This window comes from Alteromonas salexigens, from assembly GCF_025628895.1.
GTDB lineage: Bacteria > Pseudomonadota > Gammaproteobacteria > Enterobacterales > Alteromonadaceae > Alteromonas > Alteromonas salexigens.
In genome coordinates this window covers 452,593-503,268 of the sequence record NZ_JAOTJC010000004.1, presented here as the reverse complement: position 1 = coordinate 503,268, position 50,676 = coordinate 452,593, and the positions used below count along the sequence as shown (strand labels likewise).

Sequence of the window (50,676 nt, the reverse complement as noted above, 5' to 3'; positions counted from 1 at the left end):
TATGAATCGTCGTTGTTGACACTCTTAACGAGTGCCCACACAGATTGTCTTGTTATAAATTGTTAAAGAACATTTTTGCTACCAGCCTTGGCTCGTAGCGGGCTTGCCACCATTGTGACTTGCCGGTTGCTTCAGTGTTTCCCCTGAAGCGGGACGCGCATTCTACGCGTTTCGTTTTTGCTGTCAACACTTTTCGAAAGTTTATTTTCTCAGGCGTTTCAGTAAAAACTAACTTCAACTCGTTGCATTGCAGCTTGCTGAAGCGAGGTGGCGCATTCTACGCTACCCGGGTTTGTTGTCAACACTTTTTTGAAAGTTATTTCTCGAAGCGTTTCTTTTAAACCCTCGCCACTATTAAGCCTTGCGGTTAGTAGTGACTCACTTGTTCGGTTGGCGTTGTTGCTTTCCCGTCGAAGTGGAGGCGCATTTTAGAGATTTTCGCCGCAGCGTCAACCGTTATTTGAAAAAACATGTAAAAAGCTGTTTGATTGCCGAATATTCCCGCATAACGTGTAATTTATCAGCGTTTCACCACTCTGTTTCCGTTTATTGTGGGAACTAACAAGTCATCTGCTGGAAGCTACACTCTGTTTCTACCAGTACAAATCGCGTTGTAACCTCCTCCTTTGTTACTCCACCAGCTTGAAAGTCAGAGAGTTCAGGAAACGTCCCTATGACGTTACTTTGCCGACGCTGCCTATATAACACGTCGGGCAGCTGTTAATGTTACTCACCTCAGTTTTGTTTTAACCTGTACTTATAAATAGATTAGAGCGGAAGGTTTCACATGAGTATTCGTACATATAAAGGTAACGCCCCCAAACGCGGTGCAAATACCTATATAGATCCATCGGCGGTGGTCGCCGGCGACGTCACGCTAGGTGATGATGCCAGTATCTGGCCACTGGTCGCTGCCCGTGGTGATGTAAACAGAATCCAGATTGGCGCACGCACCAATGTGCAGGACGGCACGGTCTTGCATGTTACCCGACGATCGAGCCAACTCCCTGATGGCTACCCGCTTATTATTGGCGAGGATGTCACTATTGGTCATCACTGCATGTTGCATGGTTGTGTGCTGGGCAATCGGATCCTGGTGGGCATGGGCGCCATCATCATGGATGGCGTGGTTATTGAAGATGATGTTTTCATCGGTGCCGGTACGTTAGTACCACCCAATAAACGGCTGGAAAGTGGCTTTCTTTATGTCGGCAATCCTATGCAAAAGAAAAGACCGCTTAAAGACAGTGAGATAGCGTTTTTGAAACAGTCCGCCGTAAACTATGTCGAACTGAAGAACGATTACCTGGCAGAGGGCTAGTTACATAATAGTATCGGGAAACAGCGTCGCGGGGTTACGCCCCCGTTATCTGCTTCCGCAGCGCAGTCAGTACCGCCTTGGTAGCTGGCTGTTTACCTGTCCAGATAGCAAAGGCTGCGGCCGCCTGCTCCACCAGCATGCCCAGCCCATCCAGCGTTGTCGGTACGCCCCCTTTCTCCGCGGCCTCGTTGAAAGGCGTAGTCGTAGCGGTGTATACCATGTCATAGGTGGTATGACATGACGCCAGCAGTTCAGAGGTCATGGCTAGCGGTAATCCGCCCGACAGACTCGCGGCAGTCGAGTTGATAATCACTGTGGGTTTAAACTCCGCGCAAGATTCCGGCGCGATAACGGACACCTGCCCGCTACCGGTTTCTTCGGCTACGCGCTCTGCCTTGGCAACGGTGCGGTTGGTGATACAAAGCGCGCCGACCCCTGCTTGCAGTAACGGTGATATCACGCCCCGGGCTGCCCCGCCCGCGCCAATCAACAGCACCCGGGCTCCGGTTAACGTCACTCCATGATTGAGTAAGTCGTTGACCAGTCCTATCCCATCGGTATTAAAGCCACTTAGTGTGCCGTCGTGATTACGCATAAGGGTGTTAACCACTTTGGCGTCTTGCGCTGCCTGATCGTCAACCTTCGCCAGCGCATACGCCTGCTGTTTAAAAGGCATGGTAACATTACAGCCCATCGCGTCGGGGTCGCTGAAGAAGGTGTGGACGGCTTCGGCAAACCCTTCCTCTGAGGCAAGGATTTTAGAATACGTGATTAATTCACCGCATTGTTCTGCGAACATCTGATGAATAGAAGGTGATAAACTCTGCGCTATCGGATTACCAAATACGGCGAATTTTTTCATGGGGCTACTGAACTTATTTAAACGAAAATCTGCCGCAGCGACGATATCCCCTTATGAAGCCATCGGGGGAGAGCCCGCCGTGCGAGCGTTAGCGAACCGGTTTTACGATATCATGAGTTCAGACCCGGTGGTAGCCGAGCTCTATGCCCTGCATCCGCAGCCACTGGATAATATCCGTCATGTGTTTTTTCTGTACCTGAGCATGTGGCTGGGCGGCCCCCGGGACTATGAGACCCAGCGTGGCCACCCCCGGTTACGGGCGCGCCATCTTCCTTACACGATTACCCCGGCTTTAAAGGTGCAGTGGATGTATTGTATGCGCAAAGCAATGCATGAAACCGTGGCTGATGTTGCCCTGGCGGAACGGCTGTTGTCAGCGTTGGATGCGCTGGCCGAACATATGGTGAATCAGGCTGAGCCTGGTCCGCAAGCTAGCGACTGAAGCTACTCGCAGACCAATGCGTTTATTACAACTACCAGTTATGGGGTCGTAGCCAGTCACTCAGTGTCGCTTCGGCACTGCCCGGAGTTGGTGTGTAATTATATTCCCACCGCGCCAGGGGCGGCATAGACATCAGTATCGACTCGGTGCGTCCGCCGGTTTGCAGTCCGAACAAGGTGCCACGGTCATATACCAGATTAAATTCCACGTAGCGGCCGCGTCGGTATAACTGGAAATCACGCTCCCGGTCGCCAAACGGGGTGTGCTTGCGGCGCTCTACGATAGGAATGTAACCATCCAAAAAGCCATTGCCAACCGCCTGCATAAACCCGAAGCTCTCTTCAAAACCCAGTTCATTTAAGTCATCAAAGAACAGGCCGCCTACCCCACGGGTTTCGTTACGGTGTTTCAGATAGAAGTATTCGTCACACCAGTGCTTATATTTTGGATACATGTCGTCACCGTAAGGCGCACATACCTTTTTCGCGACGTCATGCCAGTGCTTCACATCTTCCTTAAAGGGATAGAAAGGCGTGAGATCAAATCCACCGCCAAACCACCAGATAGATTTCTCTCCCGGCTTTTCAGCGATAAAAAAACGTACGTTTGCATGAGACGTGGGTACATACGGGTTGTGGGGATGAATCACCAATGACACCCCCATAGCCTGAAAGCTACGCCCTGCCAACTCCGGCCGCGACGCCGTGGCAGAGGCTGGCATGGCGTCGCCGAACACGTGCGAAAAGTTTACTCCGCCCTGCTCAATTACCGCGCCGTTTTTTAATACCCGGGAACGACCACCGCCGCCGGCTTCCCGCTCCCAGGCATCTTCCTGGAATTGTCCTTTCCCGTCGGCCAGTTCTAAGGTCTGGCAAATATTATCCTGGAGGGACAACAGGTACTTTTTCACCTGCTCTATCACCACGTCGGTGTCCAACGTAAATTGTTCATTGTTGTGCGTGGTCATTATTACTCCCGGATTACTGCACCCGTGCGCCCGTCACGGATAACACTGGGTTTGTTACGGCCACCTAATGCGCCTTCCACATAGTACACGCTGTCACCGAATACACTGCGCGCCGCCGCCACAGACATAGCCGGGGGCTGACCGGATAGATTGGCACTGGTAGACACCAGCGGTTTGCCAAACTTATGACATAGCTCGCACACTACCGGGTGCGCTGAGACCCGCACCGCCAGCGTATCGTGCGCACCTGTTATCCAGGCGGGGGTGGTTTTCGCTTTCGGTAAGATCCAGGTGATATGGCCCGGCCAGCTCGAAAAAATTTCTGTGCGACGATCCTGACCAATTGCCTCATCATCGACATACGGCAATAACTGTGAGTAAGTTGCGGCGACCAAAATGACGCCTTTCTCTACCGGGCGCTGTTTAAGGGCCAGTAGCTGCGCCACGGCAGCTTCGTTATCCGGGTCACAGCCTATCCCCATCACCGCTTCAGTGGGATAAACCAGTAGCTGACCATTGCTAAAAGCAGTCAGTGCGGGATCCTGCGCTGACTGGGAAGGTACTTGTTCTTGCATAGGTAGTAACTCTACTTACTCGCTTTGTATCCACAGGCTGGTTGCGGGCATTGCTTCTGACCTTTTTTGGCGATCAGCACTCCCCACCCGCACTCAGGACACGTCTCATTGACTGGCGACGAATTTAGCACATATCGGCAGGCCGGATAATCGCTGCACGAAAAAAACTGCTTGCCGTATTTATTGGTGCGTTCCACCAATTGCCCTTGCTGGCATTTCGGACACTGAATATGGGTGTCATCCTGCTCTTTCATGGGCGCGATATGCTGACAGTCAGGATAATTCGCACAGCCAATGAACATACCGTAACGGCCTTTTTTCAGTGCCATCGGCGACTGGCATAAAGGACACTCGGTACCTTCCATTACTTTCAGTGTGGTGGTTTGCGTGTCGTAAAGGGGCTTACTGAAATCACAGTCAGGGTAACCGGAACACCCGACGAACGGGCCGGATTTACTGTTGCGGATTTGCAGGGGTTTACCACAGTCGGGACAGTCACCCAGGGCGTGTTCTAACGCATGCTCCTGGGCACTGAATAAAGATTGGTCTATTTTGGTCATGCCGGGACCACCGACACTACAGGGGCAATATTAATGCAGCACACCGTCAGACTCGTCAAATAACAAATCTTCCATTTGTGCATAGGCATTTTCTTTACCGGGAACATTAAACAGTACCATCAGTACTACCCACTTGAGATCTTCAAGACAGAACTCTTTGGAGTCAATTTCCATAACCCGGTCGATCACCATTTCCCGGGTCGAAGCATCCAATACCCCGACCTGTTCCAGAAACAGTAAAAATCCGCGACAGTCCACATCCAGACGCATTTGCTCCTGATGGGTATAGATACGGCTCAGGCTGGAGTTTATGCCTTTGCAGAAATAAGGCTTTATATCGGTTTCCTGCAGGGCCGCAAGCTTTTCAAGCCATGCCAGCGCCTTGTAAATTTCATCATGGTGGAAACCCGCGCGCACCAGTTCATCAGTCAACTCGTCCTGATCAACCCGGATCTCGGTTTCACTATGAATAAAATTCTCAAACAGGTACATGAGGATGTCGAACATGTTATTTCCCCCTCAATTTAACGTAGCCACCGGGGACGGCGGCCACCAAACCACGCAACTCGTATTCTAGTAATGCTGCCATTACTGCTGACACTGGCAAGGTGTTGCGTTCGGCTATAACGTCTACAGGTGTGACGTCTAAGTCCACACTAGCTAATAATTTATCGGTTGCCAAGCTATTCACTTCACTTTTTTGTGGGTCTGTGTCACCTGCTAAGCCTGTCTCTGCAGCCACCGCAGGTAACTCGTCAAGTATGTCATCAATACCGGTCACCAGCTTAGCGCCCTGCTGAATTAACCAATGGCAACCTTCGGTCTGCGGGTTTTGGATATTACCCGGTATCGCAAATACATCCTTGCCCATATTTGCGGCCAAATTTGCCGTTATCAAGGTGCCGCTTCTTATTTTTGCCTCCACCACCAGTGTACCCAGTGACATAGCGGCAATCAGCCGGTTCCTGCGCGGGAAGTGATAGGGCCGCGGTGGCGTACCGGGCGGGTATTCGCTGACCAGACACCCGCCGCCGTCCAGAATAGCCTGCTGCAAACTGACATGCTGGCGGGGATACGTCTGGTCGGGGCCGGTGCCAATGACGGCGATAGTGGACCCTTCTCCCCGCAACGCACCTTCATGGGCCGCTTTATCAACGCCTGTGGCCAACCCGCTGACAACAGTTATGCCACGCTGACTGAGGTCCGCAGCCATCGCGGTGGCGTTCGCTTTGCCTGCTATAGTGGCGCGCCGGCTACCGACCACCGCCAGCTGCGGCCTGCCCAGACAGGCCAGATTACCCATGCAATAAAGTAATAATGGAGGATGGCGAAGGTGTTTAAGTAACGCCGGATAACGGGGGTCAGAATAACCGACCAGATAATGGCAAGGATCAGCTGCCGCCCACTCAAGTGCGCTATGAACGTGCACATTGTCTGACGCGGTAAGCAGTGTGAATAAGTTTTGATAAGCAGGCCACGCTTCAGATAGCGCAGGCTCAGGGGTGGCCACTAACTTGTCTGGAGTAAGACCGGTCTGGTCGAGCAAGGCAAGCCAGTCGGCTGGCTTGGTGCCCGGGCATACACTTAGCGTTAACCAGTTACGCGCGACGATTTCAGGGGAAGATGTCAGGGTCATGCCGTACCTCATGCGGGTACGGCACCTTTTGTCAGGGTCGGGCGACGATATTGCCGTCTTTTACCAGACCGTCTGAGCGCGTAATAATGCCGTAGCTCGCTTTATCGAATGTTTTGAAAACAACAAGTTCACCAATTTTCAGAGCGGGCTGCTCAACGGTACTGCCGTCGTTAAATACGCTGCGCACCACGTTGCTCTCGTTGGCATATCTGGGCTCTTCACCGTCGATAATATCCGGCCCCTGGGCATAAATGCCCATTACCGTACCGGGTGTCACCTCTGCGCTACCCAAATCAACAATAACCACGTCGTGTTTGCCCAGCAGGTCGTGCTGATGAAGATTCCCAACCACCACACCACGCTGACCGGCGGCAGGTTGTAAAACCATATCCTGCCCACCGGTAAATTCACCGGCGTACAGACGGTCACCACGCCGGGCCTCGAAGTTAGACTCGTCCACTTTTACCAGCCACTGGTCAGCCGCCGAGGTTTCCACCATGCTGGCATCCGCCACGTGATGAATTTGAATACCGAGCAGCTCGCCCTCTTCGTTGGTGATAGTAGACTGCTTACGTACCACACGATACTGATCGTTAGGCCGGCCGTAACGGCGACTCAGCACCAGATCATCATTAACAAAGCGCAGGTCGGCAGAATGGTTACCCAGCAAATATGGCAGCGTGTTGTAGCTATCCTCAGCCATGATTTCATTCTGGTTTACATACACGGCGATGGCCGACCAGGGCAACATACCGATAGGCGAGGGTTTGGTTTCTTTCATCAGTGAAGGTGACAGGGTCAGTCGCTTTTTATCCCGCACAACTTCCATTACCGGCTTACCGTCTACCATGCGAATTCGCAAGACGTCGCCCGGATAAATTAGATGGGGATTGACTATTTGGGTGTTGTTACGCCATAACTCCGGCCACAGCCAGGGTTTATCCAGAAACAGGTTAGCAATGTCCCATAGGGTGTCGTGCTTTTTGACGGTATAGGTCTTCGGGGCATCGTCTTTAAGCGTGACGGCATAGCCCAGTACCGATGGCAGCAAACACAGCAGCGCAACCAGTGTTTTTACAGTGATTTTGTTCAACCTTCTCACCTTTATCTTCATTACGACGCTATGCCGTCAGCTGTTGATTTTATGTGCATAGACACTATATCGACACTATACCGCCATAATTCAGCGCTGGCGGAAAAAACTGCACCTCACGTCCCTAATGCGTTAGAATAGTATGTCAGAACGTGCAGTAAATAGTGCTGGCAGTTAGATCGTATAATTATTTATACAAGTGAAAGGTATAGCAAACGACAGATGGCAATATTAGACGTATTAAGTTTCCCTGATGAGCGGCTGCGCACCGTCGCCGCACCGGTTGACGATGTTAACGACGAAATCAGGACCCTGGTATCGGACATGTTCGAAACCATGAAAGCAGAGAATGGCATAGGCCTGGCTGCAACGCAGGTAGATCGCCACGTTCAGGTGGTGGTCATGGATGTGTCTGAAGAGCAGGACGAGCCCCGGGTATTCATCAATCCGGAGATCACCGCTCGCGAAGGTGCCACCATCAGTGAAGAAGGCTGTTTGTCAGTACCGGGCAATTACGCCAAAGTGGAACGGGCTGAAAAAGTCACCGTTAAAGCACTGGATGCCGAAGGTCAGGAATTTGAGCTGGACGCCGAAGGCTTGCTGGCAGTGTGCATTCAGCACGAACTTGACCATCTCAAAGGCAAGTTGTTTGTCGATTACCTGTCTCCCCTCAAACGTCAGCGGATCCGCAAGAAACTGGAAAAAGAAGCCCGGCTTGCAGCACGCGCCTAAGGAATAAGTGTGACCAGGCCTTTAAAAATTATTTTTGCCGGTACGCCGGAGTTCGCGGCTGAGCATCTGGCGGCATTGTTGGATTCAGTGCATGACGTGGTGGGCGTTTATACCCAGCCCGATCGTCCGGCCGGGCGTGGCAAGAAGCTTACGCCAAGTCAGGTAAAGGTGCTTGCCCAGCAACACGACCTGCCGGTATTTCAGCCCCCTTCCCTTAAAGATGCAGATGCCCAGGCTCAGCTTGCCGCGTTAGAGGCCGACTTAATGGTCGTGGTGGCGTATGGCTTATTACTGCCAGCGCCGGTTCTTAACTCACCCCGGTTAGGCTGTATTAATGTGCACGGCTCTATTTTGCCGAAATGGCGGGGTGCCGCGCCCATTCAGCGCGCGGTGTGGGCCGGTGACGAAGAAACGGGTGTCACCATCATGCAAATGGATGAAGGTCTGGATACCGGCGATATTTTACATATTGCCCGGCTGCCCATTACGCCAGAAGACACCAGTGCCTCGCTGTATCATAAGCTGGCCGAGCTCGGACCCCGCGCGCTGGTTAAGGTACTGGATAATATTACCGACTACCCGCCCCACCCTCAGGATAACAGTCAGGCGACGCATGCCAAAAAGCTGTCAAAAGACGAAGCCCGGGTAGACTGGACACTGCCAGCCGCCCAGCTGGAGCGAAATATCCGCGCGTTTAACCCCTGGCCGGTAGCCTGGACCGTTGCCAATGGTAACAATATTAAACTCTGGCAGGCCGCAGTCACCTCTGACAACGGTACTCCCGGCACCATCTTACAGGCTGATAAACACGGGATCCTGGTCGCCACCGGTGACGGCGCTCTGCTACTGACCCAGCTGCAAATTCCCGGTAAAAAGGCGCTCCCGGCTGCCGATGTGATTAACGCCCGACGCGACTGGTTTGCGGTGGGCACCCAGCTTGACGCCGACCACTAACCTATGACTTCACTTCCCTTACCGCGCCAGAAAAATCTGCGCGCCGATTGCGCCTGGGCCATTTATCAAATCCTGGAGCAAGGCCGTTCGTCCCGTGACGTGCTGGCCAAAGTGCAGCGGCGCCATTCTGCCCAGGACAACGCCTGGATCCACGAAATGACCATGGGTGTCATGCGTCAGTTACCGGTGTTACAACGCTGGCTCAGGCAGTTACTGCATCGTCCGCTAAAAGGGCAGAAAAAGGCCATTGAACATCTGATCATGCTGGGACTATACCAGCAGGCCTTTACCCGGGTTTCAGCCCATGCGGCCGTCGCCGAAACCGTGAACGCGGCAGCATTTCTGGGCGGTGCGGGGCTGAAAGGCTTAGTAAATGCGATATTACGTAACTTTTCCCGTCAGGGGCTGGCCGATGCGCCGGTGGATGACCCCATTGTGGCCAGTGGATTTCCCAAGTGGTTGTATAAAGCGATACAGCGCGCCTACCCTGATGCGCTGGCATCGATACTGACCCAGTCAAATACGCCGGCACCGGTGTGGTTACGGGTAAATCGTCTGAAGACCGATCGCGACCGATATGCCCGTGCCCTGGATGAGCACAATATTGAATACACCTGCCCTGCCAGTCACCCCGACGCTATCGTGCTGACTACGCGCTGCGATATCACCACCCTGCCCGGTTTTGAGCAAGGTTGGTTTGCGGTGCAGGACGGCGCCGCCCAGCTGGCCGCGCTATTACTGGCACCGCAGGCGGGTGAACGCATTCTGGACTGCTGCGCCGCACCGGGAGGAAAAACCGGTCACATTATGGAGCGGGCACCGGAGTTAAGCCAGTGTGTCGCTCTGGATGCAGACGAAGGCCGGCTGGATCGCGTACATGAAAATATGCAGCGGCTCGGGCACCAACCTGAGATAGTCTGTGCGGATGCGTCCGCTACCTCGTGGTGGGATGGCGTGCCGTTCGATCGTATTTTGCTGGATGCGCCCTGCTCGGCCACGGGCGTGATCCGCCGCCACCCCGATATCCGCTGGTTACGTAAGCGCACCGATATCGAAGCGCTGGTCACCCTGCAGGCACAGATCCTGGATAATATGTGGCAGATGCTAAAGCCCGGCGGTTGCCTGCTATATGCGACGTGCTCGGTGTTGCCGGATGAAAACCGCGATCAAATCGCCCGGTTTCTTTCCAACACCCCTGACGCCAGTCTGCTGCCGCTGACTGACACAGAGACTCCCGCGCAGCCCGGACGCCAGATCTTACCCGGTGAGGCACAAATGGATGGTTTCTATTATGCTAGGCTGATAAAGTCTACCGGTTAGCAACCCTCAGCACAGGCATAAGCAGCATCAATGAAGATCATTATTCTCGGCGCAGGACAAGTTGGCGGCACGCTTGCCGAAAACCTGGTGGGTGAGAAGAACGAAATCACAGTCATTGATTCTGATCCCACTACCTTGCGCACATTGCAGGACCGCCTCGACCTGCAGGTGGTCACCGGCGTAGGTTCCCATCCCGACGTGTTAAGAAAAGCCGGCGCTGAAGACGCCGATATGCTTATTGCTGTGACGAACAGTGATGAAAGCAACATGCTGGCTTGTCAGGTTGCATACAGCCTGTTTAAAACCCCCACGAAAATTGCCCGGGTGCGTTCTGAACAGTACATCATCTATCAGGAGCAACTGTATAAACAGCAGGATATTCCGGTGGACCACATCATAGCCCCGGAACAACTCGTCACTAAAGCCATCAAGCGGCTGATTGACTACCCCGGTGCATTGCAGGTGGTAGAATTTGCCGACGGTAAAGCCAGCCTGGTGGCGGTAAAAGCCTATTATGGTGGTTTGCTGGTGGGCCACGCCCTGTCGGCTTTGAAGGAACACATGCCTAACGTGGAAACCCGGGTTGCCGCCATTTACCGGCGCGGCAGGCCTATCCGCCCGCTGGGTACCACCGTTATCGAGGCCGACGACGAAGTCTTCTTTATTGCCGCGACCAAGCATATCCGGGCCGTCATGAGTGAACTGCAGAAGTTAGAGTCCAGTTATAAGCGCATCATGATCGCCGGAGGCGGGTTGATTGGTGCGGGGCTGGCCAAACGACTTGAGCATAAGCATAACGTTAAGCTGATTGAATACAGTCATGAGCGTGCTCAGTACCTCTCGGCCCACCTCGACAAAACTATCGTCTTCTGCGGCGATGCCTCTGATTCTGAACTACTCAGTGAAGAAGGTGTGGAACAGGTAGATGCCTTTATTGCGGTGACCAACGACGACGAGGCCAACATTATGTCGGCCATGCTGGCCAAACGGATGGGTGCCCAAAAGGCCATGGTGCTTATCCAGCGTAGTGCCTACGTTGATTTGGTTCAGGGTGGCGAGATTGATATTGCGTTCTCTCCTCAGCAGGCCACCATCTCGGCTCTGCTTACCCACGTACGCCGGGGCGATATAGTTAATGTGTACTCACTTCGCCGTGGTGCCGCGGAAGCTATAGAAGCTATCGCGCACGGCGACGAAAATACCTCGAAAGTGGTAGGCAGAGAAATTGGCGACATTAAACTGCCGCCAGGCACCACCATCGGCGCCATTGTGCGGGATGAACAGGTCATCATTGCCCACAGCGACACCACCATTGAAGCCAATGACCACGTCATCCTGTTCCTGGTGAATAAGAAATATATCGGTGATGTAGAGAAACTCTTCCAGCCCAGCGCTTTCTTCTTCGGCTAGTCTGGATCAGCCCGCCTGACCACCACTACCGGTGCGGTGCACCGACCTTGTGACGGTTACCCCCGCCAGAACGTGGGCGAGAACAGTACCAATAACGAAAACACTTCCAGTCGCCCGAACAGCATGGCGGTAACCAGCAACCATTTGCCGGCATCGGTGACCCCTGCATAGGTTGTTGCCACACTCCCCAGACCAGGCCCTAGGTTATTCAGGGTCGCCGCCGTTGCCGTAAATGCGGTGAGATTATCCAGTCCTGTGGCAATCAGCCCGATCATTATTACCACGAACACAATGGCGTACGCGGAGAAGAACCCCCATACCGCTTCAACTACGCGGTCAGGCATGGCCCGCTCCCCCAGTTTTACCGAATAAACTGCCTTGGGGTGGATAAGCCGGTCAATTTCACGCTTGCCCTGCAGAAACAACAGGAACACCCGGATAACCTTTAAGCCGCCCCCGGTAGAGCCGGCACAGCCACCGATAAAGCTGGCAAATATCAGCAGAATGGGCAGAAAGGAGGGCCAGGACGCAAAGTCGGTGGTAGCGAAGCCAGCGGTGGTACTGATCGACACTGACTGGATCATGGCCTGGTCCAGCGCTTGCTCAGCATTCCCGTAGTAACCGGATAATGTCAGCACCAGAAAACACACCACTATCAGGGAGGCCTGTATCACAAAGAAGGCTTTGAATTCAGGATCCTGAAAGTAGCCTTTCAGTGACCGTGACGAGGCTGCCGTATAGTGCAGTGAGAAGTTGAGTGCGGCGATAAGCAGGAACACCGAGCACACCACATTCACCGCCGGGCTGTTAAAGTAGCCTAAGCTGGCGTCATGGGTGGAGAATCCGCCGATGGCAACCGTAGAGAACGCATGGCAAATTGCATCGAACCAGTCCATTCCGGCTATCCAGTAAGAAACCGTACAGGCAGTGGTCAACGATAGGTAGATGTACCAGAGGTGCTTGGCGGTGTCGGCTATCCGTGGCGTCATTTTAGAGTCTTTCACCGGCCCCGGCGTTTCGGCGCGATACAGCTGCATACCCCCGACGCCAAGAATGGGCAGTATTGCCACGGCCAGTACGATGATCCCCATGCCGCCCAGCCATTGCAGCTGCTGACGATAAAACTGCACCGAATGTGGCAGGAATTCTATACCTTCAATTACCGTGGCACCGGTAGTCGTGAGCCCGGAAAAGGATTCAAAGAACGCATCGGTGACGGTCATGCTGGGTTGTTCCAGCAACATAAACGGGATGGCACCGAAGCTGGCCAGTACCGTCCAGAACAGCACCACAATCAGGAAACCCTCTTTGGCCCGTAGGTCTTTTCGGTGGTCGCGGTTCGGGTACCAGAAGGCGGTGCCGGTCACGACACACAATACAAAGGCCAGTGTAAAGGGTAAGCCACTGCCATCAGCATAAATTAACGACACGATTGCGGGTGGGATCATGGTCACGCTGAACAGGGCGACCAGCAGTCCCAGAATTCGTACAATTGCACGGTAGTGCATGTTTCCGTTTGCCTTTTCTTATAGTAATTCTGGCCATGGCCAGTGCAACAAGTGACGCTGTGCTTAATGGCGAGGATGCTGCGGGCAATAGTATGCGGTGCGCACGCAGAAAGCAAAACCTGCGCAGCGCACCCCACCCAATTTATTTCATAGCCAACACACTTTTTACCATTTTCGTTAAACCGGCGTTAGCCTCAAGAATATCCTGCGCCAGCATATAAGCCGGAGTGGTCACCAGCTTGTGTTCATTATCTATTACCACATCATCCACATCACAGTTCACATGTTCAGCGCCCATGGCATTAATGCCAGTGGCAGTGGCCTCATCGTTTCCTATGGTCAGCTTCACACCCTGCGGATAGACACTGGCGGCAAGGGCCGGGGCAATGCATGCGTAGCCAGCTGGTTTACGGGCTTCGGCAAAGGCTTTACACACAGCCAGCACCTCGGCATCGGGTCGCGACTGATCACCGTCTACCGCAAACGTACACAGATTTTTCGCGGCACCAAAACCGCCAGGTAAGATGATGGCATCAAACTCGTCCACGTCGCATTCCGTCACGGGTTTAATGTCCCCTCTCGCGATCCGAGCCGACTCCGTCAACACATTACGGCTGGCCGTTTCATCTACGTCACCGGTTAAATGATTAACCACGTGTAGCTGTGATTTATCGGGAGCAAAGCACTGGTAACTGGCACCTGCCTGGCGGATAGCCAGCAGGGTCAACACAGCCTCATGAATTTCCGCGCCGTCGAACACGCCGCATCCGCTTAAAATCACTGCGATATTCTTCATCATGTCCTCCCAGACCTTAGTGGTGCTTACTTATGCAAAATCCGGCTATTTATTCACCGGATTCTTACAAAAAATTCTTAACCAACAGTATTGTTCATATCTTGCACTATGCTACATTACTTGGCCAACTTGGTTAACACAAGAACAACGCTCGCCAAGTTATCCACAAAACAAGGGAATGTATTCAGGGTTCACCTGCTACCACGTTTTGTTATGTAAAGCCTTATTTTTTCTTAAATGCATCGTGATCAACGTTAAGTGATTGATCGCGAGGATCATGCGTGCCTGTTATTTAGATCACAAAGTTATCCACAGATCGCCGTGGATAATTGCGCGCATTTGGTAGCGATCCCGTCAACCCTATGGCATCCTTTTGCGTATTATTTTTCCCGATCGAATTTCCCTATGTCAGATTCAAAAAAGCCACCTTTTATTCTGGTTGATGGCTCGTCTTATTTATTCAGAGCCTTTCACGGCCTGCCGCCCCTCACCAATTCCAAAGGTCAGGATACCGGCGCTATCTATGGCGTGGTGAACATGCTGAAAAGCCTGCTCAAACAGTACCACCCTACCCATATCGCGGTAGTGTTTGATGCCAAAGGCAAGACATTCAGAGACGACATCTATACCGAATACAAAGCTAACCGCCCGCCCATGCCGGAAGAGCTTGCCGGGCAGATCCCGCCGCTGCACCAGATTATTAAAGCCATGGGCCTGCCGATTATTGTGGAGGACGGCGTAGAGGCTGACGACGTTATCGGCACGCTGGCGCACATTGCTACCGAGAAAGGGATCGACACCCTGATCAGTACCGGCGATAAAGATATGGCGCAGCTGGTTAATCAGCACGTCACCTTGATCAACACCATGACCAACCAGTTGATGGACGTTGACGGGGTAAAAGAGAAGTTCGGTATTCCACCGGAACTGGTGATCGACTTTCTGGCCCTGAAAGGCGACAAAGTCGATAATATCCCCGGCGTGCCCGGTGTAGGCGATAAGAGTGCACAGGCACTGCTCAATGGTATTGGTGGTATTGACGCCATCTATGAAAACCTCGACAAAATCGCCGACCTGTCTTTCCGTGGCAGCAAGACCATGGCCAAGAAAATGGCGGAATACGAGGAACAGGCCCGGTTATCCTATGAGCTGGCGACTATTAAGATAGACATGGAACTGGACTACAGCCCTGAAACCCTATGCCCTACTGAGGCCGACAATCAGGCACTGAGTACGCTGTTTGCCGAATATGAATTCAAGCGCTGGCACGCCGAAGTCACGGCTGACTCTGCGGCAGAAACCGTGGCTGAGTCTCAGGGCGATAAAGAAGAAACCGGCTTATCCCCGGCTATCGATCGCAGTCAATACGACACCGTATTAACCAAAGAGGCATTTGAAAGCTGGGTACAGACCCTGAAGGACGCGCCGCTGTTTGCCTTTGATACTGAGACCACCAGTGTGAACTATATGGAAGCTGAACTGGTCGGCCTGTCGTTTTGTACGGAACCCGGTAAGGCAGCCTATGTGCCGGTGGCCCATGATTATCCGGATGCCCCCGAGCAGCTCGACAGAGACTATGTGCTCGACACCCTTAAGCCGCTGCTGGAAAGCGCTGATGTTAAGAAAGTCGGCCAACATCTGAAATACGATAAGAACGTACTGGCAAATTATGACATCACTCTCGACGGTATTGCCTTCGACACCATGCTGGAATCCTACGTGCTGAACAGTACTGCCACCCGCCATGATATGGACTCACTGGCGCTGGCGTATCTGGGTCATAAAACCATTCGTTTTGAGGATATAGCCGGTAAAGGCGCCAAACAGCTTACCTTTAACCAGATTGCTCTGGAAGAAGCCGCGCCCTACGCCGCGGAAGACGCCGATATCACTCTGCGTCTACACCTGGTGCTATGGGAAAAAATTCAGGCTGAACCGGCCCTGAAAGCCTTGCTGACTGACGTGGAAATGCCCGTTGCCAGCATTCTGGCGCGGATGGAACAGATGGGTGTATTGATCGACAGCCAGCAACTGGCGCAGCAAAGTCAGGATCTCGCTACCCGCATTGATAAGCTTGAAAAAGCGGTGCACGAGGAAGCCGGAGAAACCTTTAATCTGGGCTCCACCAAGCAACTGCAACACATCCTGTTTGAAAAGATGGAACTGCCGATCGTCAAAAAGACCCCGAAAGGCGCGCCATCTACCTCTGAGGAAGTATTGCAGGAACTGGCCCTGGAGTATTCACTGCCGCATAAGATCATGGAATATCGCGGCATGACCAAGCTAAAAAACACCTATACTGACAAGCTGCCGAAGATGATTAATCATCGCACCGGTCGCGTTCATACGTCGTACCATCAGGCTGTCACGGCGACGGGCCGATTATCGTCAACCGATCCTAATCTGCAGAATATCCCCATTCGTAATGAAGAAGGCCGGCGGGTCAGACAAGCCTTTGTGCCCCGGGACGGCTACACCATTGTCGCCGCCGACTACTCACAAATTGAACTGCGGATCATGGCCCACCTGTCAAAAGACAAAGGCTTACTCACGGCGTTTTCCGAGGGCCAGGATATCCACCGGGCCACCGCGTCAGAAGTCTTCGGTGTGGCGCTGGATGACGTCACCGGTGAACAGCGACGTAGCGCCAAAGCCATTAATTTCGGCTTGATTTATGGCATGTCAGCATTCGGGCTGGCCAAGCAGCTTAATATTCCCCGTCATGATGCCCAGAAATATATGGACCTGTACTTTGAACGGTATCCCGGGGTGCTGGAATATATGGACAGCACTCGAGAACTGGCGAAACAGAAAGGTTATGTAGAAACCGTGTTCGGACGCAGGCTCTACTTACCGGACATCAAAGCCAGCAATGGTGCACGCCGTAAAGGTGCCGAGCGGGCTGCTATTAATGCGCCCATGCAGGGCACGGCTGCCGACATTATAAAAATGGCGATGATTAAAGTGGATGACTGGATCAGGCAGGAAGCGCATGCCGAGGTATCGATGATGATGCAGGTGCATGATGAGTTGGTGTTTGAAATCAAGACCGACTCGCTGGCCGCTCATACTGCACGCATCACCGAACTCATGGAGCAGGCGGCGACCTTGTCAGTGCCCCTGCTGGTGGAGGCCGGCCAGGGAAAAAACTGGGATGAGGCCCATTAAAAGGTAATTTCATTACAGTAACTGCACCAAAAAGTGGCGCCATTGCCTCTTTTTGGTAATTTAATTACAATTTTTTCTTGCCTTTTTTTTGCGCTACGTTACCCTAGCACGCGTAGGGTACAGAGGTGAGAAAGCTGTTTTCAAACCTTTGCTTTAACCCCGGCAATTTGCCGGGGTTTTTTTATGTCTTAAATTCGGTGTTAGTAGCAGGCAGGCTATGTGTGCCCGTTTAGAAGAAAAGTGCAGATTTGATGGAACTAATTGCCGGCAGCGGGCTCTTAGTTACGGTTTATGTGTTTTCTCTCAGTCCTTTTTGCCCCATCACCTGATGGGGCATTTTTATTTGTACCAGGCTTATTTATCTAGCTGCAGCCAGGTGGACAGCACCTGTTCCAGTTCGGGCAGCCCCTGCCGGTTCAGCGACGAAAACGTATGCACCGTGACATCTCCACAGAATGCCAGAGCCGCTTCCCGTGCCATCAGCAGCTGGGCTTTGCGTTTGCCGGCCTTAAGCTTGTCAGACTTGGTCAACAACGCCAGTACTGGTAAGTTTGCGCTAACCGCCCAGTGTATAAGCTCCTGATCCAAATCTTTGAAGGGGTGGCGAATATCCATCAATACGACCAGGCCTTGCAATGTTTTCCGTTTTTGCAGGTACTCACCCAGTGATTTCTGCCACTTTTTCTTCATAGCCAGCGGCACCTGAGCAAAGCCGTACCCCGGCAAATCAACCAGACGACGTTGTTCATCTAACTCGAACACGTTGATCATTTGGGTGCGTCCGGGCGTTTTACTGGTGCGGGCGAGGTTCTTTTGTCGGGTTAGGGTATTGAGCGCGCTGGATTTTCCCGCATTCGAGCGGCCAGCGAATGCCACCTCGATACCATCGTCCTGATGCAAGTGGCTGATATCCGGTGCACTCATTTGAAACTTGGCGTTGGTAAAATATGTCATGGCCTTGCTGTGTCTACCTTTTGTCTAGATCTATGAACACCTGTTCTGTGATAAAAAGGTGTAAAACCATAGTTTTATCATGGAATAGGTTTTTCTGGCGCAGTAAATGTGTAAAATACGCATGATATCACGTATATCACGCTAGCCGTTGGTTCCTTTTAAGAGATTGATTATGAAAAAACTCTGTTTGTTGGTCTGTATGTCTTTGGGTTTGTCCGCCACAGCTGTTGCTGAGGGTGACGCAGAGGCAGGAAAAGCGAAGTCTGCAGTTTGCGCAGCATGCCATGGCCCAGATGGTAACAGCATGATTGAAATGAACCCTAAGATTGCCGATCAGCACCCTGATTATTTAGTCAAGCAACTGCAGGAGTTTAAACTTGCAGCTGAAACGGGTGGCGAAGAAGGGCGTAACAACGCAGTAATGAACGGCATGGCAGCGCCCCTGTCACTTCAGGATATGCAAGATTTGGCAGCCTATTTTGCCAGCCAGGAAATGACCCCGGGCGAAACCCCTGAGGAATTTGTAGAGCCTGGCCGCGCGCTTTATCAGGGTGGCGACGAAGAGCGTGGTATCACTGCCTGCATCGCGTGTCATGGTCCGCAGGGTAATGGTATGGGACTGGCAGGCTTCCCGGACATCAGTGGTCAGCATGCTGCATATACCGAAGCGCAACTGAAAGCGTTCCGCTCAGGTACCCGTCACAACGACATGAATGGCATGATGCGTGACATTGCCTCGAAGCTGACCGACGAAGACATTGAAATCCTGTCAAATTATGTGGCCGGCTTGCACTAAGTGACACTTTAATGACAACTCTGTTAATATTTTGTTAGTAAAAAAGTTGTATTTTTAAAATTTTGCTGTATTCTACTGCCTAGTTTCAGTAATCCAAACTGAAACTACCCAGTCTGAAAAACAATAATAAACAGGCTTGGTTACGACAATAAAGCGTCAGGAAGACCTAAAACAACAAACGTCGGCTCTGCTAAAAAAAGCAAAAAGGGGAGCACCGAAAGGAAGCCAGTTGCACACAGAGGTGCAAAAACGGGAGAGGTGTCATCTGACACTCAATAATGTAAGGTGATGGTTCAGGCCATCACCTTTTTCTTTTTTGGTTCTCTGTAATTCTCAGCGTATGTCTCAGCTTCCCTGCCCGTTGTGCCAACACATCCACACCCAACACTACCATCAGGACAAGCGCCGCCATTACTTTCAGTGCAATCGCTGCGAACTGGTATTTGTCCACCCTGACAGCCTGCCCTCACTTAAGCAGGAAACGGCAGAGTATCAGCTGCACGAAAACGCCTCTGATGATCCGGGCTACCGAAAGTTTTTAAGCCGGGTTACAACCCCCTTGTTAGATAAGCTCACGCCCCCTGCCCGTGGATTAGATTTTGGCTGTGGCCCCGCGCCTGTGTTGGCAGAAATGCTCAGTGACGCCGGCATGACCATGTCGGTGTACGATCCTATTTTTCATGCCCAGCCCTCGGTACTTAGCCACCACTATGACTTTATAACCTGTACCGAAGCCATTGAGCATTTTCACAACCCTGCCCGGGAACTCCGCATACTTACAGACTGTCTCACCCCCGCAGGCATATTGGTTATAATGACCAAACGGGTGATCAGTGCCACACGCTTTGCGCACTGGCATTATAAGAACGACCCCACCCATGTAGCATTTTATTCCACGGCTACATTCGAATTTATTGCCGCACGCTATGGCTTTCATGCCACCTTTGTTGATAAAGATGTGGTTTTGTTGCAGAAGCATGGCTGAATCCGCGTTATAATAACGCAGTAAGATTTTCATTTATCAACCTATCCGAAGGATGTTATGGCTCGAAGCAAAAAATCGCGCAAAGTTGGTCTGATCGGCGTTCGCAAAGATCCCGACCGCAAGCCTGGCAAACCAAAACCAGCCTCTGCACAAAAGCCCAAGAAGCATAAGGGTAAACCAGCCGGAAATCGCCACAATGTCGAACAATCGTCGTCTGGCCATAGCCAGTCAAAACAGGCGAAAGATCCCCGGGTAGGCAGTAAAAAGCCAATAGATTTAACCCCGCCTACGGCAAGTGCACCGGCTAAGCAACCTAAAGCGCCAAAGTACGCCACCCCTGAGCAGGAGTTAGCCGCGCTGGAAGCAGATACTAAACTGGCTGCGCTACTGGACAAACTGGATGACGACCAGGCTATCAGCAAGGCTGAACAGGCCTATGTGGATGAGAAGATGGCCAGACACCACGTCGTCTGTGAATTGCTTGGCATCACCGATTACGATGATGCGGAAGAGGACGACGATGATCCGTTAGATGGCCTTGATGCTATCGATATAGACGATTACAAGCGCTAGCGAGGTATAGGATGTTGTGGACCATCTTGGCGGTAATCGCTGTTGTGACTACCCTGGCGCTGGGGTTTTATGCCGGCCGGTTGATGTACCAACTTAAACTGCAGACTGCCCGTCATCAGGCAGCCAGGGATAAGCGAATTGGCACGATCACGGAAAGCATCCTGACTATTTCCATGGCAATGGAACAGCAGCAGTGCGAGCTTTCAGAAGGCGTTATTCGTATTGTGAATCTGTTAAATGCCCTGCCCGTGGATCCTAAACCCGATTACCGGGCCAAGTTCCCCCACCTTCATGATCTGTTCGTGGCGGTAAGTGGGTTTGCTATACTGGATGAACGAAAAAAGCTGAGCAAAGCTGAAAAACGTAAGCAGGATAAAGCCAGGGAACAAATTGAGTCAGAACACGAGTCACAGGTACTGGCAGAACTGCCAGCCGTGAAAGAATACTGCCACGCCCTGTAACCTGTACTTCCCCTTACCAACGCCCGTAGCACGTCTAGCGGCGGGCGCTTTCACAACACGCTTCGTAACACCAGCAATCAGTTTCGTGGTCATTAACCATCCCCACGGCCTGCATAAACGCATAGCAAATGGTTTCCCCCACAAACTTAAAGCCGGCTTTCTTAAGTGCACGTGACATGGCTTGCGACTCCCTGGTGGCGGTGGGCACCTGTTCAGCTGACGTCCACGCATTCACCAGCGTTTTACCTTCAGTAAACTGCCAGATAAAGTCGGCAAAACTTTGCTGCTGCTCTATCTCAATCATTGCCCGGGCGTTTGTGATTACAGAACGCAACTTAAGCCGGTTGCGCACAATGCCGGTATTCTGCATTAACCTGTCGACATCCTCCTCGCCCATTTGCGCCACCCTGTGCGGCTCAAAATCGTGAAACGCGGCCATGTAAGCAGGCTGCTTCTTCAGTATAGTGATCCACGACAATCCCGCTTGCTGGCCATCCAGACATAGCTTGGCGAATAGCTCCTGACTGTCAGTGACCGGTCTGCCCCATTCTTCATCGTGATACCGTTGATACTCTGGGTCCTGTGATACCCACTGACATCGTTTTACGTCTGTTTGCATCTCACATCTCACTGTGTCTGATTAGGTGAATTTGTAGCTATTTCCCGGCGACAGGCCTACATACAGCGCCTGACAAATTGTATACTATGCCACCTTTAAATAGTCAGTTAGAAATGAAAAGCAGCGAATGTATGCAGAAATACGATATTAAGACCTTTCAGGGGTTAATCCTCGCGCTTCAGGATTACTGGGCACGCCAGGGTTGCGTCATCATTCAGCCATTAGATATGGAAGTGGGCGCAGGCACCTTTCACCCTATGACATTCTTACGCTCATTAGGCCCGGAGCCCATTAGCAGCGCTTATGTACAGCCATGCCGCCGTCCCACTGATGGCCGGTACGGTGAAAACCCCAACCGCCTGCAGCATTACTATCAGTTTCAGGTCATGATGAAACCGTCGCCGGATAACATTCAGGAGCTGTATCTTGGCTCACTGAAAGAGCTTGGTTTTGACCCGCTGGTGCATGACATTCGCTTTGTGGAAGATAACTGGGAATCGCCGACTCTCGGTGCATGGGGCCTGGGCTGGGAAGTCTGGTTAAATGGCATGGAAGTAACCCAGTTTACGTATTTCCAGCAAGTCGGTGGGCTGGAGTGCAAGCCGGTCACAGGTGAGATCACCTACGGGCTTGAGCGCCTGGCCATGTATATTCAGGAAGTCGATTCCATCTACGATTTGATCTGGACGAACGGCCCTATGGGTACTGTGACCTATGGCGATGTTTTTCATCAGAATGAAGTTGAACAGTCCACCTACAACTTTGACTATGCCAACGTCGAATCGCTATTCCGTACCTTTGATGAATGTGAGGCCAGTAGTAAACTGCTGATTGAAAATAACCTGCCCTTACCGGCTTACGAACAGGTTATGAAAGCCTCTCACGCTTTCAACATGCTGGACGCCCGCCACGCTATTTCAGTGACTGAGCGCCAACGTTATATTTTACGGGTCCGGACACTGGCCAAAGCCTGTGCAGAAAGCTATTACGCCGCCCGTGAGTCGCTAGGATTTCCATTGTGCAATAAGGAGCAGTCAGCGTGAGAACCGAGAACCTGTTAATTGAATTAGGCACAGAAGAGCTCCCGCCTACCGCTCTGAAGTCATTGGGTGAAAGTTTTGCCAGCCTGTTCCGCGCGGCGCTGGAGTCTGCTGAACTTCCGTTTGCATCGGTAAGCTGGTTTGCCGCTCCCCGCCGTCTGGCGGTTTACGTCACCGAGCTGGCAGAAAGCCAGCAAGATAAAACAGTGGAGAAGCGCGGTCCGGCTGTTTCAGCGGCCTTTGATAGTGAGGGTAACCCTACTAAAGCAGCTCTGGGCTGGGCCCGTGGTAACGGTATTGAGGTAGCTGACGCCGAGCGCTTGGTCACTGACAAAGGCGAATGGCTTTTGCACAAAGCCCATGTGCCCGGTCAACCCGTGACAGCACTGCTGGAATCCTTGCTCAATCAGGCTATCGCCAAACTGCCTATCCCTAAGCCGATGCGGTGGGGAAATTACAACACCCAGTTTATCCGGCCGGTGCATACCCTCGCCGTGCTGTATGGCAGTGAAGTCGTCAACATCACGGCTCTGGGTCTGCCCAGTGGCCGTGTGGTGCAGGGCCACCGTTTTCATGGTGAGGCAACGTTCGAGCTTGATCATGCGGATAACTACGCCATGGCACTGGAGTCCCACTATGTGGTAGCTGATTTCCAGGCCCGCGCAGATAAGGTCCGGGAAGCCCTTGAGGCCAATGCCAGCGCGCTTAACCTGCACGCCGACTACGATGATGCCCTGTTAGAGGAAATTGCCTGCCTGGTGGAATGGCCAGTCGTGCTTACCGCCAGCTTCGAAAAAGGTTTCCTCGACGTGCCCAAAGAGGCGCTGATTTATACCATGAAGGATGATCAGAAGTATGTGCCTCTGCTGGACAGTGAAGGCAACCTCTCCAACACTTTCCTGTTCGTCACTAACATTGAAAGCCAGGACCCGGCCCAGATTATTTCCGGTAATGAAAAGGTGATCCGCCCTCGCCTTGCGGATGCTGAGTTCTTCTTCAACAATGATAAAAAGCAGACACTCGAGAGCCGGCTTGACTCGTTAGACTCAGTGTTATTCCAAAAACAGCTGGGGACACTGAAAGAGAAATCCGCCCGGATCGCCCGTTTGGCACGTTTCGTTGCCGACCGCATCGGTGCCGATGGCGAACTTGCTGAGCGTGCAGGTCTGCTGTCAAAAACCGATCTGATGACTAACATGGTCATGGAGTTCCCTGATGTTCAGGGCGTGATGGGCATGTACTACGCACAGAACGACGGCGAAGATCCGGTCGTGGCCCGCGCCCTCTACGAGCAATATCTGCCGCGCTTTGCGGGTGACACCCTGCCATCCAGTAAAGAAGCCGCGGCGGTATCGCTGGCGGATAAGCTGGATACACTCGTGGGTATTTTTGGTATTGGCCAGTTACCTAAAGGTGACAAGGATCCCTTTGCACTGCGTCGCGCCGCTATTGGTGTCTTGCGTATCTGTGTAGAGATGAACCTTACTGTCGATTTAGACGATATGGTGGCGCACGCCGCCAGTGTCTATGGCGACAAGCTGTCTAACGATGAGCTGCACAGCCAGGTAGTTGATTTTGTGCTGGGCCGGTTTGTGGCTCTGTTGCAGGATCAGGGAATTAGCATCGATGTTATTCAGGCCGTGTCTGCTCGCCGCCCTACCCAGCCCTCAGACTACGCGGCCCGCGTAGCAGCGGTGTCGGACTTCAAACAGCTTGAACAGGCAGAGGCGCTGGCCGCAGCAAACAAGCGGGTTGCGAATATTCTGGCCAAGCAGTCTGGTAATGTTTCCACACAGGTTGATCCGACTCTGTTCGATAACCAGTACGAAACAGCATTGTACGATGCTTTGCAGGGCGCAGAGTCGCAGGTTCGCGCTGCAGCGGCTGAACATAATTACCCTGCTGTACTGTCTGAGCTTGCCACTTTGCGCGATGTTATCGATGCGTTTTTTGACAACGTGATGGTCATGTCTGACGATGAGGCGGTACGTAACAACCGTCTGGCTTTATTGGCGTTACTACGTGAGCTGTTCCTGACCACGGCCGATATATCTCAGTTGGCAAAAGCGTAACTGTCTACTATGTTCAACGCGCCCGGTTATTAACGATTAACTACCCGGGCGCATAAGAGGATACTGTGTTTAAGAAAATTGCTTTACTTAGTATGATGCTGACACTCTCGGCCTGTTCGAGTACCGGGTCGATTTCAGTTCCGGGCATGTCATCTGAGCCTGATATCGCATTTTCTGAGCTTTATTTACGGGGCGTGTTTAACTGGTGGGAAGCCTCCCCTGACTACCAGTTCACACAAGGTAATGGAGGTTGGCAGGTCGATGTTGAATTGATTGCTGACGGACAGCCCTATGACTTTAAGGTCTCAGATGAAAACTGGAGTCCGGCACAGAGTTGCGGTGGCAAGTATAAGGGTCAGCCGGTAAGCCTTAATTCTACCAGCTACCTGGTCTGCGCCGGCGACTCAGAAACATTACAGTTTACGCCTACCGAAACCGGCACCTATCGGTTTACGATTATGGCGGCCAGTGGCAATGAGATACGCTTATTGATTACCCGCCGGGGCTGAGCTTAGCCTTATACGGAAAACCTCTCAGAGGCGGCATTAGCCGCCTTTTTTATGCCCTGCCTTTCTGTTTAATCGGGTAGCAATAATGATAACGCTACTGAACCCAGCCAATGATGCGCTGTGACAATTTCGTTGCCAATATGCCCACCACGCCACCAAAACAAACTGCGATGGCGAATGCTGCTGGCCATGCTAATAAAAACGCCTGCATCCAGTTGCCCCAGAAGTTATGGTCTAGCCCAAGGTTCAGGTAGGTCACCCACCCCGACATTAGCAGTGACAGCAGTAATGACATGCAAAAAGAAAAGCAGATTTTGTATATCCACTGCGCCATGTTTTCCACCTTTCTGTTAATCGTAAAAGAGCTAAGCTGCCGCTATGTTACTCCTATGGTCAGTGCGCTTCAATTTTCACAGCGCATTCTGTAAAACCCTGCCTGGAAATAGAAAAGCCAGGCACTGTGGCCGGGCTTTCTTAGTAGTCACCTTGAATGCGTGCTATACGTCCAGGTTCTCTACTTTTAACGCATTCGCTTCAATGAACTCTCTGCGCGGCTCAACCTGGTCGCCCATAAGCGTGGTAAAGAGCTGGTCGCAGGCAATGGCATCTTCAATCGTCACCTGCAGCATCCGACGGCTGCCTGGGTCCATAGTGGTTTCCCACAGCTGCTCCGGGTTCATCTCACCCAGCCCTTTATAGCGCTGAATATACTGACCCCGTTTCGCTTCGTGCATCAGCCACTCCAGCGCTTCCTTAAACGACGTCACCGGCTGCTTACGCTCATTACGCTGAACAAAGGCGTCGTTATCCATCATGTTGTTAATGGCGTGATTCAGCTCTTTCAGGCGCTGATATTCAGTCGATTCGATGAAGTCACGGTTCAGTGAGTATTCGTAGTCGATACCGTGCATACGCATGATGATCGTTATATAGAACTCGCTGAGCTCATCATCCCGGCGAATTTCATGACGGTAGGTCGCGCCATCATTTTCTTTTTCCGTCAACTGCGCTACAAACCGTTCCGCGATCCCGTCCAGCGTCGTCTCGTCTTTGAGGTCCGCCAGATCGATGGTTGGAGTATAAATCATCCGGTAAAGAATAGCGGCAGGCATCACCCGGCGCATTCTGCCTATCATTTTCTCTACGGTCTGGTACTGCTTAATTAAACTTTCCAGCCCCACGCCGCTGATACCCGGATCATCATCACTGGTATGCAGTGAAGCACCGTCCAGGGCAATTGAGGTCAGGTAATTCGTCAGCGCATCGTCGTCTTTCAGGTATTGCTCCTGCTTACCTTTCTTCACTTTATACAGTGGCGGCTGCGCAATATAGACATAGCCCCGCTCGATAATTTCCGGCATTTGACGGTAGAAGAACGTCAGCAGCAGCGTACGAATGTGCGAGCCATCGACGTCCGCATCCGTCATAATAATGATGCTGTGATAACGCAGCTTCTCAGGGTTGTATTCATCACGGCCGATGCCACAGCCCAGCGCTGTAATCAATGTTGCCACTTCCTGAGATGACAGCATTTTGTCGAAACGGGCTTTTTCTACGTTCAGGATTTTTCCCTTCAACGGCAGAATAGCCTGATTCTTACGGTTTCTGCCCTGCTTCGCTGACCCGCCAGCGGAGTCACCCTCCACTATATACAGTTCGCTCATTGCAGGATCTTTTTCCTGACAATCCGCTAGTTTGCCCGGCAGACCGGCTAAATCCAGCGCACCTTTGCGTCGCGTCATCTCACGAGCTTTACGAGCGGCATCACGAGCTCGTGCCGCATCGATAATTTTCGAGGCAATCACTTTACTCTCGCTGGGGTTTTCCAGCAGGAACTCTGACAGCTTTTCGTTCATGGCTGACTCAACCGCAGGACGCACTTCTGAGGAAACCAGCTTGTCTTTAGTTTGCGATGAGAACTTGGGATCAGGCACTTTTACCGATACGACTGCGGTGAGGCCTTCGCGGGCATCATCACCAGTTGCATTCGTCTTGGCTTTCTTATTCAGCCCTTCCGATTCCATATAGTTATTCAGCGTACGGGTAAGTGCGCCACGGAAACCAGCCAGGTGAGTACCGCCGTCCCGCTGAGGAATATTGTTGGTAAAGCAGAAAATGCTTTCCTGGAAACTGTCGTTCCACTGCATGGCGACTTCTACCGAGATGCCATCTTCACGCTCTGAGCTGAAGTGGAAAACCGATTGGTGTACCGGAGTTTTCTTCTGGTTGAGGTACTCAACAAATGCGCGGATACCGCCTTCATATTTGAACAGGTCTTCTTTGTCATCACGCTCATCTCTAAGGCGAATAGATACCCCAGAGTTCAGGAATGACAACTCACGAAGACGCTTGGCCAGAATATCGTAATGAAATTCTGTGTTAGTGAAGGTTTCATGGCTTGGCCAAAAGCGCAGTGCCGTGCCGGTCTTGTCGGTTTCACCGATGGCTTCCAGCGGTGCTTGCGGCACACCATGTTGATATTCTTGTTCATAGGTTTTGCCACCACGACGGATACGCAGTCTCAATTTACTGGAGAGTGCGTTTACCACCGAGACGCCTACCCCATGTAGACCGCCTGATACTTTATAAGAATTGTCATCAAACTTACCGCCGGCATGAAGCACGGTCATGATAACCTCTGCCGCTGACACCCCTTCCTCTTCGTGTAATTCGGTCGGGATCCCACGACCGTCATCTGAGACAGAAACAGAGCCGTCGATATGGATCTGAACGAGAATTTCTGAACAGTGACCGGCGAGGGCTTCATCAATGGAGTTATCGACGACTTCGAATACCATGTGGTGTAAACCTGTGCCGTCGTCGGTATCACCGATATACATGCCCGGCCGCTTCCTCACGGCATCCAGACCTTTCAGTACCTTAATACTGGATGAGTCGTAGTTATTCTGCTCTGACATACTGGCTTTTACTCCTCTGTCACGTGTCCATGTTCCACGTGAAACATTCTTTTATCGTTGTATTTATTTATAAAATTGAGTTGCGACCGCTCAATGGCGGTAACGAAAACTTGGGTATCCATGTCCAGCAACCCATCAATAAAGCGTTCACGCTTGTCGATATCTAATTCTGCGCCGACATCGTCCAGCAGAAAAATACTTTTCTTCGCTGTTAAGTCACTAAATAATGCCGTTTGTGCCAACTGGAGGGCCGCTACAGCCATTCTCAGCTGTCCTCGCGATAAGATCTCCTGGGCATTAGCCCCATTCAATTTAAAGCGAATATCGGCTTTATGGGGCCCCACAGACGTATGCCCTATTTTACCATCATACTCCGCCTTTTTAACCAAGCTTCCTGATAAAGTCGCATCTTTTTCCCACCCCTTGTAGTAACTCACTGTCACGGTAAACTCAGGCAAAAAGCCTGCAAGAAATTGCTCAAAGATAGGCGTGAGCTTGTCCACATAAACTTGCCGTTTTGCCGTGATGTGGTTCGCTACGGTATCAAACTGGCTCTCCCAGTATTGATGCTCGGGCGCTGCCAAATTGGCCTGCTGTTTCAGTAACGCATTACGGTGACGCAGCAATTTTTGGTATTGCTGCGACAGCAAATGGAAGTCATGTTCCACGTGGAACAACCCCCAATCACAGAAGCGACGTCGTTCAGACGGCGACCCTAATATGAGGTCGGTACTCTGTGGTGTGAATAGTTGGATGGGGATTTTACTGACCAGATCAGACAGCCGGGTAGAGTGCGTGCCATCGATACTACAGGTAAACTCATCATGGCGGTTACGTTCTAATCCCACCTTGATTTCCGTCCCCTGCTCATCCACACAGCGTGCAAATACACTGAACCCCTGTTGCTCGTGGGCAATCACCGACTGGTGCTTCTTAGTGCGAAAGGAACGACCGTAACCAAGATAATACAGGCCTTCCAACAGTGACGACTTGCCACTGCCATTCACCCCGGAAACCACCGTGAGTCTGGGAGATGGACGCAGTGTGACCTGGGAAATATTACGAAAATTGGTAAGCTGGACTTCGTCCAGTTTCATACTGATAACCTAAGGGATGTAACGTGGCAGTTCAGGCAGCCCTGTACTGACCACGCCATTAATAGAGGTAAGACTGGCAGCCATTAAAGCCGCATGGGCATAATGACATACAGGGCAGCATCGTCAGTCGCGTCTTCAATCAACGCACTGGCGTTGGAGTCAGACAGACTGATTTTCACTTGATCAGACACCAGTGCATTGAGAACATCAATGAGATACGCCACGTTGAAGCCGATTTCTAAGTCTTCGCCCTGGTAGTCAACGTCAACAATCTCTTCAGCTTCTTCCTGTTCCGGGTTATTGGCTGTGATCTTTAATTCACCAGAAGACAGGTTCAACCGGACACCGCGAAATTTCTCGTTAGATAAAATAGCGGCGCGAGAGAATGCATCTTTTAAAACGGCTTTACTGGCCAGAATTGTTTTATCACCGTCTTTCGGCAGGACCCGGCGATAGTCAGGAAAACGGCCGTCTACCAGCTTACTGGTAAAGATGAATTCACTGGAAAATAACCGTAAATGATTAGCCCCTAGCTGGATCTTAATGAGTTTGTCGTCCTCGCCAATCAGGCGAGAAATTTCCAGCACACCTTTGCGCGGGATTATCACCTGGCGGCCAGGTAAGGCATCATTATATTCCAGCCGGCATAAGGCGAGCCGGTGTCCATCGGTGGCTACCGTGCGAATGATATTCTCTTCAGTTTCCAGCGACATACCATTGAGATAATAACGGACGTCCTGTTGGGCCATTGAGAAGTGGGTACTGTCGATAAGACGCTTTAAGTCGCTGCAGGAAATCTCAAACTCGACTTCCCCTTCCCAGTCTTCCAGATTGGGGTAATCATTGGCCGAAAGCGTAGATAAGGTATAGCGTCCACGTCCGGCGCGAATGAGAGCTTTATTACCATCCAGCGAGAAAGAAATATCGGTACCATCCGAAATGCCGCGAATAATGTCGAACAGCTTTTTGGCCGGAACGGTAATTTCCCCTTCCTCATATTCGCCTTCTAACTTAACGTTAGAAATAAGCTCGACTTCTAAATCTGTACCTGTCAGCCAGAGTGCGTCTTCACTCACTTTTATTAATACATTGGAAAGTATTGGCAATGTATGGCGGCGCTCTACGGCACCAGACACAAGTTGTAACGGCTGTAAAAAGTTTTCGCGGCTAATGGTAAATTTCATGAGTGCTCAATCTCGCCTCGGTCGTTAAGAAGACAATGTCCGTATGAGGTTCTTATAGTCCTCTTTTATATCATGACTTTCTTCTCTAAGCTGATCTATTTTTCTGCACGCATGCAGTACCGTAGTATGGTCCCGGCCTCCGAACGCATTCCCTAATTCAGGCAAGCTGTGATTGGTCAATTCCTTGGCCAATGCCATGGCGACCTGACGCGGACGGGCCACGCTGCGGCTGCGGCGTTTTGACAGTATGTCAGAGACCTTGATTTTATAATAGTCAGCGACCGTTTTCTGTATATTATCTACCGTGACGAGTTTTTCCTGCAGCGCGAGCAAATCGCGAAGCGCTTCACGCACGAAGTCAATCGTAATAGGCCGGCCCGTAAAGTTTGCATTGGCGATGACACGGTTAAGCGCGCCTTCTAATTCACGAACATTGGAGCGTAACCGTTTAGCAATGAAGAACGCCACTTCATTCGGCAAATGGATGCGGTTCTCGGCCGCCTTACGCATTAAAATCGCTACCCGGGTTTCCAGCTCTGGCGGTTCGATGGCAATCGTCAGGCCCCAGCCGAAACGGGATTTCAGCCGGTCCTCTACCCCGTCGATTTCCTTAGGGTAACGGTCAGACGTCAGTATGATTTGCTGATTACCTTCCAGCAGCGCATTAAAGGTATGGAAAAATTCTTCCTGTGAGCGCTCTTTGTTGGCGAAGAACTGAATATCATCTATTAACAGCGCATCCACTGACCGGTAGAACCGCTTGAAGTCTTCAATAGCATTATTTTGCAACGCTTTTACCATGTCCTGCACAAAGCGTTCTGAATGCATATAAACAATTTTGGCATTCGGACGATTATCCATAATGCCGTTGCCCACCGCATGCAATAAGTGGGTTTTACCTAAACCGGTGCCCCCGTAGATAAACAACGGGTTATACGAGCCGCCCGGATTATTGGCGACCTGAGTCGCTGCGGCGCGGGCCAGTTGGTTCGACTTACCTTCAACAAAATTCTCAAACTGATATGTGGGGTTAATATTGCTCTTATGCTTTACCCCTTCCGGAATAGGAATAACATTTGGCTTACTGGTTTGCACCGGTGATACGGGTGCGCGCTGCTCACCATTATGATTGTGCCCGGACCCATGCGCTGGCGTACGCGAATGATTCGGCCTGGAAGAAGACTGTAAGTTATCGGCAGCAGTCTGAAATGCGTCCATTGACGATGATGACGGTGGTTGCCGGTTTGTAGATTGACGCGGTGCCGCCGGCGCAGGTGATGACACCGGCGCTTTACTCATGACTTCCAGCCTGAGTTCAGGGGCGTGGCCATTCGCAAACTCGCCGAACAGTTCCGTGATCTTGTCGCGATATTTATCGCGCACCCAATCAAGAATGAATCGATTGGGGGCAAAGAGGGTAACAACCTGCTCGTCTTCGTCTGACGTTAGCGGCCTTATCCACATGCTAAATTGTTGCGTGGGCAATTCCTGGCGCAATCTCTCCAGACATAAATTCCAAAGTGACATGGTGTAACCTAGCTCCGAGTTACGCTGGATGGCCATCATTGCTATAAGTGAAGACAAGAAAACGCCTGTCCAGCGCGAGAGGCCAGACCGGTGCAATGAGGGTATCAGCGAGAAATTTTGTTGTCGTTTTTTTATCGCTGTGGATTATCTTACGTTATCAACAGAATGTAAATCTTGATCTTTCACGATCTTTAAGATCTAGATAATAAACCATTGATTTTAATTAACTATTCTTTTGCTTACTGATGATCGCGATCGCGATAATCAAAACCACTGTATTGATGATCAGCCGCGTCGATCGTGTAAAATTTACTTGCGATCTGACGTTTCCCCTGCTACCTCTGTGGATAACCTTGCGATTAGTTAACAGTTATTCACATATTTCAAGACAATCAGAAAATTTTTTTGCGAAATTTTAGTGGCACTTCACCCTGGCGGTGAAAAAAACGCCCATTTGTGCGTTAAAAGCCGGATTATTGATTGACACCAAGCCCCGAGATCTCTAGAATTCAGCGTCCTTTTTGGATGGCAGGTAGCCATTGACCAGCGAGTTGTCGAACAGACAACAGACTGACAATGTAAACCCCGCCTTCGTTTAACTAAATAAGTGAGACTTTGGTCATGAAAAGAACATTTCAACCGAGCAACTTAAAGCGCAAGCGTTCTCACGGTTTCCGTGCTCGTATGGCGACCAAAAATGGTCGTAAAGTACTGGCAGCTCGCCGTGCTAAAGGTCGCGCTCGCCTTTCAGCTTAATTGTACGATCCCAAAGTGGGCGAAAATCAGTTTTCCAGGGAGTTACGTCTGTTAACTCCCTCCCACTTTACCTACGTCTTTAATGACGCCATTCCTGCGGTATCTCCTGCTTTTACTATTCTTGCCCGTCACAACAGTGAACCGGCGCCAAGACTAGGCATCACACTCTCCAAAAAACGTATTCGAAAAGCGGTTCAACGTAACCGTATAAAGCGTTTAATTCGAGAAAGTTTCCGTCATAAAAAGCATGCTTTGCCGTGCGTGGACATTATCGTTGTAGGTAAATCGGGTGCCGATGGCATGAGTAACGAGGAAATTTACGCGCAACTGGATAAGTTATGGCGAAAATTAACCAAGCGCTGCAACGCTGCCTGATAGCGGTACCTTTACTGCTGATAAAATGTTATCAGTGGTGCCTGTCTCCTATGCTGGGCCAACGTTGCCGGTTCCATCCCTCGTGTTCTTTTTACGCCATTGAAGCATTAAAAACACACGGATTGGTATTTGGCGGTTGGTTATCCCTTAAACGCATATTAAAATGCCACCCTTTGCACGCCGGTGGTTACGACCCGGTACCTGAAAAACAACAAGATAAACACTCAAAATAAAGAGACCTCTATGGAATCGCAACGTAGTTTTCTGATCATCGGCCTCGCCCTGATTAGCTTTTTACTCTGGCAGCAGTGGCATAAGGACTATGGTCCTCAGCCTGCAGAACCTGCAGCCACAGAACAAGCCCAGCAGTCACAGGGTGTGCCTTCATTTGATGATGGCCAGTCAGGTGATACCGACATTCCGCAAAGCAGCGCCGATGTGCCCGCCTCTGAGACACCTCAGTTGAGCAGCCAGTCAGCCACTGCCGCCACGCGATCCATAGCGGTTACCACAGATACGCTGGACTTACGTATTGACCTGCTTGGCGGTGATGTCGTTAGCGCCGATCTGTTGCAGTACCCGGTCACTCAGGGTGCCGAAGAGCCCTACAGCCTGTTGCGTGCCAGTCAGGGACTGTACGTAGCGCAAAGTGGGCTGATTGGTGCTAACGGCCCCGATGCAAACAGCAGCGGCCGCCCGGTGTACAACGCCGAACAGACCGAATACCAGTTAACCGGTGACACGCTGGCCGTGCCACTGACCTGGCGTAACAACGAAGGCTTGCAGGTCACCAAGACATTTCACTTTACCCGCGGCAGCCATCAGGTCAATGTGACCTATACGGTGGCCAATAACACCGCCCAAACCGCTACAGTACAGCCATACGGTCAACTGAAGCAGACCATGCAGTACGAAGACGACAGTAATATGTTTATGCCTACGTACCGCGGCGCGGCCTACTCCACCGAAGACGATCGTTACGAAAAGTACTCTTTTGGTGATATTGAAGACGGTAAATTGCGCATCACCACGCCTGCTGGCTGGGTAGCCATGCTGGAGCACTATTTTGTGTCTGCCTGGGTACCGCCGCAGGATCAATCCAATACGCTGTACAGCCGGAATCTGCGCGACCAGTTTGCTGTTATCGGCTATCTTGGGGCACCACTGCAAATTGCAAGTGGTGACACTGGCACCGCAACCAGCACCCTGTACATGGGTCCGAAGAACCAGGAAGTACTGGCTGAGTTAGCTCACGGTCTCGACTTAACAGTGGATTACGGCATCCTTTGGTGGCTGTCCCAGCTGTTATTCTCATTGCTGATGTTCCTCCACGGCCTGGTGGGTAACTGGGGTGTGGCCATCATCCTGATTACGATCATCGTGAAAGGGGCCATGTATCCGCTGACCAAGAAGCAGTACGAGTCAATGGCCCGACTGCGGAATCTGGCGCCGAAGATGCAGCAACTGAAAGACCGGTTTGGCGACGACAAGCAGAAAATGTCGCAGGCGATGATGGAGTTGTACCGTAAGGAAAAAGTGAACCCGATGGGTGGCTGTCTGCCATTGTTACTGCAGATGCCAATTTTCCTGGCGTTGTACTGGGTGCTGATGGAAAGTGTAGAATTACGTCACGCCGACTTCGCGCTGTGGATCACTGACCTGTCGGTGAAAGACCCGTACTTTGTGTTGCCGGTACTGACCGGTGCCAGCATGTACCTGTTGCAGAAGCTGCAGCCCACCACCATTACCGATCCTATGCAGCAGAAAATTATGCAGTGGATGCCGGTCATGATGAGTGTGTTCTTCCTGTGGTTCCCTGCCGGGTTGGTACTATACTGGTTAATCAGTAACGTCATCACCCTCATCCAGGCGAAGATGATTTACGCCTCCATGGAAAAACGGGGCATCAAAACCAGCTAATTAATATGAACCAACACAGCCCGCCGACGCGGGCTGTTTTGTCTAACAGAGGACTAACACGTGCCATCATTTGACGTAGTATCAGAAATTAATATGGAAGAAGTGCGCAACGCCACTGAAAACGCCAGTCGCGAACTGACCACCCGTTTTGACTTCCGGAATGTTGACGCCAGTTTTGAGTACAAAGAAAAAACCGTGGTGATGAAAGCGGAAGCCGACTTCCAGTTACAGCAAATGGAATCCATGTTCCGTTCCGCCTGTGCCAAACGCAATCTGGATACCTCGGCGATGGACGTTAAGCCATACGACCATACCGGTAAAACTTATCGTCAGACCATTGCGTTTAAAGAAGGCATTGAACAGCCTGTGGCCAAGAAAATCGTCAAGCTGATTAAAGACGAAAAAATGAAAGTGCAGACCGCCATTCAGGGCGACGAACTGCGTATCACGGGTAAAAAGCGCGATGACTTACAGTCCGCTATGAGCCTGATCAAGCAAGCCGACTTAGGTCAGCCGTTCCAGTTTAAGAATTTCCGCGACTAATACCATTATGACTGACGCATTCAGCAATCAGGAAACCATTACTGCCCAGGCCACCGCACCGGGTCGTGGCGGCGTGGGCATTGTACGGGTATCCGGTCCGGCTGCCAGCCACGTTGCCAGCGCGCTGGTAAAGCAAACCCTGCCCCCGCGACAGGCTGTGTACACGCCCTTTTATGACGCCCAGGGTCAGGTGATTGACCAGGGTATTGCGCTGTTTTTTGCCGGGCCCAATTCTTTTACCGGTGAAGATGTCCTGGAATTGCAGGGTCATGGCGGCCAAATGGTAATGGACATGATGCTGGATGCTGTCCTGGCCACCGGCAAGGCCCGTCTGGCACGCCCGGGGGAATTCAGTGAGCAGGCATTTCTTAACGACAAACTGGATCTGGCTCAGGCCGAAGCCATCGCCGATCTGATTGATGCGTCGTCGAAACAAGCGGCACGCAGTGCACTGCGCTCGTTGCAGGGTGAATTTTCCGCCCAGATACAGCACCTGTCAGAGCAGATTATTCATTTACGCATGTACGTGGAAGCAGCGATCGATTTTCCGGAAGAGGAAATTGATTTTCTGTCTGATGGCAAGGTGGCGGGCGATCTGGACACCATCGTGTCTTCTCTTGCACGGGTGGCCGATCAGGCCAAACAAGGCAGTTTACTACGTGACGGTATGCAAGTAGTCATAGCCGGGCGACCTAATGCCGGTAAATCCTCGCTGCTGAATGCGCTGGCGGGCCGGGACAGCGCCATTGTGACTGAAATTGCCGGGACTACCCGGGATGTCCTAAAAGAACATATCCACATTAACGGTATGCCCGTGCATATCATCGATACTGCCGGCCTGCGCGAGAGCCCGGATAAAGTCGAGCAAATAGGGATTGAGCGTGCCTGGCAGGCCATTAATGACGCCGACCGGGTGTTATTTGTGGTCGACAGCACCGAGACCGATGTCATTGATCCCTATGAAATCTGGCCGGAGTTTATGCAACGCCTGCCCGCGGGGATCCCCACCACAGTGGTGCGCAATAAAGTCGATTTATCCGCCGCCAGTGTCTCTGAGCAACAGGTGGATACCGCCCACGGTCCGGTAACGGTCATCAACTTATCTGCCCGCTCCGGCGATGGTGTGGCGCTACTGCGCGAGCATCTGGCCGCCACTATGGGACTGGATACCACCACTGAAGGGCAGTTTATCGCGCGCCGCCGGCATTTAGATGCCCTCGCCCTGGCTACCGAACACGTCCATCGCGGTCACCAGCAGCTGCATGACAGCATGGCCGGTGAACTGCTGGCTGAAGAGCTGCGACTGGCTCATCAGGCACTGTGTGAAATCACCGGCGAATTTACGTCGGACGATTTACTGGGCAAAATCTTTTCGTCTTTCTGTATCGGTAAATAACCTATGTCACAACATTTTACGATCCTTGTGGGTTCCGTGTTAGGCGCGGCAGAATATGTGGCTGATGCTTTGTCAGACACCCTCAAAGCCAAGCAGCACGAAGTCAGTATTCAGCTGGATCCTGACCTTGAAGCCATCGACCAGGACAGCACCTGGATCATCTGCACATCTACTCACGGCGCCGGCGATCTGCCAGACAATATTCAGCCATTCGCCGCCCAGCTGGAAGGTCAGGACTTGTCAGCGGTGAACGCTTATATCATTGGTCTGGGTGACAGCAGCTACGACACCTTTTGTCATGGCGCTATGACGATGGAAAAGCTCCTCACCGCAGCCAACGCCACGATCCTGGCGGAACCGTTTCACATCGATGTGTTAAACCACCCTATTCCTGAAGACGAAGCCGTGGCCTGGCTCGATCGCACAGTTACGGTGTAATCATGGCACTGAACGATGCCGAATTGTATGCACTGCGTCAGCCGTTATCCAATGATGCGCGGGTGCTGTATTGCCTGGGGTTGCGGCCTGACGCAGTAGTCAGCACCGCCAGTAGCTCGCCCCTGCAATACAAGGCATTGCTTACGCTGTTAAATGGCGATCAGCCTGAATCAACCTATACCCGTGGCCGGCAGGTGAACAGTTTACTACGCCAGCTGGAACAGCAGGGACTGGTGGCGTTGCCTGAGGCCTACACCTATGAGCAGTCACTCAACGGCGTGGCGGTGTTATTACCATTGATTGCCGCCGAGCAGGACGCATTTGCCCATCTGCATCATCAGCACCAGCCCATGCAGGTAAACTGGCGGCCAGATGACGCCCTGTTCGCTGAAATGTGTGCCTTGCTGGGACTTATCGATCTGGACTATGACGAAGACGACATTGGCGAATTCGTGGCATACTGGCTGGGCCGGCCCGCCTCTGTTTTCAGTCACTTCCAGTGGACACAGAAGTTCGCCTACAGCCTGAAACGTAAGCGGCTGGCCACCGGTCAATTGCAAACCCGCAAGGTCGGTACCCAGCAAGTCAAGGTTGCGCCCGGCATTGAAGCAGATGATAATGCCCGCAAACTGGTAGAAAAATACGCCACTAAGAAGAAGCCGTAACCGCTATGGATTCATTCAAAGACAAAATCGCTAATCTGGCCCGCTCGATGGGTAAGTCGTTCGATACCCGCCAACCGGTGATCGATTACAAAGACATGCGCAAACACTATGAGCGTCAGGCCAATGAAGAAGTGCGTCAGATCCAGCAACGTGCTAAGAAACAGCGCGTAGAAGCTATTCACGGCCGTTCTGATCTTAATCCCAAGTGGACCTTCGCCAACCTGGTGGAAGACAGCGACGATGTGATTGAGGCGGTCTCCATTGCCCAGTCATTTATCGCCGCGCATGATGATCCCGCCTGGCGTCAGAGTGGTTCGCATATGATGCTGTTCTACGGGGATTATGGCCGCGGTAAATCTCATATTGCCGGTGCCATCGCCCATCAACTCATCGATCAGTATGAAATTTCTGTACTCTACCGTCAGCTGTCGACATTACAGGAGATGCGTTACTCCTCTTATGACTTCAACGCCCAGGACAATATTGGTCAGAAGTTTCGTGAGATCAATCAGGAGTTACTGGATGTGGATCTGCTGATCCTCGACGAGGTCTGTGTCAACGAATCAGTGCTGAAGAAAAATACCCAGAGTTGGCTGGGCAACCTGCTGCGCCAGCGGCTGGTGAACAAGAAAAACTGTATCCTCATTACTAACCATAACCTGAATGAGCTGGAACACGCGCTGGGCCGCTACTGCTTTGAGTCTATCCGCGAGTACGACACCTACAAAGTGCGTTTCTCGGGCCCCAGTCGTCGTCAGAGCCTGGGTCAGGATGAAGCTGACGCTCCGGCTACCAGCAGTCGTTATCAGCCTAACCAGGTTCGCTAGCAAGCCTGTCAGTTAAATTACCCCGCTGTTTATTTGTATCTGCGCGCGTCTGTGGAATTTATTAAGCCATAGCGCACAGCACGCGCGTGTATCAGCCTCATTATGCGTAATTGCGCCAGAGACTTTGGCTGTGGCCATTCCCTCAGGTAGCCACGCCATGCGGACATATTCCAATCCAGTCGTCTCAACGCTATCCTCATTGCCCTGTTCAACACCGGGATCCTCTCCTTCCTAAACAGTATTGCGCATTAGATCAGGATACCGACGACTTTGCGTCAGAGGGGTATACGCTGGCTTAATTGACAGAGTATTGGCCGGCGCAGCCGCACGAAAACCGTGGTTTTACACGTTTTGTCACAATAAATATAAAAATATTTACTGTGTGATCAGTTTATTCACAGCACGCTTTATCCCGTGCAGATCAGAATTGCGTCTTATTGTGGAAAAGATCTCATCCACAGTGGGATCGCGATCAAACCCTTATACAGCGGGCTTTTTTTGATCACTATTGCGATCCAGCGAACATCTTATCCCCAACCTGATCACATCATGATCAGCCCTGTGGATAGGATCCTCTGATCCACTGTGTATAAGCTTTGATCTCCAACGGGACAGTTTTTCAGAAGAATCGCGTTGTGGATAAATACACCGGTTATGCACAGGATCACAAGGGGGAAACCGATCCTTAGTTAACAATGTTGTGATCGCTATAACCTGATGGTTTTAATCGGAAAAACAGGCTTATCAACAGATATTGGCGATCTTAATAAATATAAAAATAAAGAGATCTACATAGATCTTAAGATCACTAAAGCGATCCACTTTCTCTTTTCTGCATCTCACTGAAGAATATTTAGCCATTTCCATTAGCGCTCACATCAGCTAAAATACGCGCCCTTTTTCTGACAGCACTGACTGGCCGGAAGAGACTGGATTCATCAGGTTTACGAGGTTTTTCATGTTTTATCAACAAGCGTTCGATGTCATTGTAGTCGGTGGCGGTCATGCCGGTACCGAGGCTGCCTTGGCTTCAGCTCGTATGGGTGTAAACACCCTGCTGCTGACCCATAACATTGAAACCATTGGACAAATGTCCTGTAATCCTGCGATCGGCGGGATCGGCAAAGGTCATCTGGTGAAAGAAATTGATGCCTTGGGCGGTGCTATGGGCCTGGCCACGGATCATGCCGGGATCCAGTTTCGTACCCTGAATTCCAGTAAAGGCCCGGCCGTCCGGGCAACCCGCGCCCAGGCTGATCGCACGCTGTACCGGCATGCCATTCGTAAAACTGTTGAAAGCCAGCCCAACCTGACCCTGTTCCAGCAGAGCGTGGATGATCTGATCGTGGAAAACGATCGCGTCACCGGTGTCGTCACGCAGATGGGCCTTAAATTCAGTGCAAAAACCGTGGTACTCACTGTAGGGACGTTCCTGGGCGGAACGATTCACATTGGGCTTGAAAATTACCGCGGTGGGCGGGCAGGCGATCCGCCGTCTATCGCACTAGCCGACCGCCTGCGGGCCTTGCCCTTCCGGGTCGATCGCCTGAAAACCGGCACCCCTGCCCGGCTTGATGCACGCAGCCTGGACTTCAGCGTCATGCAGGAGCAGCCTGGTGACGATCCAGTGCCGGTCGTGTCGTTCATGGGTGATCGCTCGATGCATCCCCGTCAAATACCGTGTTACATCACCCACACCAACGAAAATACCCACGAGATCATTCGCAGTGGACTAGACCGCTCCCCAATGTACACCGGTCTCATCGAAGGCGTGGGGCCGCGGTATTGCCCCAGTATCGAAGATAAAATTATGCGTTTTGCCGACAAAGGCTCGCATCAGATCTTCGTTGAACCGGAAGGCCTGAACAGCATCGAAGTATATCCGAACGGCATCTCAACCAGCCTGCCCTTTGATGTGCAGATGGCGATGGTCCGGTCGATTCGCGGCTTTGAGAACGCGCACATAGTCCGCCCGGGTTATGCTATTGAATATGATTTCTTCGATCCCCGGGATCTGCGCCAGACGCTGGAGACCAAATTTATCGACGGATTGTTCTTTGCCGGCCAGATTAACGGCACCACCGGCTATGAAGAAGCCGGTGCACAGGGGCTGGTAGCCGGCGCTAACGCGGCTTTGCAGGTACAACAGAAAGATCCGATGATCCTGCGTCGCGACCAGGCTTACATGGGTGTGCTGATCGACGATCTGGCCACCATGGGCACTAAAGAACCTTACCGCATGTTTACTAGCCGGGCCGAATACCGCCTGTTACTGCGTGAAGATAACGCCGACAGCCGGTTAACTGCGCTGGGTCGTGAGATCGGGCTGGTGGACGATGATCGCTGGCAGGCGTTTAATCAGAAGAGGGAACAGGTAGAGCAAGAGCTGGGACGTTTGCGGGCTCAGTATATCCACCCCGAGCATGCTGCCGCGCCACAACTTAATGATATGCTGAAAAATCCGGTCAGCCGGGAACACTCGCTGGAAGAGTTAATCCGGCGTCCGGAAATGACTTACAGCCAGCTAATGGAAATTGAATCGCTGGGTCCGCGCCTGCAGGATCCCATTGCCGCCGAACAGGTCGAAATTCAAATTAAGTACGCTGGCTATATCGCCCGTCAACTGGACGAAATTGCCAAGGCGCAGCGTCATGAAAACACCCTGTTACCCGTGGATTTCGATTTTGCCCAAATCTCTGGCTTGTCAAACGAAGTCGTAGCAAAGCTGTCCGAAGCGCGCCCAGAGACTATTGGCAAAGCGTCACGGATCTCAGGTGTGACGCCGGCGGCTATCTCGCTGTTACTGGTGTATCTGAAAAAACACGGCATGTTACGTAAACATGAAGCGAAAAGTGCGTGAGTGAAATGAATAATGTAAACGCCGGGGAACTGCGAGCCTTACTGGACGACGGTATTGAGAAGCTGGGTCTGTCCGGTATCACCGATAATCAGCGGAGTCAGCTCATTGAGTACGTGCTGCTTATCAACAAATGGAACAAAGCCTACAACCTGACTTCGGTGCGCGAGCCAAAAGACATGGTGGTCAGACACCTGCTCGACTCTCTGGCGGTGAAACCCTTTATTTCCGGGAGTCAGGTGATCGATGTAGGCACCGGGCCGGGCTTGCCGGGTATCCCACTGGCCATAGTACTGCCGGATGTGCAGTTCACCCTGCTGGACAGTCTGGGTAAACGGGTGCGTTTTATGACGCAGTCGCTGTATGCGCTGGGCGTTACCAATGCCACGCCACTGCAGACCCGGGTAGAAAAACATCAACCTGACACTCCCTACGACGGGGTTATCAGTCGCGCCTTTGCCTCGTTAAAAGATATGTTGCACTGGTGCGCGCATCTGGTAGATTCTCAGGGTGAGTTTCTCGCGCTCAAAGGGCAGTTCCCCCAGTCGGAAATAGACGAAGTAAGTGATCACTTTCAGATCACAAAGGTGCACAACCTGACAGTACCGGGCCTCGAAGGCGAGAGACATCTGGTAACGATCACAAAAGCGTAACGGGATTGAAAGTGGCAAAGGTTATTGCGATAGCGAATCAGAAAGGTGGTGTGGGAAAGACCACCACCGCAGTCAACGTGGCCGCCTCCATGGCCGCCACTAAGCGCAAGGTGCTGTTAATCGATTTGGATCCGCAGGGCAACGCCACCATGGGCAGTGGTGTGGACAAGTATGATGTAGATGCTACTGCGTATGAATTACTGATTGAAGAAAAGCCCGCAGACGAAGTGATTGTGCGCAATACGTCGGGCAAATACGATCTCATTGCCGCCAACGGCGATGTTACTGCCGCTGAAATCAAGCTCATGGAGTGTTTTGCCCGTGAGGTTCGATTACGCAATGCGCTAAAGCCCGTCATGAACTATTACGATTTTGTGTTCATCGACTGCCCGCCCTCGCTGAACCAGTTAACGGTTAACGCGCTGGCTGCCGCAGACTCGGTGATGGTGCCGATGCAGTGCGAATATTATGCACTGGAAGGTCTGACGGCATTAATGGACACAATTCAAAAGTTAGCCTCGGTGGTGAATCCAAACCTAACCATAGAAGGCGTTCTCAGAACCATGTATGATCCGCGTAACCGGCTTGCCAATGACGTGTCTGAGCAACTGAAGCGCCACTTCGGTGAGCAGGTTTACCGCACGGTAATCCCACGTAACGTGCGATTGGCCGAAGCGCCCAGTTTCGGCGCGCCGGCAATGTATTATGATAAATCGTCTACTGGTGCCAAAGCCTACCTGGCTCTGGCCGGTGAAATTCTGCGCCGCCGGGATAAATCGGCACAGCCCCCGGCGAAAGCCAGTTAAGCAACACGGGATGGCCGGCAGGAGCCGGCATTTGAGGATACTATGTCAGCGAAAAAAAGAGGCCTGGGGCGCGGTTTAGACGCGTTACTGGCAACCAGCCAGTCTTCTGACCGAGAAAAACAACAGCCACATTCTGATACTTCCCCTCCACAAAGCGAACTCAGTAAGATACCCATTGAGTATCTGGTGCCGGGCAAATATCAGCCCCGTAAGGACATGTCGCCAGATGCCCTGGAAGAGCTGGCCTCGTCGATTCGATCGCAGGGTGTGATTCAGCCCATCGTGGTACGCCAGGTAGATAATCACCGCTATGAAATTATTGCCGGGGAACGTCGCTGGCGCGCCGCGCAACTTGCCCAGCTTGATGAAGTCCCCTGTCTGGTTAAAGACGTGCCGGATGAAGCCGCAGTGGCCATTGCGCTCATTGAGAATATTCAGCGCGAAGATCTTAACGCCATGGAAGAAGCCCAGGCATTAGACCGCCTGATGTCCGACTTCGAGCTGACCCATCAGGAAGTCGCGGAAGCAGTGGGTAAATCCCGTACTACTGTCACCAATTTACTGCGCCTGAATAACCTGAACGATGACGTAAAACTGCTGGTAGAGCACGGCGACATCGAAATGGGCCATGCCCGTGCCTTATTGGCACTCGATGGTGAGGCGCAGTCAGAAGCGGCACAGACTGTTTCAGGTAAAGGGCTGACAGTACGCGATACAGAAAAGCTGGTGCGTAAGTTGTTGGAGCCGGCGAAACCCAAACCGGAAAAAACCATTGACCCGGATGTCAAAAGTCTGATGAACCGTTTGTCTGAAAACCTCGGTGCGCCGGTGAGTATTGATCACAACGCCAAAGGCAAGGGTAAGATGGTAATTAACTTCAATGACCTCGAACAACTCGATGGAATAATATCAAAATTTCAATAGGTTAGGTTGTTTACACCTGGGTGTTCCCCGCCCCTTTTGCAAAGGTCGCAAAGTAACCACTTTCAGGGTAGAATGCTGTCGCAATCCGATAGTTTGCGTGAAAATTTTCAGATTCACTTTCAACACGCGATGTATTGTTGAAAATTATCGGTAAATCAGTATACTTCTGACGCTTTTTGTTGGGTAAGAACAAGCAGGATGTCGCAGTGAGTCGAGACCTGGTGGGTCAGGGCAAGAAAATAGCCAAAAAAGGAATGTTTTTCCAAGGTGTTACGGCACTTATCCTGATTCTGGCTGGCGTGGTCTTCAGTAACGCGCACACTGCCTTATCGCTCGCCTGTGGCGCAGTGGTCAGCATTCTACCCACACTTATATTTGCCGGCTTTGCATTTCGTTACGCCGGTGCCAGACAGAGTAATCTGGTGGCAAGGAGCTTTAGCCAGGGCGCAAAAATAAAACTGGCACTGACAATGATTTTGTTCGTTGTGGCATTTATGGGGTTACAAGCATCTCCCCTGCCGGTAATTATCGGCTACGTCATAACGACGGTCAGCTACTGGCTGGCCTTATTCCGGGACAATACGCAACAATCAGAATAATGACCGCGTACGGCAACACAGGTGCGATAAGAACGGCGTACCTCCCGGGAACTCAACAGATTTTCACACTTTACAATTTGGGTTAAACAATGGCATCTGAATACACTACCTCAGAATACATCAAGCACCACTTGACCAATGCCACCATGTGCTCAACCGACAGCGGTATCGCGTTTAACAAAGCGTGTGCCGATGCAGGTTTCTGGGCATGGCATGTCGACACGCTCGCGTGGTCAGTGGTATTGGGTTTGTTGTTCGTTATTTCTTTCCGCGCTGTCGCCAAGAAAGCCACTACTGGCGTACCTGGCAAGTTTCAGGCGTTCGTTGAGCTGGTCTTAGAGTTTGTTAATGACAACGTGACCAGCACCTACCATGGCAGAAGCGCGTTAATTGCGCCGCTGGCCCTGACGATTTTTGTGTGGGTACTGCTGATGAACCTGATGGATCTGGTGCCGGTTGACTGGTTACCGACCATTGCCGGCCTGATTGGTCAGCATGCGTTCGATATGGACCCCCATGATGTGTATATGAAATCAGTGCCAACTACTGACCTGAATACTACGTTTGCGCTTGCGCTGGGTGTGTTTGTACTGATCCTTTACTACTCAGTGAAAATGAAAGGCTTCGGTGGCTTCACCAAAGAGCTGACCATGCAGCCGTTCAATCACTGGGCGTTTATACCTGTTAACTTTATTCTGGAAACCGTTACCCTGCTGGCGCGTCCGCTGTCACTGGCACTGCGTTTGTTCGGTAACCTGTATGCCAGTGAGCTGATCTTCATCCTGATCGCCACAATTGGCCTGTTCCAGCTGCCTCTGCACTTTGCGTGGGCCGTGTTCCATATTCTGGTTCTGCCGCTACAGGCGTTCATATTCATGATGCTGACCATCGTGTATCTGAGCCTGGCCAGCGAAGACCATTAACCTATTAGGCGTGTAGTAGCCTGGCTGCTACACGCGTAACACGAGTTTTACTTTTAACTTTAACTTTAAATAACTTAAATCGGAGACGTAAATGTTATACATCGCTGCTGCATTACTGATTGGTCTGGGTGCCCTGGGTACCGCTATTGGTTTCGGTCTGCTGGGTGGTAAATTCCTGGAATCTGCTGCTCGTCAACCAGAACTGGCCCCTCAACTGCAAGTTAAAATGTTCATCGTAGCGGGTCTTATCGACGCCATCGCGATGATCGGTGTTGGTATCGCTCTTTACCTTCTGTTCGCTGTTGGTGCTTAATCTTAAACTCAAGTCTATTAGCGAACATTTATGAGGAGGAGCGGTCGTGAATATTAACGCCACTCTTATTGGTCAATCTATCGCATTCATCGTTTTTGTGTGGTTCTGCAAAAAGTATGTATGGCCGCCACTAATGGGTGCGATCGAAGAACGTCAGAAGAAAATAGCCGATGGGCTTGCCGCTTCTGATCGTGCTGAGAAAGACCTTGAGCTAGCTCAGCAGAAAGCGACTGAGCAGTTAAAAGACGCGAAAGCGCAAGCAGCTGAAATTATCGAGCAGGCCAAGAAGCGCGCCAACCAACTGGTTGACGAAGAAACGCAGAAAGGTCATGCCGAGCGTGAAAAAATCATCGCATCTGGTTATGCCGAGATTGAAGCTGAACGCAATCGTGCCAAAGAAGATCTGCGTAAGCAGGTGGCTGCCCTGGCAGTGGCCGGCGCACAACAGATCTTACAACGTGAAATCGATGCACAAGCGCAAAACGACATTGTTGAAAAACTTGTCGCAGAGCTTTAAGAAGGAGATGAGCCATGTCTGAATTGACAACCGTTGCTCGTCCCTACGCTAAAGCTGCTTTCGATTTTGCTGTCGAGCACAACGCCGTAGCCAAATGGCAGGATATGTTGATGTTTACTGCACAAGTGGTTCGCAATGACGACATGCATCAGTTACTGACTGGTGCGGTCGCGTCCGACACACTGGCAGAGATATTCAACAATATCTGCGGTGACCAGCTTGACGAACACGGACAGAACCTGGTGAAGGTTCTGGCTGAAAATAATCGTTTACCAGTATTACCTGAAATTTCCGCTATGTTCGATGCCTTTAAGGCCGAGTACGACAAAGAAGTGGAAGTCGACGTCACGTCAGCCTCAGAACTGACCGCCGCTCAACAAACAGAGCTGGCAACGACACTGGAAAAACGTCTGGCACGTAAAGTGAAGCTTAATTGTAACGTGGACCCTGCCCTGGTCGCCGGTTTAGTAATTAAATCCGGTGATACAGTTATTGATGGTTCCGTGAAGTCGAAATTGAACCGTCTCGCAGACGCGTTGCAAGCATAACGGGGATAAGAGCATGCAACTTAATTCCACTGAAATTGCTGAACTGATCAAGAAAAGAATTGAACAGTTCAATGTTACCAGTGAAGCACGCAATGAAGGCACGATCGTCGCAGTAACCGACGGTATTATCCGCATTCACGGCCTGGCCGATGTAATGCAAGGTGAAATGGTTGAGCTACCTGGTGGTCGCTATGCTATTGCACTGAACCTTGAGCGTGACTCAGTAGGTGCCGTTGTTATGGGACCTTACGCTGACCTACGGGAAGGCGACAAAGTACAATCTACTGGCCGTATCCTGGAAGTTCCTGTTGGCCGCGCCCTGTTGGGTCGTGTAGTTAACACCCTGGGTGAGCCTATTGACGGTAAAGGGTCAATTGACGCAGCCAGCTTTGAACCGGTTGAGAAAATTGCCCCTGGCGTAATCGAACGTCAGTCGGTAGACCAGCCAGTACAAACGGGTTATAAGTCAGTTGATGCCATGATCCCAATCGGTCGTGGACAGCGTGAACTGTTAATCGGTGACCGTCAGACCGGTAAAACTGCCATGGCGATTGATGCGATCATCAACCAGAAAGGCACGGGTATTAAGTGTATCTACGTTGCAGTAGGCCAGAAGGCTTCTACTATTTCTAACGTAGTACGTAAGCTGGAAGAGCACGGCGCCATGGAGCACACCATTGTGGTTGCCGCTTCTGCGTCTGAATCTGCAGCGCTGCAATACCTGGCACCTTACTCTGGTTGTACCATGGGTGAATTCTTCCGTGACCACGGTGAAGATGCTCTGATCGTATACGATGACTTGTCTAAGCAAGCCGTTGCGTATCGTCAGATTTCACTGCTGCTGAAGCGTCCACCAGGTCGTGAAGCATACCCGGGTGACGTATTCTATCTTCACTCACGTCTGCTGGAACGTGCCGCCCGTGTTAACGAGCAGTACGTAGAAAACTTCACCAAAGGTGAAGTGAAAGGCAAAACGGGTTCACTGACGGCATTGCCTATCATTGAAACCCAGGCGGGTGACGTATCTGCATTCGTACCAACCAACGTAATCTCGATTACTGATGGTCAGATCTTCCTGGAAACTGACCTGTTCAACGCCGGTATCCGCCCTGCGGTTAACGCCGGTGTATCAGTATCGCGTGTTGGTGGTTCTGCACAGACGAAAATCATCAAGAAGCTGGGTGGCGGTATTCGTCTGGCCCTGGCTCAGTATCGTGAACTGGCGGCGTTCTCGCAGTTTGCTTCTGACCTTGATGAAGCTACCCGTGAACAGCTTGAGCACGGTGAGCGTGTTACCGAGCTGATGAAACAAAAACAGTATACGCCACTGTCCATTGCCGACATGGGTGTATCCCTGTTCGCGGTAGAGAAAGGTTTCCTGAAAGATGTAGAGCTGAACAAAATCCTGGATTTTGAAGCCTCTCTGCACTCTTACATGAACAGCGAACATGCTGACCTGATGAAGACTATCAACGAAACAGGTAACTACAACGACGAGATTGCATCGAAGTTGAATGACGCTTTAACAAACTTTAAAGCGACACAAACTTGGTAATCACCGGGTGCTGGCTGTAATGGCCAGCACATACGTTGAGTAATCGGAGAGATAGTCATGGCCAGCGGTAAAGAGATAAAAGGTAAGATTGGGAGTATCAAGAATACTCAAAAGATTACCAGTGCGATGGAAATGGTTGCTGCGTCGAAAATGAAAAAGGCGCAGGAACGCATGGCCTCTGGCCGCCCATACGCACAAAGCATGCTAAAAGTGATTGGTCACATTGCCAACGGTAACCTGGAATATCGCCATCCATATCTGGAAGAGCGTGAGGTTAAACGTGTTGGTTACATTGTGATTTCCACTGACCGGGGCTTATGTGGTGGTTTGAACACCAACGAATTTAAGCTCGTCACCCAGCAAGTCAAAGACTGGCAGGAAAAGGGTGTAGAAGTGGACTTCGCAGCGTTAGGGGCAAAGGCATGTAGTTTCTTCAATCGGTTCGGTGGCAACTTATTAGCTGCTGAGTCTGGATTGGGCGACAAGCCAAGCGTCAGCGATATCGTTGGCGTAGTACGTGTCATGCTAAAAGCATATGACGAAGGAAAGCTGGACCGGGTTTACCTGGTATTCAACGACTTCATCAATACCATGACACAAACCCCAGTGAGCAATCAGTTATTACCTTTGCCTAAGTCTGATGACGACGACTATAAGCATCGTTGGGACTACATTTACGAGCCAGATCCACGGGAAATCCTGGAATCATTGATGGTGCGTTACATTGAGTCTCAGGTGTACCAGGGCGTGGTAGAAAACGCTGCATCTGAGCAGGCTGCCCGAATGGTTGCAATGAAATCTGCAACCGACAATGCCGGCAACCTGATTGATGATCTGCAACTGGTATATAACAAAGCGCGTCAAGCTGCAATCACACAAGAAATCAGTGAGATTGTCAGCGGTGCCGCAGCGGTGTAAGCAAAGGTTTAGAAGAGATAACGAGGACAAATTATGAGTCAAGGTAAGGTCGTCCAAATCATTGGCGCCGTTGTGGACATTGAGTTTCCACAAGATGCGGTACCAAGAGTATATGACGCACTGCGAGTGACCGACGGTGAACTTTCAGGGCTGACCCTGGAAGTGCAGCAGCAGTTAGGTGGTGGTGTAGTTCGTACCATCGCTATGGGTTCTTCCGACGGTCTGCGCCGCGGTATCACAATTGAAAATACTAACGCCCCAATCATGGTGCCAGTGGGTACTAAAACCCTGGGCCGTATCATGGACGTACTGGGTAACCCCATTGACGAAGCGGGTCCTATCGGTGAAGAAGAGCGTATGTCTATTCACCGCGCGGCGCCTAGCTACGAAGACCAGTCGAACGCCGTTGAGCTGCTGGAAACCGGTATCAAGGTTATCGACCTGGTTTGCCCGTTTGCCAAAGGTGGTAAAGTTGGTCTGTTCGGTGGTGCCGGTGTTGGTAAAACCGTAAACATGATGGAACTTATCCGTAACATCGCGATCGAGCACAGTGGTTTCTCGGTATTTGCCGGTGTTGGTGAGCGTACCCGTGAGGGTAACGACTTCTATCATGAAATGAACGACTCTAACGTACTTGATAAAGTATCGTTGGTGTACGGCCAGATGAACGAGCCGCCGGGTAACCGTCTGCGTGTAGCACTGACCGGTCTGACAATTGCGGAAAAATTCCGTGACGAAGGCCGTGACGTACTGTTCTTCGTAGATAACATCTATCGTTACACACTGGCAGGTACCGAAGTATCGGCACTGCTGGGACGTATGCCTTCAGCGGTAGGTTATCAGCCTACTCTGGCAGAAGAGATGGGTGTACTGCAGGAACGTATCGCCTCAACCAAGACAGGTTCAATCACGTCAATTCAGGCGGTATATGTACCAGCCGATGACTTGACTGACCCGTCACCAGCAACCACCTTTGCTCACTTGGACGCAACGGTAGTACTGTCACGTGATATCGCGTCTCTGGGTATCTACCCTGCGGTAGATCCACTGGATTCTACTTCACG

The 50,676-nt window shown here is 51.5% G+C and carries 51 protein-coding genes (1 of these 51 only partly in view); 35 read left to right on the top strand and 16 right to left on the bottom strand.

Annotation, left to right across the window (positions count from 1 at the left end; all coding sequences use genetic code 11):
- Nucleotides 1-787: 787 nt before the first annotated feature.
- Nucleotides 788-1,321, top strand: a complete 534-nt coding sequence (locus OCL06_RS03415; RefSeq protein WP_262992329.1) for a gamma carbonic anhydrase family protein — start codon at nucleotides 788-790, stop codon at nucleotides 1,319-1,321.
- Nucleotides 1,322-1,355: 34 nt separating this feature from the next.
- Here OCL06_RS03415 and aroE read toward each other — a convergent pair whose 3' ends face one another.
- Nucleotides 1,356-2,183, bottom strand: a complete 828-nt coding sequence (gene aroE, locus OCL06_RS03410; protein WP_262992328.1) for a shikimate dehydrogenase — start codon at nucleotides 2,181-2,183, stop codon at nucleotides 1,356-1,358.
- Here aroE and OCL06_RS03405 point away from each other — a divergent pair.
- Nucleotides 2,182-2,625 (top strand): group II truncated hemoglobin, encoded by a 444-nt coding sequence (locus OCL06_RS03405; protein WP_262992327.1) that lies wholly within the window; start codon nucleotides 2,182-2,184, stop codon nucleotides 2,623-2,625. The genes aroE and OCL06_RS03405 overlap by 2 nt on opposite strands.
- A 31-nt stretch (nucleotides 2,626-2,656) precedes the next feature.
- On the opposite strand, the gene hemF is transcribed toward OCL06_RS03405, so the two are convergent.
- From hemF to OCL06_RS03375, 6 genes are read right to left on the bottom strand one after another with little or no spacing between them, the layout of a single operon-like run.
- Nucleotides 2,657-3,592 carry an oxygen-dependent coproporphyrinogen oxidase gene (gene hemF, locus OCL06_RS03400; protein WP_262992326.1) on the bottom strand — a complete coding sequence of 312 codons (936 nt, stop codon included), beginning with the start codon at nucleotides 3,590-3,592 and terminating at the stop codon, nucleotides 2,657-2,659.
- Between the two features lie 2 nt (nucleotides 3,593-3,594).
- Nucleotides 3,595-4,167, bottom strand: coding sequence for an L-threonylcarbamoyladenylate synthase type 1 TsaC (gene tsaC / locus OCL06_RS03395; RefSeq protein WP_262992325.1), 573 nt, complete (start codon nucleotides 4,165-4,167; stop codon nucleotides 3,595-3,597).
- Nucleotides 4,168-4,178: 11 nt separating this feature from the next.
- Nucleotides 4,179-4,727, bottom strand: coding sequence for a DNA topoisomerase family protein (locus tag OCL06_RS03390; RefSeq protein WP_262992324.1), 549 nt, complete (start codon nucleotides 4,725-4,727; stop codon nucleotides 4,179-4,181).
- Between the two features lie 30 nt (nucleotides 4,728-4,757).
- Nucleotides 4,758-5,234: a DUF494 family protein gene (locus tag OCL06_RS03385; protein WP_262992323.1), complete on the bottom strand. Its 477-nt coding sequence runs from the start codon at nucleotides 5,232-5,234 to the stop codon at nucleotides 4,758-4,760.
- Between the two features lies 1 nt (nucleotide 5,235).
- Nucleotides 5,236-6,363, bottom strand: coding sequence for a DNA-processing protein DprA (gene dprA, locus OCL06_RS03380; protein ID WP_262992322.1), 1,128 nt, complete (start codon nucleotides 6,361-6,363; stop codon nucleotides 5,236-5,238).
- 31 nt (nucleotides 6,364-6,394) lie between these two features.
- On the bottom strand, nucleotides 6,395-7,465 hold the full coding sequence (locus tag OCL06_RS03375; RefSeq protein ID WP_373318432.1) for a LysM peptidoglycan-binding domain-containing protein: 1,071 nt from the start codon (nucleotides 7,463-7,465) through the stop codon (nucleotides 6,395-6,397).
- A gap of 213 nt (nucleotides 7,466-7,678) precedes the next feature.
- On the opposite strand from OCL06_RS03375, the gene def reads away from it, so the two are divergent.
- Genes def through trkA form a run of 4 tightly spaced genes read left to right on the top strand, consistent with a single transcriptional unit; the run spans nucleotide 7,679 to nucleotide 11,872 of the window.
- Nucleotides 7,679-8,188, top strand: a complete 510-nt coding sequence (gene def, locus OCL06_RS03370) for a peptide deformylase (RefSeq protein WP_262992320.1) — start codon at nucleotides 7,679-7,681, stop codon at nucleotides 8,186-8,188.
- Between the two features lie 9 nt (nucleotides 8,189-8,197).
- Entirely contained in the window at nucleotides 8,198-9,142 is a 945-nt protein-coding gene (fmt, locus tag OCL06_RS03365; protein WP_262992319.1) for a methionyl-tRNA formyltransferase, read from the top strand.
- A 3-nt stretch (nucleotides 9,143-9,145) separates the two neighbouring features.
- Complete coding sequence (gene rsmB / locus OCL06_RS03360; protein ID WP_262992318.1) at nucleotides 9,146-10,462, top strand: 16S rRNA (cytosine(967)-C(5))-methyltransferase RsmB; 1,317 nt, start codon at nucleotides 9,146-9,148, stop codon at nucleotides 10,460-10,462.
- 30 nt (nucleotides 10,463-10,492) lie between these two features.
- The gene (gene trkA / locus OCL06_RS03355) at nucleotides 10,493-11,872 is read left to right on the top strand and encodes a Trk system potassium transporter TrkA (protein WP_262992317.1); all 1,380 of its coding nucleotides are present in this window, start codon (nucleotides 10,493-10,495) and stop codon (nucleotides 11,870-11,872) included.
- A 56-nt stretch (nucleotides 11,873-11,928) separates the two neighbouring features.
- Here trkA and OCL06_RS03350 read toward each other — a convergent pair whose 3' ends face one another.
- Together OCL06_RS03350 and elbB are read right to left on the bottom strand one after the other, a co-directional pair.
- Complete coding sequence (locus tag OCL06_RS03350) at nucleotides 11,929-13,380, bottom strand: TrkH family potassium uptake protein (RefSeq protein WP_262992316.1); 1,452 nt, start codon at nucleotides 13,378-13,380, stop codon at nucleotides 11,929-11,931.
- A 142-nt stretch (nucleotides 13,381-13,522) separates the two neighbouring features.
- Nucleotides 13,523-14,176 carry an isoprenoid biosynthesis glyoxalase ElbB gene (gene elbB / locus OCL06_RS03345; RefSeq protein ID WP_262992350.1) on the bottom strand — a complete coding sequence of 218 codons (654 nt, stop codon included), beginning with the start codon at nucleotides 14,174-14,176 and terminating at the stop codon, nucleotides 13,523-13,525.
- A 405-nt stretch (nucleotides 14,177-14,581) separates the two neighbouring features.
- On the opposite strand from elbB, the gene polA reads away from it, so the two are divergent.
- Complete coding sequence (polA, locus tag OCL06_RS03340) at nucleotides 14,582-17,344, top strand: DNA polymerase I (RefSeq protein WP_262992315.1); 2,763 nt, start codon at nucleotides 14,582-14,584, stop codon at nucleotides 17,342-17,344.
- 354 nt (nucleotides 17,345-17,698) lie between these two features.
- Here the strand turns inward: polA and yihA are convergent, their stop codons facing one another.
- Complete coding sequence (yihA, locus tag OCL06_RS03335; protein ID WP_262992314.1) at nucleotides 17,699-18,298, bottom strand: ribosome biogenesis GTP-binding protein YihA/YsxC; 600 nt, start codon at nucleotides 18,296-18,298, stop codon at nucleotides 17,699-17,701.
- A gap of 172 nt (nucleotides 18,299-18,470) precedes the next feature.
- Here yihA and OCL06_RS03330 point away from each other — a divergent pair, with 172 nt between their 5' ends.
- The 4 genes from OCL06_RS03330 (at nucleotide 18,471) to OCL06_RS03315 (ending at nucleotide 21,113) form a co-directional block, all read left to right on the top strand.
- Nucleotides 18,471-19,094, top strand: coding sequence for a c-type cytochrome (locus OCL06_RS03330; protein WP_262992313.1), 624 nt, complete (start codon nucleotides 18,471-18,473; stop codon nucleotides 19,092-19,094).
- Nucleotides 19,095-19,434: 340 nt separating this feature from the next.
- Nucleotides 19,435-20,079 (top strand): class I SAM-dependent methyltransferase, encoded by a 645-nt coding sequence (locus tag OCL06_RS03325; RefSeq protein WP_262992312.1) that lies wholly within the window; start codon nucleotides 19,435-19,437, stop codon nucleotides 20,077-20,079.
- A gap of 57 nt (nucleotides 20,080-20,136) precedes the next feature.
- Entirely contained in the window at nucleotides 20,137-20,652 is a 516-nt protein-coding gene (gene yihI, locus OCL06_RS03320) for a Der GTPase-activating protein YihI (RefSeq protein WP_262992311.1), read from the top strand.
- Between the two features lie 11 nt (nucleotides 20,653-20,663).
- The gene (locus OCL06_RS03315; RefSeq protein WP_262992310.1) at nucleotides 20,664-21,113 is read left to right on the top strand and encodes a DUF2489 domain-containing protein; all 450 of its coding nucleotides are present in this window, start codon (nucleotides 20,664-20,666) and stop codon (nucleotides 21,111-21,113) included.
- 34 nt (nucleotides 21,114-21,147) lie between these two features.
- Here the strand turns inward: OCL06_RS03315 and OCL06_RS03310 are convergent, their stop codons facing one another.
- The gene (locus OCL06_RS03310) at nucleotides 21,148-21,732 is read right to left on the bottom strand and encodes a DNA-3-methyladenine glycosylase I (protein ID WP_262992309.1); all 585 of its coding nucleotides are present in this window, start codon (nucleotides 21,730-21,732) and stop codon (nucleotides 21,148-21,150) included.
- Nucleotides 21,733-21,863: 131 nt separating this feature from the next.
- Between OCL06_RS03310 and glyQ the strand changes: the two genes are divergently transcribed.
- From glyQ to OCL06_RS03295, 3 genes are all read left to right on the top strand, one after another.
- The gene (glyQ, locus tag OCL06_RS03305) at nucleotides 21,864-22,775 is read left to right on the top strand and encodes a glycine--tRNA ligase subunit alpha (RefSeq protein ID WP_262992308.1); all 912 of its coding nucleotides are present in this window, start codon (nucleotides 21,864-21,866) and stop codon (nucleotides 22,773-22,775) included.
- Nucleotides 22,772-24,844 carry a glycine--tRNA ligase subunit beta gene (glyS, locus tag OCL06_RS03300; RefSeq protein ID WP_262992307.1) on the top strand — a complete coding sequence of 691 codons (2,073 nt, stop codon included), beginning with the start codon at nucleotides 22,772-22,774 and terminating at the stop codon, nucleotides 24,842-24,844. Before glyQ ends, glyS begins: the two co-directional genes overlap by 4 nt.
- A gap of 65 nt (nucleotides 24,845-24,909) precedes the next feature.
- Nucleotides 24,910-25,353 (top strand): early set domain-containing protein, encoded by a 444-nt coding sequence (locus OCL06_RS03295; protein WP_262992306.1) that lies wholly within the window; start codon nucleotides 24,910-24,912, stop codon nucleotides 25,351-25,353.
- Between the two features lie 94 nt (nucleotides 25,354-25,447).
- On the opposite strand, the gene OCL06_RS03290 is transcribed toward OCL06_RS03295, so the two are convergent.
- The 5 genes from OCL06_RS03290 to dnaA form a co-directional block, all read right to left on the bottom strand.
- Nucleotides 25,448-25,687, bottom strand: coding sequence for a DUF2798 domain-containing protein (locus OCL06_RS03290; RefSeq protein ID WP_262992305.1), 240 nt, complete (start codon nucleotides 25,685-25,687; stop codon nucleotides 25,448-25,450).
- Nucleotides 25,688-25,850: 163 nt separating this feature from the next.
- Nucleotides 25,851-28,271 carry a DNA topoisomerase (ATP-hydrolyzing) subunit B gene (gene gyrB / locus OCL06_RS03285; RefSeq protein WP_262992304.1) on the bottom strand — a complete coding sequence of 807 codons (2,421 nt, stop codon included), beginning with the start codon at nucleotides 28,269-28,271 and terminating at the stop codon, nucleotides 25,851-25,853.
- An 8-nt stretch (nucleotides 28,272-28,279) separates the two neighbouring features.
- Nucleotides 28,280-29,368 (bottom strand): DNA replication/repair protein RecF, encoded by a 1,089-nt coding sequence (gene recF / locus OCL06_RS03280; RefSeq protein WP_262992303.1) that lies wholly within the window; start codon nucleotides 29,366-29,368, stop codon nucleotides 28,280-28,282.
- An 83-nt stretch (nucleotides 29,369-29,451) separates the two neighbouring features.
- On the bottom strand, nucleotides 29,452-30,552 hold the full coding sequence (gene dnaN / locus OCL06_RS03275) for a DNA polymerase III subunit beta (RefSeq protein ID WP_262992302.1): 1,101 nt from the start codon (nucleotides 30,550-30,552) through the stop codon (nucleotides 29,452-29,454).
- 24 nt (nucleotides 30,553-30,576) lie between these two features.
- Nucleotides 30,577-32,079, bottom strand: coding sequence for a chromosomal replication initiator protein DnaA (dnaA, locus tag OCL06_RS03270; RefSeq protein WP_262992301.1), 1,503 nt, complete (start codon nucleotides 32,077-32,079; stop codon nucleotides 30,577-30,579).
- A gap of 621 nt (nucleotides 32,080-32,700) precedes the next feature.
- Here dnaA and rpmH point away from each other — a divergent pair.
- The 21 genes from rpmH to atpD all read left to right on the top strand — a co-directional run.
- Entirely contained in the window at nucleotides 32,701-32,835 is a 135-nt protein-coding gene (rpmH, locus tag OCL06_RS03265) for a 50S ribosomal protein L34 (protein ID WP_014290886.1), read from the top strand.
- A 15-nt stretch (nucleotides 32,836-32,850) separates the two neighbouring features.
- Nucleotides 32,851-33,210 carry a ribonuclease P protein component gene (rnpA, locus tag OCL06_RS03260; RefSeq protein ID WP_262992300.1) on the top strand — a complete coding sequence of 120 codons (360 nt, stop codon included), beginning with the start codon at nucleotides 32,851-32,853 and terminating at the stop codon, nucleotides 33,208-33,210.
- The gene (yidD, locus tag OCL06_RS03255; protein ID WP_373318431.1) at nucleotides 33,174-33,443 is read left to right on the top strand and encodes a membrane protein insertion efficiency factor YidD; all 270 of its coding nucleotides are present in this window, start codon (nucleotides 33,174-33,176) and stop codon (nucleotides 33,441-33,443) included. Before rnpA ends, yidD begins: the two co-directional genes overlap by 37 nt.
- Nucleotides 33,444-33,453: 10 nt before the next feature.
- Nucleotides 33,454-35,130, top strand: a complete 1,677-nt coding sequence (gene yidC / locus OCL06_RS03250) for a membrane protein insertase YidC (RefSeq protein WP_262992299.1) — start codon at nucleotides 33,454-33,456, stop codon at nucleotides 35,128-35,130.
- 60 nt (nucleotides 35,131-35,190) lie between these two features.
- The gene (locus tag OCL06_RS03245) at nucleotides 35,191-35,673 is read left to right on the top strand and encodes a YajQ family cyclic di-GMP-binding protein (protein WP_262992298.1); all 483 of its coding nucleotides are present in this window, start codon (nucleotides 35,191-35,193) and stop codon (nucleotides 35,671-35,673) included.
- A 7-nt stretch (nucleotides 35,674-35,680) separates the two neighbouring features.
- Nucleotides 35,681-37,069, top strand: a complete 1,389-nt coding sequence (gene mnmE / locus OCL06_RS03240) for a tRNA uridine-5-carboxymethylaminomethyl(34) synthesis GTPase MnmE (protein WP_262992297.1) — start codon at nucleotides 35,681-35,683, stop codon at nucleotides 37,067-37,069.
- Between the two features lie 3 nt (nucleotides 37,070-37,072).
- Nucleotides 37,073-37,507, top strand: coding sequence for an FMN-binding protein MioC (gene mioC / locus OCL06_RS03235; protein ID WP_262992296.1), 435 nt, complete (start codon nucleotides 37,073-37,075; stop codon nucleotides 37,505-37,507).
- A 2-nt stretch (nucleotides 37,508-37,509) separates the two neighbouring features.
- A complete protein-coding gene (locus OCL06_RS03230; protein ID WP_262992295.1) occupies nucleotides 37,510-38,172 on the top strand; it encodes a DnaT-like ssDNA-binding domain-containing protein in 663 nt (220 codons plus the stop codon).
- Between the two features lie 5 nt (nucleotides 38,173-38,177).
- On the top strand, nucleotides 38,178-38,999 hold the full coding sequence (locus OCL06_RS03225) for an ATP-binding protein (RefSeq protein ID WP_262992294.1): 822 nt from the start codon (nucleotides 38,178-38,180) through the stop codon (nucleotides 38,997-38,999).
- 958 nt (nucleotides 39,000-39,957) lie between these two features.
- Nucleotides 39,958-41,859: a tRNA uridine-5-carboxymethylaminomethyl(34) synthesis enzyme MnmG gene (gene mnmG, locus OCL06_RS03220; protein ID WP_262992293.1), complete on the top strand. Its 1,902-nt coding sequence runs from the start codon at nucleotides 39,958-39,960 to the stop codon at nucleotides 41,857-41,859.
- A 5-nt stretch (nucleotides 41,860-41,864) separates the two neighbouring features.
- Nucleotides 41,865-42,509, top strand: a complete 645-nt coding sequence (rsmG, locus tag OCL06_RS03215; RefSeq protein ID WP_262992292.1) for a 16S rRNA (guanine(527)-N(7))-methyltransferase RsmG — start codon at nucleotides 41,865-41,867, stop codon at nucleotides 42,507-42,509.
- 11 nt (nucleotides 42,510-42,520) lie between these two features.
- Nucleotides 42,521-43,315, top strand: coding sequence for a ParA family protein (locus OCL06_RS03210; protein ID WP_262992291.1), 795 nt, complete (start codon nucleotides 42,521-42,523; stop codon nucleotides 43,313-43,315).
- 42 nt (nucleotides 43,316-43,357) lie between these two features.
- Nucleotides 43,358-44,239: a ParB/RepB/Spo0J family partition protein gene (locus tag OCL06_RS03205; RefSeq protein WP_262992290.1), complete on the top strand. Its 882-nt coding sequence runs from the start codon at nucleotides 43,358-43,360 to the stop codon at nucleotides 44,237-44,239.
- Between the two features lie 206 nt (nucleotides 44,240-44,445).
- Nucleotides 44,446-44,838, top strand: coding sequence for an ATP synthase subunit I (locus OCL06_RS03200; RefSeq protein WP_262992289.1), 393 nt, complete (start codon nucleotides 44,446-44,448; stop codon nucleotides 44,836-44,838).
- 89 nt (nucleotides 44,839-44,927) lie between these two features.
- Entirely contained in the window at nucleotides 44,928-45,761 is an 834-nt protein-coding gene (gene atpB / locus OCL06_RS03195; RefSeq protein ID WP_262992288.1) for a F0F1 ATP synthase subunit A, read from the top strand.
- A 91-nt stretch (nucleotides 45,762-45,852) separates the two neighbouring features.
- Complete coding sequence (gene atpE / locus OCL06_RS03190) at nucleotides 45,853-46,074, top strand: F0F1 ATP synthase subunit C (protein WP_032095247.1); 222 nt, start codon at nucleotides 45,853-45,855, stop codon at nucleotides 46,072-46,074.
- A 46-nt stretch (nucleotides 46,075-46,120) separates the two neighbouring features.
- Complete coding sequence (gene atpF / locus OCL06_RS03185) at nucleotides 46,121-46,591, top strand: F0F1 ATP synthase subunit B (protein WP_262992287.1); 471 nt, start codon at nucleotides 46,121-46,123, stop codon at nucleotides 46,589-46,591.
- A gap of 14 nt (nucleotides 46,592-46,605) precedes the next feature.
- Nucleotides 46,606-47,139, top strand: coding sequence for a F0F1 ATP synthase subunit delta (gene atpH, locus OCL06_RS03180; RefSeq protein WP_262992286.1), 534 nt, complete (start codon nucleotides 46,606-46,608; stop codon nucleotides 47,137-47,139).
- 13 nt (nucleotides 47,140-47,152) lie between these two features.
- Entirely contained in the window at nucleotides 47,153-48,694 is a 1,542-nt protein-coding gene (atpA, locus tag OCL06_RS03175) for a F0F1 ATP synthase subunit alpha (protein WP_262992285.1), read from the top strand.
- A gap of 57 nt (nucleotides 48,695-48,751) precedes the next feature.
- Nucleotides 48,752-49,612 carry a F0F1 ATP synthase subunit gamma gene (gene atpG / locus OCL06_RS03170; protein ID WP_262992284.1) on the top strand — a complete coding sequence of 287 codons (861 nt, stop codon included), beginning with the start codon at nucleotides 48,752-48,754 and terminating at the stop codon, nucleotides 49,610-49,612.
- A 33-nt stretch (nucleotides 49,613-49,645) separates the two neighbouring features.
- On the top strand, nucleotides 49,646-50,676 hold the 5' portion of the coding sequence (gene atpD / locus OCL06_RS03165) for a F0F1 ATP synthase subunit beta (protein WP_262992283.1). 358 nt of this gene lie beyond the right edge of the window; the window shows 1,031 of its 1,389 coding nt (coding positions 1-1,031); the start codon lies at nucleotides 49,646-49,648; its stop codon lies beyond the right edge, outside the window.

Coding starts and splice junctions, on each gene's coding strand:
- OCL06_RS03415 (WP_262992329.1), top strand. CDS start 788: ATGAGTATTCGTACATATAAAGGTAACGCCCCCAAACGCGGTGCAAAT.
- OCL06_RS03405 (WP_262992327.1), top strand. CDS start 2,182: ATGGGGCTACTGAACTTATTTAAACGAAAATCTGCCGCAGCGACGATA.
- aroE (WP_262992328.1), bottom strand. CDS start 2,183: ATGAAAAAATTCGCCGTATTTGGTAATCCGATAGCGCAGAGTTTATCA.
- hemF (WP_262992326.1), bottom strand. CDS start 3,592: ATGACCACGCACAACAATGAACAATTTACGTTGGACACCGACGTGGTG.
- tsaC (WP_262992325.1), bottom strand. CDS start 4,167: ATGCAAGAACAAGTACCTTCCCAGTCAGCGCAGGATCCCGCACTGACT.
- OCL06_RS03390 (WP_262992324.1), bottom strand. CDS start 4,727: ATGACCAAAATAGACCAATCTTTATTCAGTGCCCAGGAGCATGCGTTA.
- OCL06_RS03385 (WP_262992323.1), bottom strand. CDS start 5,234: ATGTTCGACATCCTCATGTACCTGTTTGAGAATTTTATTCATAGTGAA.
- dprA (WP_262992322.1), bottom strand. CDS start 6,363: ATGACCCTGACATCTTCCCCTGAAATCGTCGCGCGTAACTGGTTAACG.
- def (WP_262992320.1), top strand. CDS start 7,679: ATGGCAATATTAGACGTATTAAGTTTCCCTGATGAGCGGCTGCGCACC.
- rsmB (WP_262992318.1), top strand. CDS start 9,146: ATGACTTCACTTCCCTTACCGCGCCAGAAAAATCTGCGCGCCGATTGC.
- trkA (WP_262992317.1), top strand. CDS start 10,493: ATGAAGATCATTATTCTCGGCGCAGGACAAGTTGGCGGCACGCTTGCC.
- OCL06_RS03350 (WP_262992316.1), bottom strand. CDS start 13,380: ATGCACTACCGTGCAATTGTACGAATTCTGGGACTGCTGGTCGCCCTG.
- elbB (WP_262992350.1), bottom strand. CDS start 14,176: ATGAAGAATATCGCAGTGATTTTAAGCGGATGCGGCGTGTTCGACGGC.
- polA (WP_262992315.1), top strand. CDS start 14,582: ATGTCAGATTCAAAAAAGCCACCTTTTATTCTGGTTGATGGCTCGTCT.
- yihA (WP_262992314.1), bottom strand. CDS start 18,298: ATGACATATTTTACCAACGCCAAGTTTCAAATGAGTGCACCGGATATC.
- OCL06_RS03330 (WP_262992313.1), top strand. CDS start 18,471: ATGAAAAAACTCTGTTTGTTGGTCTGTATGTCTTTGGGTTTGTCCGCC.
- OCL06_RS03325 (WP_262992312.1), top strand. CDS start 19,435: ATGTCTCAGCTTCCCTGCCCGTTGTGCCAACACATCCACACCCAACAC.
- yihI (WP_262992311.1), top strand. CDS start 20,137: ATGGCTCGAAGCAAAAAATCGCGCAAAGTTGGTCTGATCGGCGTTCGC.
- OCL06_RS03315 (WP_262992310.1), top strand. CDS start 20,664: ATGTTGTGGACCATCTTGGCGGTAATCGCTGTTGTGACTACCCTGGCG.
- OCL06_RS03310 (WP_262992309.1), bottom strand. CDS start 21,732: ATGCAAACAGACGTAAAACGATGTCAGTGGGTATCACAGGACCCAGAG.
- glyQ (WP_262992308.1), top strand. CDS start 21,864: ATGCAGAAATACGATATTAAGACCTTTCAGGGGTTAATCCTCGCGCTT.
- OCL06_RS03290 (WP_262992305.1), bottom strand. CDS start 25,687: ATGGCGCAGTGGATATACAAAATCTGCTTTTCTTTTTGCATGTCATTA.
- gyrB (WP_262992304.1), bottom strand. CDS start 28,271: ATGTCAGAGCAGAATAACTACGACTCATCCAGTATTAAGGTACTGAAA.
- recF (WP_262992303.1), bottom strand. CDS start 29,368: ATGAAACTGGACGAAGTCCAGCTTACCAATTTTCGTAATATTTCCCAG.
- dnaN (WP_262992302.1), bottom strand. CDS start 30,552: ATGAAATTTACCATTAGCCGCGAAAACTTTTTACAGCCGTTACAACTT.
- dnaA (WP_262992301.1), bottom strand. CDS start 32,079: ATGTCACTTTGGAATTTATGTCTGGAGAGATTGCGCCAGGAATTGCCC.
- rpmH (WP_014290886.1), top strand. CDS start 32,701: ATGAAAAGAACATTTCAACCGAGCAACTTAAAGCGCAAGCGTTCTCAC.
- yidD (WP_373318431.1), top strand. CDS start 33,174: ATGGCGAAAATTAACCAAGCGCTGCAACGCTGCCTGATAGCGGTACCT.
- yidC (WP_262992299.1), top strand. CDS start 33,454: ATGGAATCGCAACGTAGTTTTCTGATCATCGGCCTCGCCCTGATTAGC.
- mnmE (WP_262992297.1), top strand. CDS start 35,681: ATGACTGACGCATTCAGCAATCAGGAAACCATTACTGCCCAGGCCACC.
- mioC (WP_262992296.1), top strand. CDS start 37,073: ATGTCACAACATTTTACGATCCTTGTGGGTTCCGTGTTAGGCGCGGCA.
- OCL06_RS03230 (WP_262992295.1), top strand. CDS start 37,510: ATGGCACTGAACGATGCCGAATTGTATGCACTGCGTCAGCCGTTATCC.
- OCL06_RS03225 (WP_262992294.1), top strand. CDS start 38,178: ATGGATTCATTCAAAGACAAAATCGCTAATCTGGCCCGCTCGATGGGT.
- mnmG (WP_262992293.1), top strand. CDS start 39,958: ATGTTTTATCAACAAGCGTTCGATGTCATTGTAGTCGGTGGCGGTCAT.
- rsmG (WP_262992292.1), top strand. CDS start 41,865: ATGAATAATGTAAACGCCGGGGAACTGCGAGCCTTACTGGACGACGGT.
- OCL06_RS03205 (WP_262992290.1), top strand. CDS start 43,358: ATGTCAGCGAAAAAAAGAGGCCTGGGGCGCGGTTTAGACGCGTTACTG.
- atpB (WP_262992288.1), top strand. CDS start 44,928: ATGGCATCTGAATACACTACCTCAGAATACATCAAGCACCACTTGACC.
- atpE (WP_032095247.1), top strand. CDS start 45,853: ATGTTATACATCGCTGCTGCATTACTGATTGGTCTGGGTGCCCTGGGT.
- atpH (WP_262992286.1), top strand. CDS start 46,606: ATGTCTGAATTGACAACCGTTGCTCGTCCCTACGCTAAAGCTGCTTTC.
- atpA (WP_262992285.1), top strand. CDS start 47,153: ATGCAACTTAATTCCACTGAAATTGCTGAACTGATCAAGAAAAGAATT.
- atpG (WP_262992284.1), top strand. CDS start 48,752: ATGGCCAGCGGTAAAGAGATAAAAGGTAAGATTGGGAGTATCAAGAAT.